The 56,778-nt window shown below is 65.8% G+C and carries 50 protein-coding genes and 4 pseudogenes (1 of these 54 only partly in view); 23 read left to right on the top strand and 31 right to left on the bottom strand.

The features are described from left to right. Window positions 1-182, top strand: the final stretch of a protein-coding gene (locus tag ACYP5B_RS01980; RefSeq protein ID WP_459568346.1) for a cupin domain-containing protein. 223 nt of this gene lie to the left of the window's left edge; only the last 182 of its 405 coding nucleotides appear in the window; the start codon falls outside the window, past its left edge; the stop codon is at window positions 180-182. 58 nt (window positions 183-240) lie between these two features. On the opposite strand, the gene ACYP5B_RS01975 is transcribed toward ACYP5B_RS01980, so the two are convergent. After that, on the bottom strand, window positions 241-1,311 hold the full coding sequence (locus ACYP5B_RS01975; RefSeq protein WP_459568345.1) for an MBL fold metallo-hydrolase: 1,071 nt from the start codon (window positions 1,309-1,311) through the stop codon (window positions 241-243). Window positions 1,312-1,490: 179 nt separating this feature from the next. Then, a pseudogene (locus tag ACYP5B_RS01970) lies at window positions 1,491-2,486 on the bottom strand (AraC family transcriptional regulator). 187 nt (window positions 2,487-2,673) lie between these two features. Between ACYP5B_RS01970 and ACYP5B_RS01965 the strand changes: the two are divergent. The 4 genes and pseudogenes from ACYP5B_RS01965 to ACYP5B_RS01950 all read left to right on the top strand — a co-directional run bounded on the left by ACYP5B_RS01965 (window position 2,674) and on the right by ACYP5B_RS01950 (window position 7,605). Further along, window positions 2,674-3,108: a GFA family protein gene (locus ACYP5B_RS01965; protein ID WP_459568344.1), complete on the top strand. Its 435-nt coding sequence runs from the start codon at window positions 2,674-2,676 to the stop codon at window positions 3,106-3,108. Between the two features lie 57 nt (window positions 3,109-3,165). Continuing rightward, window positions 3,166-3,980 (top strand): annotated as a pseudogene (locus ACYP5B_RS01960) (class I SAM-dependent methyltransferase). A gap of 911 nt (window positions 3,981-4,891) precedes the next feature. Then, complete coding sequence (locus ACYP5B_RS01955; protein WP_459568343.1) at window positions 4,892-5,626, top strand: XpsR family transcriptional regulator; 735 nt, start codon at window positions 4,892-4,894, stop codon at window positions 5,624-5,626. Between the two features lie 257 nt (window positions 5,627-5,883). Further along, on the top strand, window positions 5,884-7,605 hold the full coding sequence (locus ACYP5B_RS01950; protein ID WP_459568342.1) for a dipeptidase: 1,722 nt from the start codon (window positions 5,884-5,886) through the stop codon (window positions 7,603-7,605). Window positions 7,606-7,653: 48 nt separating this feature from the next. On the opposite strand, the gene ACYP5B_RS01945 is transcribed toward ACYP5B_RS01950, so the two are convergent. After that, entirely contained in the window at window positions 7,654-8,385 is a 732-nt protein-coding gene (locus tag ACYP5B_RS01945) for a GntR family transcriptional regulator (RefSeq protein ID WP_318232586.1), read from the bottom strand. Between the two features lie 125 nt (window positions 8,386-8,510). Here ACYP5B_RS01945 and ACYP5B_RS01940 point away from each other — a divergent pair, with 125 nt between their 5' ends. The 4 genes from ACYP5B_RS01940 to ACYP5B_RS01925 all read left to right on the top strand — a co-directional run bounded on the left by ACYP5B_RS01940 (window position 8,511) and on the right by ACYP5B_RS01925 (window position 13,048). Next, window positions 8,511-9,248, top strand: coding sequence for an alpha/beta fold hydrolase (locus ACYP5B_RS01940; protein ID WP_459568341.1), 738 nt, complete (start codon window positions 8,511-8,513; stop codon window positions 9,246-9,248). After that, window positions 9,245-10,516, top strand: a complete 1,272-nt coding sequence (locus ACYP5B_RS01935) for an iron-containing alcohol dehydrogenase (RefSeq protein WP_459568340.1) — start codon at window positions 9,245-9,247, stop codon at window positions 10,514-10,516. The genes ACYP5B_RS01940 and ACYP5B_RS01935 overlap by 4 nt, the downstream gene beginning before the upstream one ends. 129 nt (window positions 10,517-10,645) lie before the next feature. Beyond that, window positions 10,646-12,025: an MFS transporter gene (locus tag ACYP5B_RS01930; protein WP_459568339.1), complete on the top strand. Its 1,380-nt coding sequence runs from the start codon at window positions 10,646-10,648 to the stop codon at window positions 12,023-12,025. 216 nt (window positions 12,026-12,241) lie between these two features. Continuing rightward, the gene (locus tag ACYP5B_RS01925) at window positions 12,242-13,048 is read left to right on the top strand and encodes a sterol desaturase family protein (RefSeq protein WP_318232582.1); all 807 of its coding nucleotides are present in this window, start codon (window positions 12,242-12,244) and stop codon (window positions 13,046-13,048) included. A 152-nt stretch (window positions 13,049-13,200) separates the two neighbouring features. Here ACYP5B_RS01925 and ACYP5B_RS01920 read toward each other — a convergent pair whose 3' ends face one another. Then, window positions 13,201-13,386: a hypothetical protein gene (locus tag ACYP5B_RS01920; protein WP_459568338.1), complete on the bottom strand. Its 186-nt coding sequence runs from the start codon at window positions 13,384-13,386 to the stop codon at window positions 13,201-13,203. 72 nt (window positions 13,387-13,458) lie between these two features. Between ACYP5B_RS01920 and ACYP5B_RS01915 the strand changes: the two genes are divergently transcribed. Next, on the top strand, window positions 13,459-14,439 hold the full coding sequence (locus tag ACYP5B_RS01915) for a Bug family tripartite tricarboxylate transporter substrate binding protein (RefSeq protein ID WP_459568337.1): 981 nt from the start codon (window positions 13,459-13,461) through the stop codon (window positions 14,437-14,439). A 206-nt stretch (window positions 14,440-14,645) separates the two neighbouring features. On the opposite strand, the gene ACYP5B_RS01910 is transcribed toward ACYP5B_RS01915, so the two are convergent. The 5 genes from ACYP5B_RS01910 to ACYP5B_RS01890 all read right to left on the bottom strand — a co-directional run bounded on the left by ACYP5B_RS01910 (window position 14,646) and on the right by ACYP5B_RS01890 (window position 19,757). Then, a complete protein-coding gene (locus ACYP5B_RS01910; protein WP_459568336.1) occupies window positions 14,646-15,623 on the bottom strand; it encodes a Bug family tripartite tricarboxylate transporter substrate binding protein in 978 nt (325 codons plus the stop codon). Further along, window positions 15,608-16,618, bottom strand: coding sequence for a tripartite tricarboxylate transporter substrate binding protein (locus ACYP5B_RS01905; protein ID WP_459568335.1), 1,011 nt, complete (start codon window positions 16,616-16,618; stop codon window positions 15,608-15,610). Before ACYP5B_RS01905 ends, ACYP5B_RS01910 begins: the two co-directional genes overlap by 16 nt. Before the next feature lie 68 nt (window positions 16,619-16,686). Then, entirely contained in the window at window positions 16,687-17,754 is a 1,068-nt protein-coding gene (locus tag ACYP5B_RS01900; RefSeq protein ID WP_459568334.1) for a hydroxyacid dehydrogenase, read from the bottom strand. Further along, complete coding sequence (locus ACYP5B_RS01895) at window positions 17,751-18,428, bottom strand: RraA family protein (protein ID WP_459568333.1); 678 nt, start codon at window positions 18,426-18,428, stop codon at window positions 17,751-17,753. The genes ACYP5B_RS01900 and ACYP5B_RS01895 overlap by 4 nt, the downstream gene beginning before the upstream one ends. 60 nt (window positions 18,429-18,488) lie before the next feature. Next, window positions 18,489-19,757, bottom strand: coding sequence for an alpha-hydroxy acid oxidase (locus ACYP5B_RS01890; RefSeq protein WP_459568332.1), 1,269 nt, complete (start codon window positions 19,755-19,757; stop codon window positions 18,489-18,491). A gap of 128 nt (window positions 19,758-19,885) precedes the next feature. On the opposite strand from ACYP5B_RS01890, the gene ACYP5B_RS01885 reads away from it, so the two are divergent. Next, window positions 19,886-20,788 (top strand): LysR family transcriptional regulator, encoded by a 903-nt coding sequence (locus ACYP5B_RS01885; RefSeq protein ID WP_459568331.1) that lies wholly within the window; start codon window positions 19,886-19,888, stop codon window positions 20,786-20,788. A gap of 257 nt (window positions 20,789-21,045) precedes the next feature. Continuing rightward, a complete protein-coding gene (locus ACYP5B_RS01880; protein WP_459568330.1) occupies window positions 21,046-21,531 on the top strand; it encodes a nuclear transport factor 2 family protein in 486 nt (161 codons plus the stop codon). Window positions 21,532-21,864: 333 nt separating this feature from the next. On the opposite strand, the gene ACYP5B_RS01875 is transcribed toward ACYP5B_RS01880, so the two are convergent. From ACYP5B_RS01875 to ACYP5B_RS01855, 5 genes are all read right to left on the bottom strand, one after another. Next, window positions 21,865-24,984, bottom strand: coding sequence for an efflux RND transporter permease subunit (locus ACYP5B_RS01875; protein ID WP_459568329.1), 3,120 nt, complete (start codon window positions 24,982-24,984; stop codon window positions 21,865-21,867). A gap of 6 nt (window positions 24,985-24,990) precedes the next feature. Beyond that, complete coding sequence (locus ACYP5B_RS01870; protein WP_459568328.1) at window positions 24,991-26,178, bottom strand: efflux RND transporter periplasmic adaptor subunit; 1,188 nt, start codon at window positions 26,176-26,178, stop codon at window positions 24,991-24,993. Window positions 26,179-26,180: 2 nt separating this feature from the next. Then, window positions 26,181-27,470: a TolC family protein gene (locus ACYP5B_RS01865; protein WP_459568349.1), complete on the bottom strand. Its 1,290-nt coding sequence runs from the start codon at window positions 27,468-27,470 to the stop codon at window positions 26,181-26,183. Window positions 27,471-27,664: 194 nt separating this feature from the next. After that, window positions 27,665-28,117, bottom strand: a complete 453-nt coding sequence (locus ACYP5B_RS01860) for a cobalt-zinc-cadmium resistance protein (RefSeq protein WP_459568327.1) — start codon at window positions 28,115-28,117, stop codon at window positions 27,665-27,667. Window positions 28,118-28,320: 203 nt separating this feature from the next. After that, window positions 28,321-29,211 (bottom strand): LysR family transcriptional regulator, encoded by an 891-nt coding sequence (locus ACYP5B_RS01855; protein ID WP_400102652.1) that lies wholly within the window; start codon window positions 29,209-29,211, stop codon window positions 28,321-28,323. Between the two features lie 101 nt (window positions 29,212-29,312). Between ACYP5B_RS01855 and ACYP5B_RS01850 the strand changes: the two genes are divergently transcribed. From ACYP5B_RS01850 to ACYP5B_RS01830, 5 genes are all read left to right on the top strand, one after another. Beyond that, window positions 29,313-31,295, top strand: coding sequence for an alkyl/aryl-sulfatase (locus ACYP5B_RS01850; RefSeq protein WP_459568326.1), 1,983 nt, complete (start codon window positions 29,313-29,315; stop codon window positions 31,293-31,295). Window positions 31,296-31,627: 332 nt separating this feature from the next. Next, window positions 31,628-32,389 carry an HAD family hydrolase gene (locus ACYP5B_RS01845; protein WP_459568325.1) on the top strand — a complete coding sequence of 254 codons (762 nt, stop codon included), beginning with the start codon at window positions 31,628-31,630 and terminating at the stop codon, window positions 32,387-32,389. Window positions 32,390-32,410: 21 nt separating this feature from the next. After that, window positions 32,411-33,556 (top strand): DSD1 family PLP-dependent enzyme, encoded by a 1,146-nt coding sequence (locus ACYP5B_RS01840; RefSeq protein WP_459568324.1) that lies wholly within the window; start codon window positions 32,411-32,413, stop codon window positions 33,554-33,556. After that, window positions 33,546-33,965 carry a RidA family protein gene (locus ACYP5B_RS01835; RefSeq protein WP_459568323.1) on the top strand — a complete coding sequence of 140 codons (420 nt, stop codon included), beginning with the start codon at window positions 33,546-33,548 and terminating at the stop codon, window positions 33,963-33,965. Before ACYP5B_RS01840 ends, ACYP5B_RS01835 begins: the two co-directional genes overlap by 11 nt. Before the next feature lie 171 nt (window positions 33,966-34,136). Next, the gene (locus tag ACYP5B_RS01830; protein ID WP_318232569.1) at window positions 34,137-34,334 is read left to right on the top strand and encodes a DUF3606 domain-containing protein; all 198 of its coding nucleotides are present in this window, start codon (window positions 34,137-34,139) and stop codon (window positions 34,332-34,334) included. 79 nt (window positions 34,335-34,413) lie between these two features. Here ACYP5B_RS01830 and ACYP5B_RS01825 read toward each other — a convergent pair whose 3' ends face one another. Continuing rightward, window positions 34,414-35,499 carry an SRPBCC domain-containing protein gene (locus tag ACYP5B_RS01825; protein WP_459568322.1) on the bottom strand — a complete coding sequence of 362 codons (1,086 nt, stop codon included), beginning with the start codon at window positions 35,497-35,499 and terminating at the stop codon, window positions 34,414-34,416. Next, window positions 35,496-35,879, bottom strand: coding sequence for an ArsR/SmtB family transcription factor (locus ACYP5B_RS01820; RefSeq protein WP_400102497.1), 384 nt, complete (start codon window positions 35,877-35,879; stop codon window positions 35,496-35,498). The genes ACYP5B_RS01825 and ACYP5B_RS01820 overlap by 4 nt, the downstream gene beginning before the upstream one ends. Window positions 35,880-36,328: 449 nt before the next feature. On the opposite strand from ACYP5B_RS01820, the gene ACYP5B_RS01815 reads away from it, so the two are divergent. Together ACYP5B_RS01815 and ACYP5B_RS01810 are read left to right on the top strand one after the other, a co-directional pair. Further along, window positions 36,329-37,957, top strand: coding sequence for a S53 family peptidase (locus ACYP5B_RS01815; RefSeq protein WP_400102498.1), 1,629 nt, complete (start codon window positions 36,329-36,331; stop codon window positions 37,955-37,957). 56 nt (window positions 37,958-38,013) lie between these two features. Further along, a complete protein-coding gene (locus ACYP5B_RS01810; protein WP_459568348.1) occupies window positions 38,014-39,636 on the top strand; it encodes a S10 family peptidase in 1,623 nt (540 codons plus the stop codon). 4 nt (window positions 39,637-39,640) lie between these two features. Here the strand turns inward: ACYP5B_RS01810 and ACYP5B_RS01805 are convergent, their stop codons facing one another. From ACYP5B_RS01805 to hppD, 3 genes are all read right to left on the bottom strand, one after another. Further along, the gene (locus tag ACYP5B_RS01805; RefSeq protein WP_318232564.1) at window positions 39,641-40,843 is read right to left on the bottom strand and encodes an amino acid aminotransferase; all 1,203 of its coding nucleotides are present in this window, start codon (window positions 40,841-40,843) and stop codon (window positions 39,641-39,643) included. Window positions 40,844-40,908: 65 nt separating this feature from the next. Further along, a complete protein-coding gene (locus tag ACYP5B_RS01800; protein ID WP_400102500.1) occupies window positions 40,909-42,306 on the bottom strand; it encodes an amino acid permease in 1,398 nt (465 codons plus the stop codon). A gap of 160 nt (window positions 42,307-42,466) precedes the next feature. Then, a complete protein-coding gene (hppD, locus tag ACYP5B_RS01795; RefSeq protein WP_400102501.1) occupies window positions 42,467-43,540 on the bottom strand; it encodes a 4-hydroxyphenylpyruvate dioxygenase in 1,074 nt (357 codons plus the stop codon). A 220-nt stretch (window positions 43,541-43,760) separates the two neighbouring features. Here hppD and ACYP5B_RS01790 point away from each other — a divergent pair, with 220 nt between their 5' ends. Then, window positions 43,761-44,249, top strand: a complete 489-nt coding sequence (locus ACYP5B_RS01790; RefSeq protein WP_400102502.1) for an Lrp/AsnC family transcriptional regulator — start codon at window positions 43,761-43,763, stop codon at window positions 44,247-44,249. Between the two features lie 57 nt (window positions 44,250-44,306). Further along, on the top strand, window positions 44,307-45,518 hold the full coding sequence (locus ACYP5B_RS01785) for a polysaccharide pyruvyl transferase family protein (protein ID WP_459568321.1): 1,212 nt from the start codon (window positions 44,307-44,309) through the stop codon (window positions 45,516-45,518). Between the two features lie 106 nt (window positions 45,519-45,624). Here the strand turns inward: ACYP5B_RS01785 and ACYP5B_RS01780 are convergent, their stop codons facing one another. After that, entirely contained in the window at window positions 45,625-47,043 is a 1,419-nt protein-coding gene (locus ACYP5B_RS01780; protein WP_400102504.1) for an aminotransferase-like domain-containing protein, read from the bottom strand. A 118-nt stretch (window positions 47,044-47,161) separates the two neighbouring features. On the opposite strand from ACYP5B_RS01780, the gene ACYP5B_RS01775 reads away from it, so the two are divergent. Then, entirely contained in the window at window positions 47,162-47,728 is a 567-nt protein-coding gene (locus tag ACYP5B_RS01775; protein ID WP_459568320.1) for a DJ-1/PfpI family protein, read from the top strand. Window positions 47,729-47,780: 52 nt separating this feature from the next. Here ACYP5B_RS01775 and ACYP5B_RS01770 read toward each other — a convergent pair whose 3' ends face one another. The 4 genes and pseudogenes from ACYP5B_RS01770 to ACYP5B_RS01755 form a co-directional block, all read right to left on the bottom strand. After that, window positions 47,781-49,010 carry an MFS transporter gene (locus tag ACYP5B_RS01770; RefSeq protein ID WP_459568347.1) on the bottom strand — a complete coding sequence of 410 codons (1,230 nt, stop codon included), beginning with the start codon at window positions 49,008-49,010 and terminating at the stop codon, window positions 47,781-47,783. A 176-nt stretch (window positions 49,011-49,186) separates the two neighbouring features. Continuing rightward, window positions 49,187-49,516, bottom strand: coding sequence for a hypothetical protein (locus ACYP5B_RS01765; RefSeq protein ID WP_400102506.1), 330 nt, complete (start codon window positions 49,514-49,516; stop codon window positions 49,187-49,189). A gap of 97 nt (window positions 49,517-49,613) precedes the next feature. Beyond that, window positions 49,614-50,789 (bottom strand): RNA-guided endonuclease InsQ/TnpB family protein, encoded by a 1,176-nt coding sequence (locus tag ACYP5B_RS01760; RefSeq protein ID WP_459568319.1) that lies wholly within the window; start codon window positions 50,787-50,789, stop codon window positions 49,614-49,616. After that, a pseudogene (locus ACYP5B_RS01755) lies at window positions 50,783-51,416 on the bottom strand (IS607 family transposase). The gene ACYP5B_RS01760 and the pseudogene ACYP5B_RS01755 overlap by 7 nt, the downstream one beginning before the upstream one ends. 80 nt (window positions 51,417-51,496) lie before the next feature. Here ACYP5B_RS01755 and ACYP5B_RS01750 point away from each other — a divergent pair. Continuing rightward, complete coding sequence (locus ACYP5B_RS01750; RefSeq protein WP_459568318.1) at window positions 51,497-51,673, top strand: hypothetical protein; 177 nt, start codon at window positions 51,497-51,499, stop codon at window positions 51,671-51,673. A gap of 3 nt (window positions 51,674-51,676) precedes the next feature. Here ACYP5B_RS01750 and ACYP5B_RS01745 read toward each other — a convergent pair whose 3' ends face one another. The 7 genes and pseudogenes from ACYP5B_RS01745 to ACYP5B_RS01715 all read right to left on the bottom strand — a co-directional run. Beyond that, window positions 51,677-54,220, bottom strand: coding sequence for an ankyrin repeat domain-containing protein (locus ACYP5B_RS01745; RefSeq protein ID WP_459568317.1), 2,544 nt, complete (start codon window positions 54,218-54,220; stop codon window positions 51,677-51,679). Window positions 54,221-54,262: 42 nt separating this feature from the next. Beyond that, complete coding sequence (locus ACYP5B_RS01740) at window positions 54,263-54,472, bottom strand: hypothetical protein (RefSeq protein WP_459568316.1); 210 nt, start codon at window positions 54,470-54,472, stop codon at window positions 54,263-54,265. A gap of 32 nt (window positions 54,473-54,504) precedes the next feature. Continuing rightward, the gene (locus tag ACYP5B_RS01735; protein ID WP_400100698.1) at window positions 54,505-54,918 is read right to left on the bottom strand and encodes a cupin domain-containing protein; all 414 of its coding nucleotides are present in this window, start codon (window positions 54,916-54,918) and stop codon (window positions 54,505-54,507) included. Window positions 54,919-55,025: 107 nt separating this feature from the next. Then, window positions 55,026-55,448: a hypothetical protein gene (locus ACYP5B_RS01730; RefSeq protein ID WP_459568315.1), complete on the bottom strand. Its 423-nt coding sequence runs from the start codon at window positions 55,446-55,448 to the stop codon at window positions 55,026-55,028. 342 nt (window positions 55,449-55,790) lie between these two features. Next, a complete protein-coding gene (locus ACYP5B_RS01725; protein WP_459568314.1) occupies window positions 55,791-56,183 on the bottom strand; it encodes a GNAT family N-acetyltransferase in 393 nt (130 codons plus the stop codon). A 41-nt stretch (window positions 56,184-56,224) separates the two neighbouring features. Beyond that, window positions 56,225-56,401: an HD domain-containing protein gene (locus tag ACYP5B_RS01720; protein WP_400100692.1), complete on the bottom strand. Its 177-nt coding sequence runs from the start codon at window positions 56,399-56,401 to the stop codon at window positions 56,225-56,227. 99 nt (window positions 56,402-56,500) lie between these two features. Beyond that, window positions 56,501-56,680 (bottom strand): annotated as a pseudogene (locus ACYP5B_RS01715) (zinc-binding dehydrogenase); the annotation flags it as partial. Window positions 56,681-56,778: the final 98 nt, after the last annotated feature.

Raw genomic sequence — 56,778 nt, 5'->3', positions numbered from 1 at the left:
TCGATTTTCGCGACGGGCACGTGCGGCTATCGGCGGGCGAAATGTTTGTGGTGCCCAAGGGCGTGGAGCACAAACCCTTTGCCGAGACCGAGGTGAAGCTGCTGCTGATCGAGCCCCGGGGCGTAGTGAATACCGGCGAAGCGGGTGGCGAGCGGACGGCGGTCAACGACGTCTGGATCTGACCGCCCTGCCCGCCGTGCCCGCCCTACACTTCCGGCCCTCAGGCTTTGCTAAGCCTTGCTAAGCCTTGCGATACCGCGCGATGCCGTCCGGGCCCACCTCCATCACGGCCTCTTCCCGGTGCACGAGATAGTTCAGGTGGGCAATGCTCTCGCCCGTTGCCATGCCCAGCAGCCCGGGCTCGCCGCCGATGGGGCGGGAGAATAGCTCGCCGAAGACATCCACCGCCCGCCTGGGCTCGGCCAGCGCGCCGCGCAGCCGGTCCAGCGCCTGGTGCTGGCTGCGCTCGAGATAATCGATACGCGCATGCAGGCCACGGAACGGCTCGTTGTGGGCCGGCAGCACCAGTACGTCGTCCGGGACTTCCCGGCGCAGCTTGGCGAGCGACGCCAGCCAGTCGCCCATCGGATCGGCATCGGGCTCGGTCGGGAAGACCGACACATTGGAAGAGATGCGCGGCAGGATCTGGTCGCCGCTGATCAGGATCTTCAACGCCTCGCTGTAGAGGCAGGCGTGTTCGGGTGAGTGGCCGTTGCCAACCACGACCCGCCACTGGTGCTCGCCAATCGTCAGGTGCTCGCCGTCGCGCAGGCGCCGGTAGCTGTCGGGCAAGGCGTGGACGTACTTGCCGAAGCCGCCAAAGCGCACGCGGTAGGCCTCGATGGCGTTGTCGTCCCATCCCGCGCGGCGATAAAAGCGCACGCCGTCTTCCGGCGCCTCGCGTCCGGTGTCCGCCGCGAGCACGCGGCAGTTCAGGTATTCCAGCCGGGTCATCCACAGGCGGCAGGCGAATTTGCGGGTCAGCCAGCCGGCCATGCCGATATGGTCGGGGTGCATGTGCGTGACGAAGAGCCGGGTCAGCCCGTCCGCCAGCGCTCCACCCTGCGCGAAAAGATCGCGCCAGGCGGCGGCGGTTTCGCTGGTCTGCAAGCCGGCGTCGACCCCGGCCCAGCCCTTGCCGTCGCGCACCGCCCACAGGTTGATATGGCTCAGCGCAAACGGCATCGGCATGCGGATCCACAGCACGCCCGGCACGATCTCAACCGCGCTGCCTGGCGCCGGCGCTTCGCCGCAGGGGTAGTCGAGAACTGGCTTGCTCTCGGGAGAGGGGGTCAAACTCTCGTCGCTCATTTTGTTTTATTCCTTGGGTCCGCGCGGACATGCCGGCTGCGGCGCATTGCGCGCAGGATACTGCACCGGCATGGGGCAAGGCTGCGCATCTTGCGTGCGACGCCGTGAGCGATTCTACCGAGGTCTGGCCGTTCGCGCAGCGCACAATAAGAGCGCCCCGCGGCCGTTGAGGCTTGCCGCTATGTCAGCGGCGCTATCGCCACGCCCTTCGCGCCGTGGCGGCGCCAGCCTGCCGGCGGCATGCCGAACTCGCGCTTGAATGCGCGGTTGAAGGCAGCCTCCGACTAGCCCACGTGCTCCGCTACCGCGCCAACCGACTTGCTCCCGCCGCGCAGTTCCTGCGCCGCGATCTGCAGGCGCCAATGCGCCAGGTACTGCATGGGCGGCTGCCCCATAAGCTCGGTGAAGCGCTGCGCCAGCGCCGAACGCGACAACCCCACCTTGCGCGCGAGCTCGTCGACGGTCCAGGCATAGGCAGGCCGCGCGTGCATCATCGATAACGCGCGCCCGACGAAGCGGTCGCGCACGCCCGCCAGCCATCCTTTCTTGTCCGTTGGCAGCGCATCGATGCAGCGGCGCACCGCCTCCACAAAGAGCAGTTCGGACAACCTGGCGAGGACGATCTCGGTGCCGACCCGCCAGTCCGCCGCCTCGGCCGCCGCAAACTGCAGCGAGGCATCGAGCCAGGCCGAGCGGGGATCGTTGCGCATGTCGATCTTGAAGATGCGCGGCAGCGCGGATAGCAGGGGGTTGCTCAACGTATCGTCGCAAGCCAGGAAGCCGCATACGAGACGCGTGCCGGCTCCGCCGCCGCCGTATGACAGCCGCATCACCTGGCGCGGCGCCTTCTCCAGTTGCGTGGCCAGCAAGGGCCCCACCAGCACGGGCGACAGGTCGAGCACGCTGGCCATGATGTGCGACTCGCCTTGCGGCACCACCAGCAGTTCGCCGGCAGTCAGATGAATGGCCGACATGGGGTCGTCCGCCAGGCGTGCCCAGCAACTCCCTTCGGTAACCAGGTGGAATGACACCACGCGCTCGGAGCGCGGCAGGAACGCGTCGCACAGCGCGGCATCCGCCTCGCCAAGCACGCACCACGGCGCGGTGAATTCTCCGTTGAGATACACCGCGCCGCTCAGGCGTACCACGCGAAGAACATCGGAAACGGCATCCATGAACAAGGCCCGTCAAATCCGGCGTCTCGCGCAAGAACGCTGGACGCCGGAGCATTCGTCAAGACAAGCAACGTGGTGATACTACACCCACCCCATGCGCGACAAAACCAGTCCGCAGGGCTTGTCATTCGCACGGATGCCGCCGGGCTACCGGCACCGCGCGTGCAAACCGCCAAGGAGACACGATATGCGCAACGAGAAAACCTATCAGGGCAGCTGCTTTTGCGGTGCGGTGCAGTTCACGGTCAGCGGCGAGCCCGCCGGCATGGGCTACTGCCATTGCGAGTCCTGCCGCACCTGGTCCGCGGGTCCCGTCAACGCCTTCACGCTGTGGAAACCCGAGGCGGTGCATGTCACGCAGGGCGCCGGCAATATCGGCACGTACAACAAGACGGCGAACAGCTATCGCAAATGGTGCAAGACGTGCGGCGGGCACATTTTCACCGAGCATCCGGGCATGGGGCTTACCGATGTGTACGCAGCGGTCATTCCCGGCTTTCCCTATCAACCGGGCATCCATGTGCACTATCAGGAATCGAAGCTGGGGATGCACGACGGCTTGCCCAAGATGAAGGATGTTCCGAAGGAAATGGGCGGATCGGGCGTGAGCGTCGCGGAATGACCGCGTCGCCGCGTTGCGGCCCAATGCCCGATTCCACAAGCTACCAGGAGTACCACCATGTCCGCTGTCCTTTCCGACTCACACCCCGCGGCCGATCTCGGCGCGGTCAAGACCCGCCAGCAGGCCGCATGGTCCGCAGGCAACTATGCCGTCGTAGGCACCACGCTGCAGATCGTCGGCGAGACCCTGTGCGAAGCGCTTGACCTGCGCGCCGGCACGCGTGTGCTCGACGTCGCCGCCGGCAACGGCAACGCCACGCTGGCGGCCGCGCGCCGCTGGTGCGATGTCACCTCCACCGACTACGTGCCCGCCCTGCTCGAAGCCGGCCGCGCCCGTGCGCAAGCCGAAGGCCACACGATCCGCCCCTGCCGTTTCCCGATGCCTCGTTCGATGTGGTGCTGTCCACCTTCGGCGTGATGTTCACCCCTGACCAGGAACAAGCCGCGCGCGAGCTCGCGCGCGTGTGCAAGCCCGGCGGCAGGATCGGGCTGGCCAACTGGACGCCCGAGAGTTTTATCGGCCAGCTGTTCAAGACCATCGGCAAGTATATCCCCCCGCCGCCGGGCGTCAAATCGCCCGCATCATGGGGCACCAAGGCAGCGCTTGAGACCCTGTTCGGCGACGCCGCCCGGGCGATCCACACGGCCACCCGCGAGTTCATCTTCCGCTACCACTCGCCGGCGCACTGGCTCGAAGTGTTCCGCACCTACTATGGCCCGATGCACAAGACGTTCGGCGCGCTAGATGCCGGGAAACAAGCGGCATTCACCGAGGAATTGATGGCGCTGATGGTGAGCCGCAACCGCTCGGGCGATGGCACGCTGGTCTTGCCCAGCGAGTATCTCGAAGTGGTGATCGAACGCAGCCGCTGACGCCCAGCGACAAACGCGCCGTGAAAAGCTGACAACCGTGGGGCAAAAAAACTTCAGCCGTGGTTGCATCCGCCACCATCTCCTGCCCCGCTGGCAACTACCCTCCCCTTCAGCGGGGTACTGAAATTGCTGTGCTGCAGCACACTTACCAACGGCAACTCGATCAACCCCGTTGTTGCCATCCCTTGAGGGTGTAGGCGAACTCCCCGGCCTACACCCCTTTTTCCCCCCCCCGCTTCCTCTTGATTTGAGGGGCCAGGACAGGCTGATTCAGCGGCGTTTTCTCATAACCAATCCCCTCTACAGGGGGGATGCAAATAATGAAACCGCCATAGCATCAGGCATTCCACCGTTTTTATTTCAGAGCTTAAAATATTTAAATGTATGCCAAAAATTATCTCGGCTATAGTGCAGCGCACCAATTGACTATTTGATATTTTCGACATTTCATGTCAATTTGGCGGGGAAGTATTTCAAGAAATGAACAGTTCCGGCCGACGGGCATGAACCGGTTATTTCAGTTTCAAGATCCACATAAACAAATGCAAAAAGCGAGGTCGCAGCCGACGCGGTAGGGTGAGCCACAACACCGCGCAGCCGACCCGCAGGACACATAAATCAACCACGCGGCACGCGCGGCCTGCAAGCGCCGAGCGGCACGTTGTGGAACAAAACGGGGTCCCACCTTCAGGCAAGGGGCAATAGTGCAGCACACAGGGGTATATACACGTCAGGAACTGGACAATTACTTTGCCTCGTACGTAGGGATGGAAGGCGGAAACCCGAGGGCCAATGTCTGGATCTGCGACAGAAGCCCGCATCCCTGGTACGAGCGCCTGGCGGGGCCATTACGGCCGAGCACGGAGCCACACGCATGGGATGCGGCGTTTCGCGCGAAGCATCGGGAAGCCATGGGCAAATGGCTGAACCATCAGCGCATTGCCCGCATCATGGCCGCAGCCCGCGCGCAAGCGCTCGGCATCCGGCTGGATGACAATGACTGGAAGGAGTACTACTGGGACCAGCTCTACGCACCCGACGGCGCGGAATTCAAGCTCAACCTGTTTCCCCTGCCCGTCATGCTCGATGGCCTGACACCCTGGTCCAAAGTGTTCCGCGGCCAGTCCGAGCTCGTGCCCAAGGATCGCTACCTGGATCTGTGCCGGCATGGCGGGCGATTCCGCTTCCTGCGCACGCTCTGCGCGCACTGGCGGCCCAAGGTGGTCATCTGCATCGGCTATCGCCAGGCTGAGGACTTCGTGCGGGCATTTGGACTAGATCAGGTCGCATGTGAAGAGCGGCAATTGCAGCCGGCGGACCAGGTAAGGCTCCTGCACGCCTACGAAAGAGACGGCACCACATGGATCCTGTGCCCCGCACTCGCGGGCAGCGCGGGGCTGACCTCCGACGTGCAGCTCAACGCGTTCGGCAAGCTGCTCGGCGCCAGCCTGGCACCAAGCGACTTCGATAGCCGTCCCGCGGCTGCAAGCGGTCCGGGCAGATTGCCGCAGAGCCAGAACGCGCTGTCGGCCGGGAGTGCATCCAGTGCGCTTCCAAGCGGCGGGTATCCTGCCCAACGGAATCACCACCCCGATCCAAGTGAAGCGCGACAACGCAAATCGGACTTCGTGCTCCAGGGCATGTAGCCCCTGGAGCCACTGTTCAGCCTGCCGGCCACCGTAGGGACGCTTTACCTGGCCACCGAGGGCGAAGAGCAAGCCTTCCGGGCCGGGGATGAATTCCATTTGCGCGCCAACGAAGCGCATTCGGAGCGCTACGGGCCGCAGGGCGTGAAGTACATGGTCGGCAGGAAATAGAGCGCCGGGGCTGTCGGCTGCGCGGCGGGATTTGCACCAGCGCCCCGACTCATGCGAACATCCTTCGTTTTTTGGGAGCCCTGCCCATGAAACGATCAACCCTACTCGCATCGCTTGCCTGGCTCACGCTGGCCGTGGGCCAACCCGCACTCGCGGACACGCTGAAGAAGCCCGGCCTCGAGGCACTGGTCGCCGCCGCGCAGGCCAGCCCGCCGGCCGATTTCAATGCATTCCTGAACGCGGCAGCCAAGGCCAATCCCTCGCTGGCAGGCAGTGTCGCAGCGTACCGACAACACGCCCCGCTGCACGGCGACGACCTGACCAATATCGGGCGCTTGCTGGGCGTCTATAACCGGATTCACAACCACCAGGCGGTGATCAACGCCATCGAGCGCATGGTGGCCTTGCGCACCGTGCGCGACGAAAAGATCCCGCAGCACGAGAACCCCGCCATCATCGCCTTCGGCAAGCTGGTGGAAGGCATGGCCAAGGACTTCGGCCTCACCTTCCGCAACGTGGACAACCGCGTGTTCGAGGTCACGCTGCCGGGCCGGGGCAAGGAAGAATTCGGCTTGCTCACCCACGCCGACGTGGTCCCGGCCGTGGCGGACGAATGGGTGCTGGAGGACGGCACCAGGCTCGATCCGTTCAAGGTCACGCGCGTGGGCGATTTTCTGTACGGCCGCGGCACCATCGACGACAAGGGCTCGATCGCCACCGTGCTGTACGCAATGAAGACCGTGAAAGAGAGCGGCCTGAAGCTCGAGCGCACCATCCGGCTGATGATCGAGACCACCGAGGAAACCGGTGGCGACGGCATGAAGTACTACCGGCAGCACACCACGCTGCCCGAGTACAACATCGTGCTCGACAGCAAATACCCCGCCGTGGTGGCCGAGAAAGGCTCGGGCAGCCTGAAGGTGTTCTTCCTCGTGCAGGCCGCCGACGGCAAGGCTACCGCCATCGTCGCCATGAGCGGCGCGGCCGCCGCCAACGCCGTGCCGCAGACCGCGAGCGCGCAACTCAAGGGCGGCGACCTGAACGCGGCCCGCGCCCGGCTTGAAGCAGCACGCGCCGCCTTTATCGAGAAATACGCGCCGCAGGGCAGGTTCGCGATCGATATCACCCAGGGCGCCGACAGCCTGGAGGTCAAGGTCACCGGCAGTTCCGCCCACGGCTCCCGGCCCGAGGAAGGCGTGAATCCCCTGCCGCGCCTGACGCTGTTCCTGCGGGAATCCGGCATCGCGCTGGCCGACAACCACTACGCCCGGGCAGCAAAGTACCTCGACGACCTGTACGGCACCGGCTACCTCGGCGAAAAAATGGGCGTGGCCTACAAGGACGACTTCATGGGCCCGCTCACCCTGTCGCCCAACCTGGTCCGGGAAAAGGACGGCCAGCTGGAAGTCACCGCCAACGTCCGCATGCCGCGCGGCGACACGCCGCAGGCACTGTCAAAGGCGTTGGCCGACAAGATCAACGCCTGGGCCGCCGCCAACCACGCAACCGTAACCATCAGCCACGACCAGGGCGACTGGATGGCGCGCGACCCGAAGGGCGCGTGGCTGTCCACGCTGCTCAGTATCTTTGGCGACACCACGGGGCTGGAAGCCAAACCCGTGCCCACCGCCGGCAGCACCACCGCCAAGCTGATGCCGAACGCCATCAACTTCGGCCCCGCCATGCCCGGCAAGAAGTACACCGCGCACAACGCCAAGGAGTACAAGGAAGTCGCCGACCTGGACCTGGACATGCAGATGTTCACCGAGATGCTGATCCGCATCGGGGATCTGAAGGCGATGCAGTAACACGGCGCGCGCCGGTCGGTCGCCGGCGTTCAGCGCGCGGCAAGGCGCTCAGCGCAGGTCGCCCAGCACCGTGGCGCGCGTGAAATCCTCGATGTTGTCGAGCAGCGCGTCCAGCGCCTTGCCGGCACCTTCCACATCCGCCTTGAAAATGGCCGCGGCCACGGCGGCATGCAGTTTTGCCATCTGTGGCAGGTCCGCCGCCTGCTTGTAGTGGAAGTACCAGAAGCGGCGCGACAGCCCGTGCATCAGGCGCATCGCGCCCTCTGCGAACTCGTTGCGGGCAGCCACCAGGCTCAGCTCATTGAACTCGCGGTCGGCACGGATAAAGGACACATCGTCCCCGGACTTGGAGGCCCGGGCAAACTCCTCCGCCAACCGCTTGAACTGCGCGCGCTCCTCGGGCGTGGCGCGGCGCGCCGCGCTGCGGCAGATCAGGCGCTCTACCTCGCGGCGGGTCTCCAGCAGCTTGAGCTGCTTGGCGACGTCGATCTGCGGCACCAGCAAGCCGCGCTGTGGCAACACCACCACCAGATGCTCGCGGGCAAGGCGCTGGATCGCCTCGCGGATCGGCGTGCGGCCGATGCCGGTCATCTCGCTGAGTTGCAACTCGGAGACCGAGGTGCCGGGGGCCAGCCGCAGCGTGATGATGGCCTCTTCGATCTGCTCGTAAGCCAGGTCCGTCAGCCTGCCCTTCTGCACGGGCGAGGTATCCGCCGCATCGTCCGTCTCCACCGCTTCCACTGCCCGAACCTTACTGGCAGATGCCGTTTTCCTGATCATGGCCACCCAGTCAAGTGATGAGATACCAATTGTATATGAGTCATTTGGACAATCTCTCCCAGCCTTTGCGGATCAGCTTTCGCCTGCTATCATCCAGCTAATATATTAGTTGTGTTGGAGACCGTATGGATGTGATTCGCGTGGGTCGTGGCCCTGTCAGCGTAGTGGCCGTGCACGGCATCCAGGGCACCCGCGCCGCCTGGCTGCCACTCGCTGGGTCCATGGCAGCGGACTGCACCTTCATCCTGCCCAACCTGCAAGGACGGGGCCAGGCAGCACGCCCGGACAACGCGCAGGGCTATACGCTAGCGCGTTATGCGGCGGCGTTGCGTGAGGTAATCGGCGTGCACGCAGGTACCGGTCCCTTCGTGCTGGCGGGCTGGAGCATGGGCGTATCCGTGGCGCTTGCGTATGCGCAGGCCTGCCGCCAGGATCCTGCCGCGCCGGCGCCGTCGGGCCTGTTCCTGCTGTCCGGCTCGCCGCATCTGGCAAACGTGCAGTGGTTTCGCGCGACGGACGATACCGCCCTGCGGGCGGAAATCGCGCAACGCGAGCGCCGCCTTGGCCTGGCCGAGGCGGCGGACCACAGCGCCGTTGCGTGGACCTGGCAAGCCATCCGCGGTACCGACCAGCGCGCACTACTGCCGCGTATCCGCACGCCAGCGCTGGTGGTGCACGGCCACGACGATGAGGATTCGCCCTGGCCGCACGCCGTCGCGCTGGCGCAGGCCCTGCCCCACGCCGCGCTGACGGGCATCGCCGGTGCCGGGCACAGCGTGCTCACGTACCACACCGCAGCTGTCGGGCAAGCCTTGCGCACCCACCTCCCCCGCCTTTACCCATCCCTACAGGAGTCGCCGTGAGAGTCGAAGATCTCGTGTATTTCTGCGCCCCCGCCCGCCTGATCGTTGGCGCGGGCACGCGTGCGCAATTGCCAGGCCTGCTGGCGCACCTGGGCTACCGCAACGGCGTGCTGGTCACCGATGCGTTCTTCTCCGGGCACACGCCATGGGTCGGCGAGTATGTGGCAGCCGCCCGTGCGGCCGGTATCGAGACGCTGGTCTATGACGGCGGCATGGCGGATCCCACCACCGTGCTATGCGACGCGGCCACCTCGGAGTTGCGGGAACAACTGGCCGGCAAGGCGCCCGACCACGTCATTGCCCTGGGCGGCGGCAGCAACATCGACCTCGCCAAGGCCTTGTGCCTGACGCTGCCCGGCGGCCGGCCAATCCGGGATTTTGCCGGGACGATGCCTGCGGGCACGCAGCCGGTCCCCTTGATCGCTTTGCCCACTACGGCGGGCACCGGCTCCGAGGCCACGCCCGGCGCCATCCTGGTGGACCCGGACAGCGCCACCAAGATCGCGGTCATGGACAATGCGCTGCGCCCGCAGATCGCGTTGATCGATCCCGAATTCACCTATACCTGCCCGCCACGGGTGACCGCCGATGCCGGCATCGACGCGCTCACGCACGCGCTGGAATCCTTCATCACCGTCGACTCCTCGGCTTACCCGCGCCACGGCAATCCCGATCCGGGCTATAGCGGCCGCTCGGCGCTGACCATGTTGTTCGCACGCGAAGCCATCCGCCTGTGCGCCCGCTACCTGGAACGCGCCTACCGCGACGGCGGCGACATCGAGGCGCGCACCGGCATGTGCTACGCCAGCCTGTATGCCGCGCTGTCGTACGGCAGCGCGGGCCTGAACGCAGTGCACGGCATTGCCTATGCCGTGGCCGGCATTACGCACCGCTCGCACGGCAGCACCAACGCGGTGATGCTGCCTTACGTGCTTGATGCCCTGAAGCAGGAGCGCCATGCCGAACTGACGGAGGTGGCGCGCCTGTTCGGCATCGACGACCAGGACGAGGTACGGGCCGTGTCGCGCCTGCCGCTGGCCATCCGCGCGCTGGTGGAACGGCTCGGCATCCCAGGCGACCTCGCAGCCTTCGGCATGGCCGAAGCCGCACTGCCGGCGCTCACTGCGGACGCCCTCGCCGTGACCCGGCTGGCCAGCGCCTTCCCCGTGGAAGACGTGCCGGCGCGCTATGCGGCCATTGTGCAGCGTGCCTGGCATGGCCAGCTCGATCTGACCGGCCCTGCCACAAGTGGCCGCCAGGCTGCTTAACCCGCGCGCATCCGTGTCTTGGTGTTTTCCCTCGGTATCTTTGTTTACTATTTGAATACGTCTACGATGCAACTAATATATTAGACAAGGCGGCACACCAGCAAGCCGCCATACCCAAAGGAGACAAACATGGATATGTCGGCGGGCGAACAGAAGTTGAGGCCGGGAATCGCCGCCCGGCTCGAACGGCTACCGATGACGAACTATCAGCGCTCGCTGTTCGGCATCATTGCCACGGCCTGGTTCTTCGACTCGATGGACCTGGGCATGATGACGTTCGTGCTGGGCTCCATCAAGGCGGAGTTCGCCCTCACGGCCACGCAGACGGGCTTGCTGGCCAGTTCCAGCTTTCTCGGCATGTTCCTTGGCGCCGCCATTGCCGGCCTGCTGGCCGACCGCTTCGGGCGCAAGCCGGTGTTCCAGGTCAGCATGGTCTTCTGGGGCGTCGGCAGCCTGTTGTGCGGCCTCGCGGACAACGTCACCAGCCTGATGCTGTTTCGCGTGCTGCTTGGCTTCGGCATGGGCATGGAGTTCCCGATCGGATTGTCGATGGTGTCCGAGATCGTGCCGGCCAAGAGCCGTGGCAAATACGTTGCCATCCTGGAAGGATTCTGGCCGATCGGCTTTATCGCCGCCGGCGTACTGACCTACTTCCTGCTCCCTGTCATCGGCTGGCGTGGCATCTTCATCGCCCTGGCGGTTCCCGCCGCCTTCGTGTTCGTGGTGCGCCGGCGCGTGCCGGAATCGCCGCGCTGGCTCGAAGACACCGGCCGCGAGCGCGAAGCCGACAGCACCATGGCGGGCATCGAAGCCCACGTGGAGCGCGCCTGGGGCGCCGCACTCCCGCCAGTGGCCGACAGCTACGCAACCCCGCCGCGTCACAAGCGCAAGGCGTTGTTCGCCGAGTTGTGGCGTGGTCCATATGCAAAGCGCACCGTGATGCTCTGGTCGGTCTGGTTCTTCGCCCTGCTTGGCTACTACGGCCTCACCACCTGGCTTGGCGCCCTGCTGCAGCAGGCGGGCTATGCGGTCACCAAGTCGGTGCTGTACATGGTTTACATCTCGCTGGCCGGCATCCCGGGCTTCATCTTCTCCGCCTGGCTACTGGAGAAATGGGGCCGTAAGCCCACCTGCGCGCTGATGCTGCTGGGCAGCGCCGCAGCGGCGTACTTATACGGGCAAGCCGCGGTACTGCGGCTGCCAGTAGAGCACTTGATCGCCGCCGGGCTGTGCATGCAGTTTTTCCTGTTCGGCATGTGGTCGGTGCTCTATGCCTATACGCCGGAGCTTTACCCGACGCGATCGCGCGCTACCGGGTCCGGATTTGCGTCTTCCATCGGGCGCATCGGTTCGCTTGCGGGCCCCTACCTGGTCGGTGTGTTGCTGCCTGTCACAGGACAGGGCGGGATTTTTACGCTGGGCGCGCTGTCGTTTGTTGTCGCGGCGCTGGCGGTGTTGCTGCTTGGCGTGGAAACCAAGGGACGGGCGCTGGAGGAGGTTTCGCACTAAGCGCGGTCATTCTCGGGACTGGTTTTGTTGTTGCACGGCCCCTCGCGATGCGAGGGCCGTTTTTACTTTGGCGCGAGGGTTGGCGTGGACTTGTCGCCCGCGGAGCCAGCGTCCGCCCCCAACGGCTCAGGGAAAGAAAAAAAGGGTTACGGCGTTGACATACCAATATATCCGACTAATATATTAGTTATGTATCAGATGAAAAGGAGACACGCCATGATGACCGAACGCCAACGCAAATTCCGCGAACAATACAAAGCCGACATCAGCCCCCTCTACAACGGACTGCTTCACATCACCGTCATGTACGGCGTCGGCATCCTCGCCATCGCGTACTGCCTCACCCATATGTCCGATGCCCGGTGGGAGTGGCTGCTGGCCCTGCCGGTGTTCCTCGCGGGCAACTTCGTCGAATGGTTCATGCACAAGTACGTCATGCACCGGAAGATCGATGTGTTCGCCCTGCGTGCCATCTACGAGCGCCACACCCGGCAGCACCACCAGTACTTCACCGACAACGAACCCACCATCGACACCACGCGCGAGTTCCGCATCGTCTTTTTCCCCTGGCGCGTGCTGGCCACGCTGGGCGTTGCGGGCAGCACGCTGTCCTACGTCACCTCGCTGGTGTTCAATGCCAACGCTGCATATGTAGTGTTCCTCACCATGGTGGCGCAGTACCTGGTGTACGAGACCTTCCACTACTGCTGCCACGTGCACGAGAACTGGTTCGTGCGCAACATGCCCTTCATCAACACCATCCGCCGCCATCACACCGCGCATCACAACATGGGCATCATGATGAAGTACAACATGAACCTCACCTTTCCCATCGCCGACTGGTTCATGGGTACCAGCGACCTGCGCCGCGGCCTCCTCGGCCACCTGTTCAACGGCTACAGCAACGCGCATGTGAAGGAGGAACTCAAGCCCATCATCGAGAAGTTCCGCAACGATCATTCACGCGTCACGCTGGACGGACCCGAGTTGACCGAAGACGAGCGCCGCACGATGGTGGCCTGAGCCACGCCGCGCATCCCGCACCGATGCCCGGGTAGGCAGCCGAATCCAGCAGCATCCGGTGGCCCGCCAGGGCGTACCCGATGTCGTGCAGCGGATCCTGAATGGCACCTGCCCAGCACCATCGATGCAGGACATCCCGTGCGCGACGTCGATTAACGCTGCGCGCCGGGGCGTTCCTTGACCGGCAGCCAGATCTCCAGCAAGCCCTCGCCCGTGACCGGGTCAGTTCGGCTCGAATGGGCCGGGAATCCAGAACGGGAGTGTAGCGCCATCGTGCACGTCCGCCCATTGTGGTGCGGCGGCGCCGTCATGGTGTTGGCGTGGATATTGCATCGCATGGCAGTCGCCTCCGGCCTGCCGCCGGCTGGCGGTCAACTCAAGCCGCCAACCCAAGAAAAGGAAGGAATGCAATGCGAAACATGATGGTGCGCCTGGCTATGCTGGCACTGGCAATGTGCGTATGGGCTAGCGGCCCGGGCGTGGCCATGGCCCAGCCCTATCCGGGCAAGCCGATCCGGCTGGTGGTGCCGTTTCCGCCCGCGGGCGCCACGGATGTGATGGGCCGGGCCATCGCCCAGAAGCTATCGGAAGGCCTGGGCCAGCCGGTAACGGTGGAAAACCGCCCCGGTGCGGGCAGCACCATCGGCACCGACCTGGTTGCCAAAGCCGCCCCCGATGGCTACACCTTGCTGCTGGCATCCGGGTCGCTGGCCATTGCGGCCAATCTCTATAGCAAGCTCGGCTTCGACGTGATCAAGAGCTTCGCGCCGGTATCGCTGGTCGGCCATGTACCGCACATGCTGGTGGTCAACCCGAGCGTCCCCGCGAATTCTGTCAAGGAACTTGTCGCGTTGGCCAAGGCAAAGCCGGGTCAGCTAAGCGCGGCATCGCAGGGAAATGGCACCCTGTCGCACCTGGAGCTTGAACTGTTCAAGAGCGCCACCGGCATCGACGTGCTCCATGTCCCCTACAAAGGCAGCAATAACGTGATGCCGGACCTGCTGGCAGGAAACGTCTCCATCTTCTTCGACAGCGTGCCTTCGTCCATGCCACTGGTGAAGAACGGAAAGCTCAAGGCACTGGGCGTCGTGGGCAGCCAGCGCTTGCCGATGAGCCCCGAGATCCCGACACTTGCCGAAGCCGGCCTGCCCGGCTTCGAGGTCAAGAACTGGTTCGCATTGCTGGCGCCGGCCGGCACGCCGAAGGAGATCGTGCAATTGCTCAACGCCCAGGTGGTAAAGGCTGTATCGGCACCCGACCTGGCGCAGCGGCTGGCCAGCCAGGGCGCCATCCTGGAGTCGAGCACGCCTGAGCAGCTTGCCATGCTGATGAAAACAGACCTGGCGAAATGGGGGAAGGTAGTGAAGGACGCCAACGTGCGCATCAACTAGGGAAGCGAGACGGCTAACCGGCGCAGCAGAAAAAAAGGTCTTCCCCGATTTCCGGGGAAGGCTGCACGGTTCATCTGAACGACGGATTCGGCCGGGAGCGGCCCCTTGCGGCTGCCCCGGGGCGAGCATCCTGATGTGTCATTATCCGTCGATCGCGGACGCATGGTTGGCGTGGCGCGGAAGGGGCAAGGTTCCGCATCGCTGCCCTACTCCGCCTTCGCCCCCGAAATCCGGACCTGTTCCGCTGCTGTCGGCATCTGTTTCTTCACAAAAGTCCAGAACTCGTCCACGCCCATCGGCTTAACCGGCAACGAACCCTGTTCGGCGAACTGCCGTTGCAGGGCAGGGTCGCGTAGCGCCTGCGTCAACGCTTCATTGAGCCGCTCCAGCGCGGGGCGGGGCGTGCCGGCCGGCGCGACCAGGCCGTACCAGGAATCGGTGTAGAAGCCCTTCAGTCCGGCTTCGTCGAAGGTAGGTACATCGGGCAGCGCGGGCAGGCGCTGATGCGCGCCCACGGCCAGCGCACGGACCTTGCCGGAGCGGATGAAGGGCAGCGCGCCCGTGGTGATGATGAAGTCGACGCGGCCGGCCATCAGGTCCGTCATGGCGGGCGCCGTGCCCTTGAAGGGGATGTGCGCGATGTCCACGCCGGCGAGTTTCTTGAAAACTGCGCCCGCCAGGTGCTGGCTCGATCCGACGCCGCCGGAGCCGTAGTTCAACTGGCCGGGCTGGGCGCGTGCCTTGTCGACCAGGTCGCGTACCGAGCGCAGCGGTGAGTCGCGCGGCACCAGCAGCACGCTAGGCGACGTGGTGATCAGCCCGATCGGCGCGAAGTCCTTGATCGGATCGTGGTTCAAGCGGCTGTAAAGTGCGGAGTTCAGGCCATGCGAAGCCACGGTGGCCAGCATGATGGTGCTGCCGTCGGGGCGCGCGCGGGCAGCTACGTCGGTGCCGATATTGCCGCCCGCACCGGCGCGGTTGTCGATCAAGATCGTCTGTCCCAGCGCCTTCGACATGTGCGCCGCCGCCAGTCGCGCCACAGCGTCGGACGGGCCGCCTGCGGGCCAGCCGACGATCATCGTGACCGGCCCCGGCGGCAGCGGCGCCTGCGCGGATGCCAAAGCGGATGAGACCAGGGCGGCGCCAATTGCCAGCGCCGCCAGCCAGCTTACTTTTCCTGCCATGGCATCTCCTTCCAGAGCTGGCGGAAGCCTGCATCGCCGCGTTCGAGTTCGGCGGCATACGCGGCGGGCGCCAGATAGCGCAGCGGGGCATACATGGCGTCGGCCTGCTGGCGGAACTGCGAATCGGCGGCCACGCGTGCCATGGCGTCGACGAGCTTCTTGCGCACCGGCTCCGGCAAGCCTTTCGGTGCGGCCAAGCCGCGCAGCGAGGCCAATTCGATGCCGAAGCCCTGCTCACGGAACGTGGGGACGTTTGGCGCAAGCACGGCACGTGTCATGCTCATCTGTCCCAGGAACCTGATCGGCGTGCCGCCCTTCTGGAACGCCAACGCCTCGCCCACGTTGATGGCGCCGATAGTGATCTGCTGGCTGGCCAGGGCCGCGCGGACTTCTCCGGCGCCCTTGTAGCCCACATGGGTCAGCTTCACGCCCGACGCCCTCTCGAACAGCAGCATCGCAAGGTGGTCGTCCGAACCCACCCCGGTGGTGCCCACGGTCACATGGCCCGGATTTGCCTTAGCGTACGTCACCAGCGACGCCAACGAATCAATAGCATTGCTGTTGTTCACGGTGAAGCCGCCCGGATCGTCCACGAGGTTGCCGATCAGGTCATAGCTCCTCCATGTGAACGTGGTCTTGCGTTCGAGCGGAATCGTCAGGAGGTTCGGCGTGTTGATGAAGCCGATCGTGTAGCCGTCGGGCGTGGCGCGCGCCAGTTCTGCAAAGCCGATGGCACCGCCGGCGCCTGGCTTGTTCTGGACCACGATGGTGGCGCCGAGCTGCTTTTCCAGGTGCCGGGCCAGCAGTCGTGCGACCAGGTCGGTGCCGCCGCCAGGCGCGTAGGCCACGATCATTTCGATCGGGCGGCTCGGATAGGGCGCCTCGGCATGGGCTGCACCGGGAGTTGTGGCGCCAATCGTGCCAAAGGCGAGAGCGAATGCGGCAGCCAGGCGCGGGGGAAAGCGCCGACGCCGAAGGTCGGGAGTGCGATGCATGTTGTGTCTCCTCGCCAGCCCTCGATGGGGGCGACGTATTGTTGGTTCAAACGTTGCGTCGGTCGCGCCTAGCCCATCGCTGCCTGCAGTGCGGCCTCGACACGCTGGCGCGCGCGCGGCCACACCTCGGGGTTCACCAGGCGCTCGGGCCGGGCGCCAGTCGCCAGCAGCTCGACGATTTGCGTGGCGGCCAGCGTGGCGTTCCTGCGGCGGGCCTCATGCGTGACGCCTGCCGTGTGGAACGTAGCGACCACGTTCTCCAGTGCAAGCAGCGGATGGTCGTGCGGCGGCGGCTCCTGGTCCCACACGTCGAGCCCTGCCCCAGCAAGATGGCCGCTTGCCAGCGCCGCGTACAGCACGTGCTCGTCGTGGATGCCCCCGCGGGCCGTGCTGATGAAGATGGAGCCGGGCCGCATCGCGGCAAACGCGGCGGCGTCCATCATGCCCAGCGTGGTGGCATCGCGCGGGCAGTGCAGCGATACCACGTCGGCGGTGCGCAGCAGTTCGTCGAACGACACCCGTTGCGCGCCGCGTGCGGCCATTTCTTCCCTATCGAATGCTGGATCACAGCCGATGACACGCATGCCGAAAGCCCGGCCCAAGGCCGCCGTCCGGCGTCCGGCGTGCCCCACACCCACGAGTCCGAGCGTGCGACCGCGGAGCTCCTGGCCCATCAGGTCCTCGCGGCTCGCCGTGGTGTTCGTGCGCATGCGCCTGTCGGACTCGGGAATGCGGCGCAGCACGGCCAGCATGAGGCCCAGCGCCATCTCGGCCACCGAGTCGGCGTTGCCGCCGGCCTGGTTCATCACCGCCACGCCAGCGGCGGTGCAGGCGTCGATGTCGATGGTGTCGCAGCCTGAGCCGCTGGACGACACCGCCACCAAAGCCGGGCAGCGCGACAGCAGGTCCGCGTTGACAAACCAGCGGCGCGGAATCTCGTCCTTGGCCGCCGTGATCTGGTAGACCAGCGCCCTGGCCAGTTGCGCCCAGGCTGCGTCATCGGCGCCTTCGCGCGCGCAGGTGTGCAGCGTCACGCCGGGCGCGTCGCTGACGATGCGATCAAAAGACGGATCCAGCCAATAGTCGAACCGCACCACCAAATGGTTTGCGCGCGTGGGGAGTGTGGGCGCGTTCACAGCACTCCCTTGTCGCGTAGCGAACGCTCCACCCAGCTACGGTCGGCGCGGCCTTGTGAGATCGATTCGAGCACGGCCGCCTCGGTACGTTGCACCTCTTCCACGCGCGCGGCGATCGATTCGGCTTCCTCGGCGGGCACCACCAGCAGGCCGTCCCCATCGCCGATGACCAGGTCGCCCGGGCGCACAACCATCCCGTCGATGCAGACCGTGATGTGCAACTCGCCAGGGCCGTCCTTGTAAGGGCCTCGATGCGACACGCCGCGCGCATAGACTGGAAGCGGTTCCTTGCCGATCGTGTCGCTGTCGCGGATCAGGCCGTCGATGACAAAGCCCGCCGCGCCGCGCGCCATCGCCAGCGCCAGCATGATCTCGCCGATGATGGCATTGGGTCCGGCCCCGCCGGCGTCCACCACGATCACATCGCCAGGCTCCGAGATGTCGATGGCCTTGTGCACCATCAGGTTGTCGCCGGGCCGCGTGCGGACGGTCAGCGCGCGGCCCACCAGCGGGCCTTCACGGCGGTGAAAAGGGCGCAACTGCGTGGTGCCGATGGTCCGGCTCATGGCGTCGCTAACATTAGCCACCGGAAAGCTCTTGAAACGCTCGAGGAGCGCGTTGCTGACAGTGGGCGCGGGCCGGGCGTGGATTCGGAAGCCGTGAGGCGTGGTCATCGGGATGTCTCCTGTGTTGGCCAGTGCGTTGGCGTGTTGGAATTGGGGGCGGGATGGTGCTCACGCCCATGGGCGCTGGATGCAGGCCGGGCCGATGTCGGCCACGCGGATCAGTCCGAGCATGGCCATGTCGCGCGAGATCTCGGCCTGCATCAGTGCGATGCCGTGCGACACGCCTGCGCCGGACGCCACCGTCGCCGCATAGGCGAACGGCCGCCCGACGAACACGCAGCGCGCACCGAGCGCGAGCGCCTTGATCACGTCGGTCCCACGGCGCACGCCGCTGTCGAGCATCACGGGCAGGTTTGGCACGGCGTCGACGATTTCCGGCAGGGCACGGATTGGCGCGATGGCGCCATCGAGCTGCCGGCCGCCATGGTTCGAAACGATGATGCCGTCCACGCCGTGCTGGCGTGCCAGCAGCGCGTCTTCGGCAGTCAGGATGCCCTTTATGACGAGCGGGCCCTTCCAGCGACGCCGGATCGTTTTTAGGTGAGCCCACGTGAAATGCGCCCGATCGGAAAAGTCCCGCTCGACATTGGGCGACAAAATTGGTGCGCCGCGATGGGCGTAGGCATTCTCGAAGTGCGGCACCCCATGTCGCACCAGTGTGCGCGTGAAGGTGCCAAGCAGCCAGCGCGGGTGCGTGATGCCTTGCCAGGCCAGTGCAAGGCTTGGCCGAAACGGCGTGGAGAAGCCCGCGCGCAGGTTGTTCTCGCGATTGCCGGCCACCGGCGTATCGACGGTGACCACCAGCGTCTCTACACGAGCCGACTGGACGCGCGACAACAGCCCGTCGATCTGGGCCGTGTCGCCTGGCAAATAGGCCTGGAACCATGTGCCCGGCTCTGCTTCCATGACCTCTTCCAGCCGGATCAGTGAAGAGCCGCTCATGATGGCCGGCACCCCGGCGTGGCGGGCGGCCTGCGCCAGCACAATGTCGCCGCGATAGGCGAACAACGCGCAGATTCCCATCGGCGCAATGCCGAACGGTGCAGCATAGTGCCGCCCAAACAGTTCGATGCCCAGGTCGCGCGCGGCCACACCGGCCAGCACGCGCGGCCGCAGCGCCATCTCTTCGAACGCGCGCCGGTTCTGCGCCAGGGAAACACTGTCTTCGACCGCCCCGCTTACGTAGGCGTACAGCGGTCTGGGCAAGCGGCGATGCGCGAGCGCTTCGAAGTCGTTCAGCGCCAGCACCCGCCTTCTCAGCCACGCGACATCGCATACCGCCGAAGCAGCTTGTTGCGGCGCAGCGGAAGCGCCAAGGGTGGCTTCCGGGCTGGGGGCTGTGGCCTGTGGGGCGCCATTGGCGGGGGCAACTGACATGTAGGGGAACAGAACGCTGTGATCTCGCCCCAAATCTAGCAATCGCGACACAACGAGAAAAGCGAAAAATAACGAAGATATAATTTCGCTTTTTGGAAACATTCACAGCCGCTGCCGGCCGCCACCTCATGACCCTCAAGCAACTGGAAGCGTTTTACTGGGCCGCCACCTGCGTCAACTTCTCCGTGGCTGCAGAGCGGGTGCACCTGTCGGTGTCGTCACTGTCCAAGCGGGTGGCCGAGCTCGAAGCATCGCTGGGCGTGCAGTTGTTCAACCGGAGCGGCAGGCGCGCAGAGCTGACCGCGCAGGGAGAGCAGATGCTGCCTCAGATTCGTGAACTGCTGCGCGCTGCCGCAGAGTTGGAGCAATCGGCTGGGCAGCGCTACGGGCTGATGGGACGTTGCCGCGTCGGGCTGGGCGAGCTGAGCGGCCTGACATGGTTGCCGAAGCTGGTGCGCGAAGTATCGGCCCGCCATCCTGGCCTGTTGCTGGAGCCTTATCTCAATATCGGCCAGGTGCTCGAGCAGCGTCTGCACGATGGCGAACTGGACCTGGCGGTGCTAGCTGGGCCCTCCACGCGCAGCAGCCTTGCGGCCGAGCGGATCAGTCAGGTAGATTTCGCGTGGGTGGCCAGTCAGTCGTTTCTTGAAGAGGCCAGTACGGAGGATCCCCGGGCGTTGATGCGCGAGCATGTGCTGCTGACCTTGCCGGTGGGCGCGGGCGGTACGCGGGTCCTCGATCAATGGCTGGCGTGCCGGGGGCTGATGGTGAACCGGCGGCTCATGTGCAACAGCTGGGGCGCGGTCGTCGGCATGGTCGCTGAAGGGCTTGGCTTTGCGTTCATGCCCGAGCAATGGGCACAGGCGCTTGCGGCGCGCGGCGTGTTGAAGATCCTGCCGGGCAGCGATGCGCTGGAGCCGCTGCACTATGCCGTGCAATGGCGTCGCGACGACGCCCGCGTGCTGATTTCAACCATGCGCGACATTATCAAGGGCGTAATAGATTTCCAGGCTCCACGTTGCCTGGTCTAGGCGACTTAGATCGTCGTTTGTGATGGAGATCGGGTTGAATAGCAGAAGATCGGCACTCGCAACAGGGCACGACCGTGCATCAGCGCACGCTCGGTTCTGGGCGAAAATCCACGGAATCGGGTATTCCGCAGAGACGGGGCAGGCGCTTCAGTGGCGTTCTCATACTTATGGATGATGTCTCGCCCGGGCGATCTGCACCAGAATTACCAAGGTCTTACCCGCAACGACTACCGGTCGTCACCCGAGGGAGTTCCGCCATGAGGGTATCTAGTTCTGGGGTTGCGGTCCTGGCGCTCGTTCTCGCCGGATGCGTCACGAACCAAAGCGTGCCGGGCAATGCGCAGGCATTGCGTACGGAAAGCTGCAAGGGCACGTCAGAACAGGACATTGCGGCGTTGTTTGACCGGTGGAATCAGTCGCTGCAAACAGGCGATCCGCACAAGGTGTCCGCCAACTACGCGGAGCGCTCAATTCTCCTTCCCACGCTATCCAACAAGCCTCGCGTGACGGTCGCAGAGAAAGTGGACTACTTCCATCACTTTCTAGAAGATCGGCCGTCCGGAAAGATTGACTTCCGCATCATTGAGCTCGGGTGCAATTCAGCGGTTGATGCCGGGCTCTACACATTCACCTTCGCACGAACCGGAGCCGTCGCTCAGGCTCGCTACACCTATACCTATCGCTGGGACGGCGCGCAATGGCTGATCACAAGTCACCATTCGTCGGTCATGCCGGAAAAGTGACATAAGGACGATGCCGGGCATATTCTCAGGGTGCGGAGCGCTCAGCGCACTCCCTGATGCGCATCATGTATGGACCTCTGTTTTCGTATGGTCCACGCGTCTCGGTGCGCTCGCAAGCCGCTTGCCTATCACGGTAATCGTTCAAGGCGGCAGCGGTAGCGTCTCGGAAACCCTGAGTCCGCTGACTGAGTTCGGCGGCGGACGAGGCGTTGCCACTCCGTGCTTGCGAAGCCAACGCCCTCAGGGTGGGGTCGATCCGGGTGGTGAAAAGCCCCACGCATCGCTACGTGGGGCTTTCCCTGCAATCAACTACCTTTTACTGCCAACCCAAGATCACACCGGCACGTCCTTCATCGGATCCGGCTTGCGGTTATCGAACCAGCGGTACAGCGTAGGCACCATCACCAGCGTCAGCAGGGTCGAGGTGATCAGCCCGCCGATCACCACCACGGCCAGCGGGCGCTGGACTTCGGAGCCCGGGCCGGTGGAGAACAGGAAGGGCACCAGCCCCAGCATGGCGATGGTGGCCGTCATCATCACCGGGCGGAAACGCTGGGTCGCGCCCTGGATCACCGCCTGGTCCAGCGACAAGCCGGAATCGCGCAGCGTGCGGATGTACGACACCAGCACCACCCCGTTGAGCACGGCCATGCCCCATAGCGCGATAAAGCCCACCGATGCCGGCACCGACAAGTACTCGCCGGTGACGAACAGGCCGATGATGCCACCGATGGAGGCAAACGGCAGCACGGTGATGATCAGCGTGGCGAAGCGCACGGACTTGAACAGCAGGAACAACAGGAAGAAGATCGCGGCGATGGTGACCGGCACGATGATCTTCAGGTGGCCCATGGCACGCTCCATGTTCTGGAACTGGCCGCCCCACTCCAGGTAGTAGCCTTCCGGCAGCTTGACCTTGCTGTCGGCCGCCTGCTGCAACTCGGCGACGAAGCCGCCAAGGTCGCGGTCCTTCACGTTGATCATCACCACCACGCGGCGCTTGGCCATTTCGCGGCTGATCTGCGCGGGGCCGTCGGTGACCTCGATCTTGGCCACGCTTTGCAGCGGCACCTGCGCGCCGTTGGGCGTGGCCACCAGCAGCTGGCGGATGGCCTGCACGTTGTCGCGGAACTCCTCGGGCAGGCGCACTGCCGCGGCAAAGCGGCGCTCGCCTTCGAAAATGTCCGTGGCACGCTTGCCGCCGATGGCGATCTCGATGATGTCGTGGATGTCGGAGGCATTGAGCCCGTAGCGCGCAATGGCCTGGCGGTCGATCTCGATCGACAGGTATTGCTGCCCGGAGATCCGCTCGATGCGGATGTCCTGCGAGCCCTGGATGCCGCCGGCAACCCGCGCGATCTCGCCGGCCAGCTCGCGCAGCTTGTCGAGGTCGTCGCCGAACACCTTCACCGCCACGTCCGAGCGCACGCCGCTGACCATTTCGTCGACGCGGTCGGAAATCGGCTGCGCCATCACGATCTGCACGCCGGGGATGGTCTTGAGCTTCTCGCGGATGGCGTTGGCGATATCGTCCTGGGTCCAGCCGTCGGGCCACTCGTCACGGTCCTTCAGGCTGGCAATCGGCGTCGATTCGTTCTGGCCCTGCGGGTCGGCCGGGCTTTCGCCGCGGCCCACGCCGGACGCCACCGATTTCACGCCAGGCACCGACAACACCAGCTTGTTGGCTTCCATCTCCAGCTTGACCGATTCCTCCAGCGAGATGTTAGGCACGCGGTCCAGCGCCGGCACGATCGAGCCTTCCTTCATCTCGGGGATAAAGGAGGTGCCCAGCAGCGGCACGATGGCGACGGTGGCCATGAACGCCACCACTGCGCCGATCACGGTCTTGCGGCTATTGTCCAGCGCCCAGTGGAGCATGCGCAGGTAGTGGTGCTTCATGAAGGCGATCAGCCAGGTATCGTGCTCCGCGCCGCCCTTGAGCAGGTAGGACGACAACACCGGCGAGAGCGTCAGCGACAGGAACAGCGAGATCGCCAGCGCGATCGAGATGGTGAACGCCAGCGGCGCGAACATCTTGCCTTCCATGCCGGTCAGCGTCATCAGCGGCAGGAACACCAGGATGATGATGCCCACGCCGACGATCACGGGCGTGGCGACTTCCTGCACCGCCTTGACCAGGATCTCGGTCTTGCTCATGCCGCTCTTGTCGCGGTGGCCGAGCCGCTCGAACGCGTTCTCCACCACCACCACCGAGCCGTCGACCATCAAGCCGATGGCGATGGCCAGCCCCCCCAGCGACATCAGGTTGGCCGACAAGCCCACCTGGTTCATCACCATGAAGGTCATCAACGGCGTCAGCACCAGCGTGGCCAGCACGATGACGGACGAGCGCACATCCCCCAGGAACAGGAACAGCACGATCACCACCAGCACCACGCCTTCGAGCAGCACCTTGGTGACCGTCCACAGCGCGGAGTCCACCAGTTCGCTGCGGTCGTAGTACGGCACGATCTGCAGCTTGCCCGGCAGCATGCCGCGCTCGTTGATCTCGGCCACGCGGGCTTTGACGCGGCTGACCACTTCCTTGGCATTGCCGCCGCGCATCATCATCACGATGCCGCCGACCGACTCGGTCTCGCCGTTCTTGACCAGCGCGCCCTGCCGTACCTCGTGGCCGATGGTCACGTTGGCCACATCCCGCACATAGACCGGCGTGCCCGAGACCTCCTTGAGCACGATGCTGCCGATATCCTCCACGCCGCGGGCCAGGCCCACGCCGCGGATCAGGTACTGCTCGGCGTAGTGCGGCAGCACCCCGCCGCCGGAGTTGGCGTTATTGCGCGCGAGCGACTGGTAGACCTGCTGCAGCGTGACCTGGTAGTGCCGCATGCGGTCCGGGTTGACCAGCACCTGGTACTGCCGGACGAAGCCGCCCTGCGAGTTGATTTCCGCCACGCCGGGGATCGAGCGCAACAGCGGGCGCACCACCCAGTCCTGCGCAATGCGGCGCTCGGAGAGCTCTTCGGTCGTGAGCGCGCGGTTGCCGTCGTCGGCGCGGTCCAGCGTGTACTGGTAGACCTCGCCCAGGCCGGTGGAGACCGGGCCGAGCACCGGCGTCACGCCCTCCGGCATGCGGCCCGACACCTCGATCAGGCGCTCCATCACCAGTTGCCGGGCGAAGTAGACGTCCGTCGCATCGGTAAACACCAGCGTGATCAGCGACAGGCCCGCCTTGTTGAGCGAGCGCATCTCTTCCAGGCCGGGCAACCCGGTCATGGCCATTTCCACCGGCACGGTGACAAAGCGCTCCACTTCCTCCGGCGAGCGGCCGGTCGCTTCGGTGGCAATCTGCACCTGCACGTTGGTGACGTCGGGGAAGGCATCCACCGACAGTTTCGTTGCCGCGCGCAGGCCGAAGAAGAACAGCACCACCGCCAGCACGCAAACGACCAGCCGCTGTTTGATGGCGGCTTCCACAAGGGATTTCAGCATGATCGATTAACCCTGTTCCAGGCGCTTGCGCTCGTTGTCGAGGTGGAAGGCACCATCCACCACGATGCGGTCGCCCGCCTTCACCCCGCTTTGCACCACGCGCATGCCGTCGCTCTCGGCGCCCAGCTTGACCTTGACCTGGCGGTACAGGCCGCCGGCCTGCTCCAGGTAGACCAGCTCGTCGTTGCCGTCGCGCACGATGGCGGATTCCGGGATCACCAGTTGCTCGGACGGCGCGCTGGCAATCAGCATGCTGGCCAGCATGGCCGGCTTCAGGCGTCCTTCGCGGTTCTCCAGCTCGGTGCGGACCAGCACGGTGCGCGTTTGCGGATTCACGGTGCGGCCCACGTAGATGAGCTTGCCGGTGATCTGCTTCTGGCCCGCGCCGTTGCCAAGGGATGGCACCTCGATGTCCACGCTCTGGCCCTCGGCCACCAGCGCGGCCTGTTGCTCGGGCACTTCCGCCACCACCCACACGCGCGACAGGTCGGCCACGGTGTAGAGCGCGTCGGCCGGCTGCACCACCTGGCCTTGCGCTACGTTGCGCTCCACCACGGTGCCGCTGATGCTGGAGAACACCGGCGAGTAGGAATCGATGCTGCCGCTCTTGGCGAGTTGCGCCACCGCCGCGGCCGACATGCCAAGCACGCGCAGCTGGTCGCGATAGGCGCGCATCTCGGCCGAGGAAATGGCCAGCTCGCTCTCGCGGCGTTGCAGCTCGCCGCGGCCGATCACGTCGGCGGCGAACAGCTGGCGCGCGCGCTCGGCGTTGCGCACCTGCAGCTCGGTCTGGGCTTCGGCCTTGAGGAAGGCCATCTGGGCCGCGCCCAGCTCGCTGCTATGCAGGCGGGCGAGCACCTGGCCCGCCTTGACCTCCTGGCCCAGGATGCCGTAGAGATCCGTCACGCGGCCGGTCACGCTGGCGCCGATGCGCGCCACGCGCTGCTCGTCGAAATCGATGCGTCCGGACACGCGCAGCACTTCGCTGAAGGGGCTGGTAGCCACCGCGGCCACCTTCAGGGTTTTCTGCAGCGTCTCTTCCGGCTTGACCACGCCGGGCGGCTGCTTGGGCGCCTCGGCGGCGGGCGGCTGCTTGGGCGCCTCGGCGGCGGGCGCGGGTTCGTCGGAGCAGCCAGCCAGGGAAAACAGCAGGGCTGCGGTTGCCGTCAGGGAAAGAAGAAAATGGGGACGCATGCTTATTTGGTTTCCGTAGGTGCCGAGGGAGCCGCGGGTGCGGAAGGTGCGGACGGGGCCATGGGTGCCATGGGTGCCACGGCTTGCCCGGGCACGCTCGACAGCAGCTTTTCGATCTGGATGGTGGCCGCCTGCAGCTCAAACTGGGCGGCAATCAGGTCGCTGCGCGCGCCGCGCAGCACGCGTTGGGCATCGAGGTAATCCAGGATGCCGCGCTCGCCGAAGCGATAAGCCGACTCAGCCACCGCCAGCGCGGACTCGGCCTGGCGCACGATGCCGCCTTCCAGCGCGCTCACTTGCGACTGCGTGATCTCGTACTGGCGGTAGGCCGATTCCAGCTCCTGTGTCAGCTCGAACTCGCGGGCCTCCAGCGCGGTGCGGGCCTGGATCGCCTGCGCGGTCGCCTCGCCCACCGGGCCGCTGCGGCGGTCCCACAGGGGGATGGTGAGGACCAGGCCAACTTGCGAGACCGTGTTGTCCGGCTGGCGCTCGGCGCTGGCGCGCACCGCCAGCTCGGGCAGGCGCAGCGAGCGCTGGTAGTCCACCGCCAGGTTCGCACGGTCCGCTTCCAGGCGGCGCTGGGTCAGCTCGGCGTTGGTCCCGGTCAGGGTGTCGCGCAGCATCGGCAGGGCCGGCAGCGCGGGGGGCTGGCTCAGGCTGCCGGACAGCGAATAGGCCGCCGGCATGGCGCCGCCCACTTGCTGGCGCAGCGCCGCCTTGGCCTGGTTGACGCGCAACTGGGCGCTCTGCAGCGTCTTCTGCGCGCTCAGCAGCTCGGTCGCGGCCTTGATCAGCTCATAGCGCGGCGCTTCGCCCACCTCCACCCGCAGGCGGGCGCGGTCCTGGATCTGCCGCATCATCACCAGGTCTTCCTTGGCCGCGGCCAGCTCCATCTCGCGGCGCAGCACGTCGAAGTACGACGTCTTGACCCGCGCCGCCAGGTCCGCGCGGAACGCCTGGCGGCCGGCTTCGGTGGCCTCCAGGCTGCGCCCGGCAATCTCCGCGCGCAGCTTGCGCTGCTGCGGATAGTCCAGCTTCTGGGTGATGGCCATGGTCGGCGCGGCGCCACCGGTCACGCCGGCGGTGCGCGGCGACAGGCGGCCGTACATGACTTCGACCTGCGGGTTGGGATAGGCGCGCGCGCTGGTGACAGCGGCGCTGGCGGCATCGACGCCGGCCTGCGCCGCCTCCACGCCTTTGTTGGTGGACTGCGAGAGGGACAGCAGTTGCGGCAAGGTGAACGTCTCCACCGCGAGCGCCGGGTAGGCGCCAAGCGACAGCAACGCCACCATGGAAAACATAGTGATCTGTTTGATCTGCATGACAAATGGGGGCAGGCGAAACGGCTGCGCGCCCGCCGCCGGCGCACGCAATGCAGCGCGCGCCAACGGTCAGCCAGCGATCGCGGACGCGATCGGGCCAAGGCGCCCAGGCAATAGGAACGCAGCCCGGGCACGCAAGGCGCGCGCCGGGGTTGCCAGGACTGTCAGATCAGGGAAATGGGGGGCTTGAAGAACGCCGCGGGCAAAGGATGCGGGCGTGCGGGCAGTAGTTGCGCGATCTCGTTGGGAGGCAACGAAACACGCACGGTAGGCAGCGCGAAGAGCGCGCTGGATTCTTCGATCTCGTCGAGCAGGTCGAGGGGGTCGAGCAAGTCAGCGGACCAGATCTCGCAGTAGCCGGGAGGATCGTCCTCCACCACCGCTGCCGCCATCGCTTCGCCCACCAGGCCATCGTCGCCCGGGGCCACGACGCGCTCCAGCTCGGCACTGCCGTCCAGCTCGTCGAGGGCGCGGGAGAACGCCGACTCGGAAATCTGGAATTCGGCGCGAACAGGATCAAATGCAAGCCCCGACATACCGGCGTGCGCGTTCGCTGCTGCCCCGAAGGACAGTGCAGACAAGCACAAAACGGTCAGCAAGAGCAGCAGGGAACGCATGAATTGGGACGACGCAACAAGGGGAAGAACGGCGCGGATAGCGGGAAATCACTGACCCGGCGCAGATGGTGCACCACAGCATTGTAACGCGAGTGTAAGTCATAGACCGCCAAACGCCCGGTGCGTTCCGGTCATGCGTTACAAAAGTTACCAGCGCGGGGACGCGGGTGGCGTGCAGCGTGCGGCGAAACGGGCAGGGTGGCTCAGGCAGCCGCCTCGACCACAGCCACCGCCCTCTGCGCCGCCGGGGACAGCGTGCGTTGGGCCAGATGCACGACCACGAACTCCACGGTCATGGCCGGGCTGCCCACCAGATCGAGTGGCACCAGCTCGCCGGCCTCCAGCTCCGCCTTGAGTGCGCGCGCGGGTGCCAGCAGGACCGCATCGGAATGACCTGCCAGGTGCGTCAGCGCGCGAAAGTCGTTGCACTCCACCTGGAAGGGCAGGCTTTCGCCGGGCCGGCAGCCAAGCAGCCTGCGCAGTTGCCCGTGGCCATACGGGGGCAAGGTTACCGACACGAGCGCAGCCTCGCGCAATTGCGCGGGCGTGACTGGCGCGCGGCTGAGCGGATGACCCGCACGGACATACCAGCCGGAGCGCTCGGGCCGCAATCGCCTTACCTGCAACTCGGCCACCGGCGGAATGGTGCGGCGCTCCGCCACCACGAAATCCAGCGTCTCCGCGTGCAAGGCGGCGAGCAGCGCGGGCGCGCTGTTGACCTCGGCCGTGATGCGCAGCTTCGGCCAGTCGCGGTTCATGGCGCACAGCACCTCGGGCAGCAGGATGGCGGCGGGAAACGGCCCCATCCCCATCTGCACGCTGCCGATCTCATGCTGCTGCACCAGCGTGAGATCGCGCGCCAGGCAGCGCGTCTCGAACAGGATCCGCCGGGCCCGCTCCGCCACCATGCGCCCGGCCGCAGTCAACGCCACGCCGCGCGGGCCGCGATCGAACAGCGGCATGCCGGCCTCGGCTTCCAGCGCCTGGATGCTGCGGGTCAGCGCGGGCTGGCTCAGGTGCACGCGGCGGGCGGCCCCCGCCAGCGAGCCTTCTTCCGCCACCGCGATCAGGTGTTCCAGCCGCTTCAGGTTCAAGATATGCGCTCCATGCATCGCTGGGATAAAAAACTTGCAATTGAATTATAGGTGGCAGTGAACTTCAATAGACGTCCTCTTCGTGTCACCGAGCCTCGCCCATGTCCCGTCGCCGTACCCTTCCCGCCATCCTGGCGCTCGTCGCTTTCCAGGCCGCCACGGCCCAGGCCCAGACCGCCAGCGCGCCTGCCTCGCCCGCCACCGCGCAGGCCAATGCGGCATGGCTCCAGGCGCTGCCCTTCAGTGACCGGCAGGATTTCGAGGATGCGCGGCGCGGGCTGGTGGCGCGCTTCCCCGAGGGCACCATCCGCGGCGCGGACGGCCGCGTGGCGTGGGACTTCAACGCCTACGCCTTCGAGCGCGCCGAAGCCGCGCCGGCGACCGTCAACCCGAGCCTGTGGCGGCTCGCGCAACTCAACAATGAAGCGGGCCTGTTCAAGGTCACCGATCGCCTCTACCAGGTGCGCGGGGCAGACCTGTCGAACATGAACATCATCGAGGGGGACACCGGCATCATCGTGATGGATCCGCTGATCGTGGCCGAGACCGCGCATGCCGCGCTGGAGCTGTATTACGCGCACCGGCCGCGCAAGCCGGTGGTGGCCGTGATCTACACGCACAGCCACGTGGATCACTTCGGCGGCGCCAAGGGCATCGTCAGCGAGGCCGACGTGAGGGCCGGCAAGGTGGCCGTGATCGCGCCGGCGGGATTCATGGAGGAAGCCATCAGCGAGAACGTGCTGGCGGGCAACGCCATGAGCCGGCGCGCGCAGTACATGTATGGCGCCAACCTGCCCCGCAGCGCGACGGGCCAGGTCGACGCCGGGCTGGGCAAGGCCACCTCGCGCGGCACGGTCACGCTGCTGGCGCCCACCGATCTCATCAGCAAGACCATCGACACCCGCCGCGTCGACGGCATCGACATCGAGTTCCAGCTCACGCCCGGAACTGAGGCGCCGGCCGAGATGAACCTCTACTTCCCGCAGCTGCGCACCCTGTGCATCGCGGAGAACGCCGCGCGCACCCAGCACAACATCCTGACCATCCGCGGCGCGCAGGTGCGCGATGCGAAGGCCTGGTCGTTCTATATCGGCCAGGCGCTGGCGCGCTACGGCGAGCGCAGCGACATCCTGATCGCCCAGCACCACTGGCCCACCTGGGGCCAGGCGCGCATCAACGAGTTCCTGTCGGACCAGCGCGACATGTACGCCTACCTCAACGACCAGACGCTGCGCCTGATGAACCATGGCCTCACGCCCATGGACATCGCCGACACGCTGCGCAAGCTGCCCCAGCCGCTGGCCAGCAAATGGTATGCGCGCGACTACTATGGCTCGATCAGCCATAACGTGCGCGCCGTGTACCAGCGCTACTTCGGGTTCTACGATGGCAACCCCGCCCACCTGAATCCGTTGCCGCCGGTGCAAGGCGCCAAGAAGACGATCGAATGGATGGGCGGGCCGGACGCCGTGCTGGCCAAGGCCCGCGAAGCCTACGCGCGCGGCGAATACCGCTGGGTGGCGCAGATCGGCAACGAGCTCGTCTTCGCCGACCCCGGCAACGCCGCGGCCCGCGCGCTGCAGGCCGACGCGCTGGAGCAGCTTGGCTACCAGACCGAGAACGCCACCTGGCGCAACGCTTACCTGAGCGGCGCGCAGGAGCTGCGCAACGGCGTCAAGCGCAGCGCGCCCGGCGGCACCACGTCGCCCGACCTGGTGCGCGCGCTGACCGTGCCGCACTTCTTCGATTACCTGGCGGTGCGCCTGAACGCCGACAAGGCTGCGGGCAAGACCATGACGCTGAACTGGAACTTCACCGACCTGCAAGAGCGCTACGCCATGACGCTGCGCAACAGCGCCCTGACCTACCTGGCCGACTCGCAATCTGCGCAGGCCACGGCAACCATCACGCTGGACAAGGCCACGCTCGACCGCATCAGCCTGAAGCAACTGACGCTGCCGGACGCGATCCGCGATGGCAGCATCCGCATTGACGGCAACCCACAGGCGGTGGCGGCGCTGTTCGGCATGCTGGACAGCTTTGACGGGTCCTTCAGCATTGTCACGCCGCAGGCAGCGCCCTGAGGTGGCGAGCGGGCGCTGGCCAGAGGATCCCGATCTGGAATTTTCTGCTGCCCGGCGCCGCTTCGAAAAACTGCATCAACGCCTGTACCCGCGCCGTGCGGCCCCGCCGCGTGGGCACCAGCAGGGTCACCGGCGCGCTGTCGAACTCCCAGCCAGCACCTGGGCCAGCACCTCTGCCAGCCGCCGGCCTTCGATCTGAATCATTCACTTCAGCTTAACGATTGATGTTCCGGCATTTAACCACGGACCGCATATTCATTCCTACACTGAGGGCTTGCAATGACTTGCTGCGCGGCCGTCCCCCGCCCACCCGCCCACCACAAAAGGAACGCATGGAAACCCTCGACCAATCGCCCGCCCCTGCCTGGCCCCGCGCCGTCCTGTTCGACCTGCTCACCGCGCTGCTGGATTCCTGGACCGTATGGAACGCCGCCGCCGGCTCGGAGGCACAAGGCCGGGCCTGGCGCGCGGAGTACCTGAAACGCACCTACGGCTGCGGCGCCTACGTCCCCTACGAGCAACTGGTGCGCGAGGCGGCCGAGCATGTCGGCCTGCCCGCCAGCGCGCCGGCAGCGCTCGAGGCCGGCTGGGACAACCTCCCCGCGTGGGATGGTGCCCGCGAGCTGCTGCAAACCCTGCGCCCGCATTGCCGCCTGGCGGTGGTCACGAACTGCTCCGAACGGCTGGGGCGGCGCGCCGCGGACTTGCTCGAGATCGACTGGGATGTGGTGGTCACCTCGGAGGCAGCCGGCTTCTACAAGCCGGATCCTCGCCCCTACCAGCTCGCGCTGAAGCAACTCGGCGTGCAGGCGGCGGATGCCACGTTTGTCGCCGGCTCAGGCTACGACATGTTCGGCACCTCGGCCGTCGGGCTGCGCACCTACTGGCACAACCGGGTCGGCCTGGCGCTGCCCGCGGGCGCACCGGCGCCCGAGGCGGAGTTCGCCACCCTGGAGCCGGCGCTGTACTGGCTGCGGTCCTTTCATGCGGCAACCCCATCCCGTCAAGGAGCGTCTGCCATGTCCGGCATTCCGTCGCGCGGCCTGCGCGACGACGTGCCCGCGCTGAAGGCCAAAGGCCAATTCCTGGACTGACTGAACATTTTCAAGAACGCTATGAACATGCCTACCCACACGCTCGCTAGCCTGGAAACACCGGCAGCGGTGATCGACCTCCCCCGCATGCAGCACAACATCCAGCGCATGCAGGCGCGCATGGACGCGCTTGGCGTGCGGTTCCGCCCGCATGCCAAGACCACCAAATGCTCGGCCGTCGTGCAGGCGCAGATCGATGCCGGCGCGCGCGGCATCACCGTTTCCACCCTGAAGGAAGCCGCGCATTTCTTTGCCGATGGCGTCACGGACATTCTCTACGGCGTGGGCATGGTCTCGACCAAGCTGCCCCAGGCCCTGGCGCTGCGCCGCCAGGGCTGCGACCTGAAGATCGTCACCGATAGCGTGGCGTCGGCCGAGGCCATCGTCGCCTTTGGCGCCACGCATGGCGAGGCGTTCGAAGTCTGGATCGAGATCGACACGGATGGCCACCGCTCCGGCATCCGCCCGGATGAAGCCGCGCTGATCGACGTGGCCCGCGTGCTGCACGAGGGCGGCGCCCGCCTGGGCGGCGTGATGACGCACGCCGGCTCCAGCTACGACCTCGATACGCCCGAAGCCCTGGCGGCGATGGCGGAGCAGGAGCGGGCCGGCTGCGTCATGGCGGCCGAACGGCTGCGCGCGGCCGGGCTGCCATGCGCGGTGGTCAGCGTGGGATCGACCCCGACCGCGCTATCCGCAACGAGCCTGGAAGGCGTTACCGAGGTACGTGCGGGCGTCTACGTGTTCTTCGACCTCGTGATGTGCAACGTGGGCGTGTGCGCAACGCAAGACGTGGCGCTGAGCGTGCTGACCACCGTGATCGGGCATCAGGCGGACAAGGGCTGGGCCATCGTCGATGCGGGCTGGATGGCCATGAGCCGCGACCGCGGCACGCAAAAGCAGAAGCGCGATTTCGGCTATGGCCAGGTCTGCGGCATCGACGGCACCGTGCTCCCGGGCTACGTGCTCAGCGGCGCCAACCAGGAACATGGCATCCTGTCGCGGGAAGGCGCGCCCGAGCCGGACATCGTGGCGCGCTTGCCCATCGGCACGGTGCTGCGCATCCTGCCCAATCATGCCTGCGCGACTGGTGCGCAGTTCCCCGAATATCACGCGCTCGCGCAAGACGGCGAGCTCGCTACCTGGAATCGGTTCCATGGATGGTGATCAAACCAACCCCGCTATCGCGGTACGGACGGTCTCCCCCGCCGGGCTATCCGTGCCGGGCGGGCACTACAGCCATGCGACTGTGGCCAATGGCTTCGTGTTCGTATCCGGGCAACTCCCCATCACGCCCGCTGGCGAGAAGCTTGTCGGCGCGCCCTTTGAAGATCAGGCGCGCCAGGTGCTGGCCAATGTGGAAGCGGCGCTGATTGCCGCCGGCAGCGGCATCGACGGGCTGGCGCAGGTACGGGTCTATATGGACGCCATCGAGAACTGGCCGGCATTCAACGCCATCTACGCGGCATGGGCCGGCAATGCACGCCCGGCCCGGACGATCGTGCCGACCGGCCCGCTGCATTTTGGCCTGAAGATCGAGGTGGAAGCCCTGGCGGTCGTGCTGCCAGGCGCATAGCAGCGTCGAGCGAAACCGCCTTGGTGCACACAGGCTTGCGTGAGCGGCGGCACGCGGTAAAAGGTAGCCATGCGCGGCCGATCAATGACTACAATGCAAGGCATCCAATCGAAGGCAACGCGCCCGCCTGCGACGCCAAGTGACGCGGCCGGCAATCGCTGGGAGAACCGCATGAGCAACGATCCGAATCGCTTCAAGCCATTGGACCCGGGCCGGGTCAATACGATGGATGCGCTCGAAATACAGTATTGGTGCGCGCAGCTTAACTGCACCCAATCCGAACTCCAGGAAGCCGTGTCGAACGTGGGCGATCACATTGCCGCTGTCCGGGCCCGCCTGGAGGCGTTGTACCCGGACAAGCGGCATTGACAGGCTTCACGCGCCAATGCGCTGGTGAGGATGCGCGACGCGCAATACGTCCTAAGCGTCCTAAGCGTCCTCAGCGTCCTCAGGCAGGCTGCGGCTGCGTCGCGGCAAAGCTTGGCCGCTCGCGCATCACTGCCTGCGCACGCCGCACGTTGGGGTACTTCTCCAGCAAGGCGGCGCCTTCGGGAAACATGCCGACGTAGGTCACGATTGGCGCGAGGAACAGGTCCGCCATCGACATCGCCGTACCGACCAGGTAATCGCGATTGCCGTAGGCTTCGTCGAACGCGCCTAGCTGCGTGGCTATCTCCGGCAGCGCGGCATCGATCACGGCGCGGTCAGGCTGGCCGTTTTCGCCCTTGGGGAAAATGTACTGCAGTACGTAGCGGCGCACCATGGCGTCGTAGGCATGGCAAATGATCAGGCTGATCCACTGCTCGCAGCGCGCATGGCCACTGGGGCCGGGTTGCCGCGGGAGCAGGCTCGGACCCTCGAAGGCTTCCTCGATATAGGCCAGGATCGCACGGGTCTCATAGAAGGAAATCGGGCCATCGGTGAGCACCGGAATGCGGCCGAACGGGCTATGCGCAAGCACCTCCGGCGAATGCGGCGGCACGGGCTGCAGCTTGTAGGCCACGCCCTTCTCCTCCAGGGCCATGCGCACCGTGCGGCAATAGCTGCTGCGCGGGTCGCCGATCACGGTGACGGAGCCGGCGCTGCCGTCCGGGTCCAGGAAATCGCTGAGGCGATTGAACACCGATTGCCAGCCGCCCATGTGCGAATCGCGCTCGCCCGCCTCGGGAAAGCCGCTGTGGCGCATGTGCAGGTGGGTGCCGCCATCCTTGGCCGTCAGCGTGACTTCAATCAGTGTCTTGATCTCCCGCGGCATCGGGCCGGCTTCCCAGACCCAGGTATAGGCGAGGAAATCCGCCCGGTCGATCGCCTGGTACTCGCCGCCCACGGTGTGCCTGGAACCATCGCGCCCGCCCATCACGATGCGGTACTTGCCGCCGACCCGCGCATCCGCGCTGGCCTCCAGCACGTGCATGCCGCGCGGGCAATGCCACTCGGACAGCGCTGCCTGGCTGGTGAATGCATCGAACACCTTCTCGCGCGGGGCGCGGATGAAGCGGTCCATTTCCAGATGAAAGGTAGCAGCTTGGGTCATGATTTTTTCCCTCGGACTTTGCTTGCGTTGCCGGTGCCTTCGGTGGAGCCCGCCGCATGGGTGCGTTCGACGAACTCGACAAGGCGATCGAGATTGCCCTCCCAATGGCGCCGGTAGGCGCCCAGCCAGTCATGCGCGTCGCGCAGCGCATCCGCGCGCAAATGGCAGATGCGCCAGCGGGCGCTGACCTCCCGCTCGATCAGCCCGGCATCCGCCAGCACGCGCAGGTGCTTGGAGATGGCCGGGGCCGACATGTCGAACGGCCGCGCCAGCTCGCTCACCGGCGCCTCCCCTTCGGCCAGGCGCGCCAGGATGGCGCGGCGCGTGGGATCGGCCAGTGCGGCAAAGATGGTGGTCAGCGGGTCGGTGGAGGATGGCATGGCTTCATTTAACCAATGAGTTAATCGAAAGTCAAGGGCGAAAAACGGGATCGTGCCGGCACGGCTGCGCCGACGCCGTTGCGGGGATCGAACGCATAATGTCCCACTGAACCGGTGTCGGCGCGCCGCTAGCGCGGCTGCGGTTGCATGCGCGGCAACTCAGATATGCAGCAGAATTACCGCCGCGCGCATTGCCCATTCATTGCCCATTCATTGCCCATTCATTGCCCATGCGTAGCGCATGCATAGCGCATTCATTGCACATTACCCACGATGGACTATCCTGCCTTGCAGGCGTGCCATTCGTCCGGCGCGTTGCCGCGCTGGCGGCGGGCCGGTCGGCAAGCGCGTCGCGTAGAGCATAGAAGCCGTCTTCCACGGGAGGCCGGCCTCTACCTGTCCACGTCGCGCGCGGCACACGGCCGCGGCGTTGCAGCGGAGAGCCTGCCATGGGGCCAAATCGCGCGTTGCTGCCCGATAGTCTTCACCACCTGCCGCCGGGCTCGCGCGCGCTGCGCGCGTGCAATCCCCATCGATGGCTGGCGCTGACGCTAGGCGTGCGGCGCAGGCAGGCCCTGCCCGACCTGGCGGCGCTGGACCCGCTGCTACCCGCGCAACGCACCTACCTGAGCCATCGCGACCTGGAGGCCAGGTACGGCTCGGACCCTGCCGCGGTGGCGCGCATCGAAGCCTTCGCCCGCGCGCATCGCCTGGTGGTATCGCGCGACGACCGCGCCACGGCCTCGCTGGAGCTGGCGGGCACGGTGGCCGATATCAACGCGGCATTTGGCGTCAGCCTGCTCGACTATGCCCAGCCAGCGCTGGGCACCTTCCACGCGCGCACGCAGGCGGTGTCCGTGCCCGACGATGTGCAGGGCGACATTACCGCCGTGTTCGGCCTGAACAACCATGCCGTGGTGGCACGGCGCCCGCGCGTGGCCGCGGCCCTGCGCGCCAGCCTCGCGCAGCCGCGCCGGCCCTGGTTCATCCCCGGTGAACTGGCGCAGGCCTATCGTTTCCCGGATGCCGACGCCCATGGCCAGTGCATTGCGCTGCTGGAGTTCGGCGGTGGCGTGGAAGACAGCGACTTGACGGCTTACTTCGCGCGGATCGCGGTGCCCAGGCCGGACGTGAGCGTGATCGCGCTGGGTGGCGCCACGGCGGACCCGCAGGCCGACCCGGCCGCCACCGGCGAGGTCATGCTTGATATCGAGATCGCCGGCGCGCTGGGCGGCGGCGCCAGCATCGCGGTGTATTTCTCCACCTTCGACGAAAAGGGCGTGATCGACGCCATCAACGCGGTGATCAACGACACCGTGCACCGTCCCACGGTGGTATCGGTCAGCTGGGGCTGGGACGAGAACCAGCCATTCTCCAACGGCATCCTGTGGTCGCCCGCGGCCATCGCGCATGTCAACCAGAGCCTGCTGGCGGCTGCGCAACTCGGCATCAGCGTATGCGTGGCCACCGGCGACGATGGCGCGGAGGCCCAGTTGAAGGACGGACGCGCCCACGTCAACTTCCCCGCCACCAGCCCCTATGTGCTGGCGGTGGGCGGCACCACGCTGCATGTGGCCAGCGCGGCCGGCGGCGGCACCCACATGACCGAAGTGGTGTGGAACGGCGGCCCCGGCAATGGCACGGGCGGCGGCATCAGCGACATCACGCCGCGCCCCGCCTGGCAGGACGGCATCGTGCCGCCCTCCATCAATCCCGGCCATTTCGCCGGCCGGGGCATACCCGACGTGGCCGCCGATGCCGATCCGCAGACGGGCTACTTTGTGATGTCGGGCGGCCGCTATGGCGTGGTGGGCGGCACCAGCGCGGCTGCACCGCTGTGGGCGGCGCTGCTCGCGCGCGCCAATGCCCTGCTGGGCACGCGGACCGGGAATTTCAATGCGTTGCTGTACCAGAAGTTCGGCCCCGCCGGGGTGCTGCGGGATATCGTGACCGGCAACAACGACACCGAAGGCCTGCTCCGCGGACACTTCGCCGCTGCCGCGGGCTGGGATGCCTGCACTGGCTGGGGCACGCCGGACGGTGCCAGGCTGCTGCAGGCGCTGGGAGGCAAGACATGACCACCGGTTCGCGCGCGACGTTGAAAACCACGGCAAACACCACGGCAGGGAAGACGATGGGCAAGACGACGGGCAAGCCGCGCCCCGCTGCCCGTGGCGGCAACCGCAACCAGCCCTTCTTCGACCCGGTCGCCTACGGCAATGGCCCCGACGATAACGTGATCGATGCCACCGAAAACGGCGCCATCACGCATCACACCATCGTAGTGGGCGGGCAGCGCCTGGCCTATACAGCAACGGCGGGCCACCTGGTGACGGTCGATGCGGGCAGCTCGAAGCCGAACGCCAGGATGTTCTACGTGGCCTTCTCCGTGGACGCGGGCAAGTCCGCGCGCGCGGGCGAGCGTCCGGTGACCTTCTTCTATAACGGCGGCCCGGGCTCATCGTCCGTCTTCGTGCTGCTGGGCTCCTTTGCGCCGAAGCGGATCAAGACCCTGATGCCCAGGTTCACGCCGCCCGGCCAGTACCAGATCGAGGACAACCCGGAAACCCTGCTCGACAAGAGCGACCTGGTCTTTATCAACCCGGTCGGCACCGGCTACTCGTCGGCGCTGGCGCCATACAAGAACGCGGACTTCTGGGGCGTGGACCAGGATGCCCGCTCGATCGCACAGTTCATCAAGCGCTACCTCACCAGTAACCAGCGCTGGGGGTCGCCGAAGTATCTGTTCGGCGAGTCCTACGGCACCGCGCGCAGCTGCGTGCTGGCCTACCTGCTGCACGAGGATGGCGTGGATCTGAACGGCATCACGCTGCAGTCGTCCATCCTGGACTACACCCACTCCGGCAATCCGGTCGGCGCATTGCCCACCGCGGCGGCCGATGCCTGGTACCACAAGCGGCTGGGCGTCAGGCCGGCGCCATCCGACCTGTCGGCCTTTGCCAGCCAGGTCGCGCAGTTCGCGCGCACCGACTACGCGAGCGCCCTCGCGCAATTCCCCAGGGCCAGCCCGGCCACCCTGCGCAGGCTGTCCGAGTACACCGGCATCGAAGCCGCCACGCTGAGCGCCTGGGGCCTGGACGTTGCCGCCTACGACAGCCAGGGCAACTCGCTGTTCCTGCGCACCCTGCTGAAATCGCGCGGCGTGGCGCTGGGCGCTTACGATGGCCGGGTCACCGCCATCGACACCGGCATCGCGGGTAAGATCGATCCCAACTCCGGCGGCAACGACCCGACCATGACCGCCATCGGCGGCGAATACACGGCGATGTGGAACAAGTATCTCAACGAGGACCTGTTGTTTACCTCCAGCTCCGCCTTCACCGACCTGAACGACCAGGCCTTCAAACATTGGGATTTCGGCCATATCGACCCGACCGGCGCGCAGCGCGGGCTGGATGCGCGCGGCAATGTGGTGCTATATACGGGCGGCGACCTGGCCGCCGTGATGGCGCTCAACCCGGACCTGAAGGTACTGTCCGCCAACGGCTACTTCGATTTCGTCACGCCGTTCTACCAGACCGTGATCGACCTGCAGCGCATGCCGCTGGTCAGCCAGGCCGTGCGCAACAACCTGAGCGCACGCTTCTATCCCTCCGGCCACATGGTCTACCTCGACGGCGGCTCGCGCACGGCGCTCAAGCAGGACCTGGCCGTGCTGTACACGCGCACGGCCGCGGACCGACCCGCGATGATGCGGATCCTGGCGTTGCAGGAGCGCACGGTGGCGCGGGCCTGAGCCCTTACGCCGCGCGCGCCAGCACGCTGGCAATGGCGCCGGCCACCTGCGCCACGTTGCGCTCATTGAGCCCCGCCACGCACATCCGCCCCGAGCGCAGCAGGTACACGCCGTGCTCGTTGCGCAGCCGGTCCACCTGATCCGCCGTCAGGCCGGTATAGGTGAACATGCCGCGCTGGGTGAGGTAGCGCGACAGCGCCTCACCGCTCACGTGGGCGGCCAGGCCGTTGTGGATGGCCACGCGCATCTTGGCGATACGCTCGCATTTGCCTGCCAGCTCGCGTTCCCAGATCGTACGCAGGGCCGGCGTGGTCAGCACTCGGGCCACCACCCGGGCGCCGTGCGTGGGCGGGTTGCTGTAGTTGGCGCGCACCGCGCCGGTAAGCTGGCCCAGCACGCGGCCGGTCTCTTCCGCGCTGTCGCAAACCACGCTCAGCCCACCGCAACGCTCGCCGTACAGTGAGAAGTTCTTGGAGAACGAATTCGCCACCAGGCACGGCACACCCTGGGCAACGAGCTCGCGCACCGCGAAGGCATCGTCGTCCAGGCCAGCGCCAAAGCCCTGGTAGGCCATGTCGACAAAGGGCAGCAGCTCCTGCGCCTTGAGCAGGGTGATCAGCTCGCGCCACTGGTCCTGGTCCAGGTCCACGCCGGTGGGGTTGTGGCAGCAGGCGTGCAGCAGCACGATGCTGCGCTTGGGGATGGTCCGCAGCGCGTCCAGCATGGCGCCGAACTTCAGGCCGCCGGTGGCGTCGTCGTAATACGGATAGGTATTCACGGTAAAGCCCGTGCGCTCGAAAATCACCCGGTGGTTTTCCCAGCTTGGGTCGCTGATCCACACCTGGGCATCCGGGAAATACCGCTTGAGGAAGTCGGCGCCCACCCGCAGCGCGCCCGAGCCGCCAAGCGTCTGCACGGTGGCGATGCGATCGCCGGCGCGGGCCTGGCACTGCTCGCCGAAGACCAGCGCCTGCACGGCGTCGCGGTACGGTGCAAACCCGGCCATCGGCAGGTAGGGGCGCGGGCCCATGTCGGCCATCAGCTCGGCTTCGGCTTGCGCCACGGCCTGCATCACCGGCAGCCGGCCTTCGTCGTCGAAGTAGATGCCGATGCTCAGGTTGACCTTATCGGTCCTGGGATCGAGTTGAAAGCTCTCGTTGAGGGAGAGGATCGGGTCGCCCGGATAGGCATCGATGTGTTCGAACATTGGATACTCTGGCTGGATTGCTGGGATGGGTCGGAGCCGGCGGCCAGTGGCCGCCAGGGTCATCATTATGCCGATACGCGCTCGGGCAGGGCTGGTGCGGCGCTCTTCTGCTTTTGCCTGAGGCGGTAGCTCAGGCCCAGTACGGCCAGCCATGCCGGAATCAGGTACACCGAGATGCGCAGGCCGGGCGTGAGGTACATCACGTACAGGATACCCCCCAGGAAGGCCAGGCACACATAGTTTGTCAGCGGATAGCCCAGGCTCTTGAAACGCGTTTCCTGGCCCGCAAGACGCTTGTCGCGGCGGAACTTGAGGTGAATGATGCTGATCATCGCCCAGTTGATGATCAGGGCCGAGACCACCAGCCCCATCAGCAACTCGAAGGCTTCGCCCGGCATGAAGTAGTTGATCGCCACGCAAGCCGCGGTGGCCAGCGCGGAAACGCCGAGCGCGGCCAGCGGGATCCCGCGCTTGTTGACCTTCAGCAGCCCCTTGGGCGCATTGCCCTGCTTGGCCAGGCCGTACAGCATGCGGCTGTTGCAGTACACGCCGCTGTTGTAGACGGACAGCGCGGCGGTCAGCACCACGGCATTCAGTACCGTGGCGACGAGCTCGCTGTTCATCGCGTGGAAGATCAGCACGAACGGGCTGCCGCCGGTGACGACCTTCTCCCACGGGTAAAGCGATAGCAACACGCCCAGTGCGCCAACGTAGAAGATCAGGATGCGATAGATCACCTGGTTGGTGGCCTTGGGAATGGTTTTTTCCGGCTCATCTGCTTCCGCCGCGGTAATGCCCACCAGTTCCAGCCCGCCGAACGAGAACATGATCACCGCCATGGCCATGACCAGGCCGGAGATCCCGTTCGGGAAAAAGCCGCCGTGCTGCCACAGGTTGGACACGCTGGCCTGCGGGCCGGCCGTGCCGGACGCCAGCAGGTAGCCGCCGAACAGGATCATGCCGACGATGGCCAGCACCTTGACGATGGAGAACCAGAACTCCATTTCGCCGAAGGACTTGACGCTGGTCAGGTTGATGGCGTTGATCAGGAGGAAGAACGCCAGCGCGGAAACCCAGGTGGGGATGTGCGGCCACCAGTACTGGACATAGATGCCCACCGCCGAGAGCTCCGCCATGCTGACCAGGATATAGAGCACCCAGTAGTTCCAGCCCGACATGAAGCCCGCGAAGCTGCCGCAGTATTTGTTGGCGAAGTGGCTGAAGGAGCCAGCCACGGGTTCGTCGACCACCATCTCGCCAAGCTGGCGCATGATGAAGAAAGCGATGATGCCGGCCACCGCGTAGCCGAGCAGGACCGAAGGCCCCGCCATCTTGATGGTCTGGGCAATGCCCAGGAACAGCCCGGTGCCAATGGCGCCACCTAGCGCAATCAGCTGGATGTGCCGGTTTTTCAAGCCACGCTTGAGCGTCGCGTCTGTATTGTCGGAAGCGTTGGGAACCATCTTTTGTCTCTCTACCCACTCTTTTGGAATGTCGGCCTGCGCCTCTCGCTTGTCGCGGGCGCTTCGGCTTCGGCCAGGCACCACCGGCGCGCAGTCATGCTGCTGCGCCGGCGGTGTTGATGCGGTCAGTGCCGGGCGTGCCCCGGCTTGCCTTTTGGGCCTAGACCTTGAGCGTGCCGCGCTCGATCTGGTCGCGTTCCAGCGATTCGAACAGCGCCTTGAAGTTGCCTTCGCCGAAGCCTTCGTCGCCCTTGCGCTGGATGAATTCGAAGAACACGGGGCCGAGCGACGCCTTGGAGAAGATCTGCAGCAGCAGGCGCGGCTTGCCGCCTTCCGTGGTGCCGTCGACCAGGATGCCGCGCGCCTTGAGCTGCTCCACCGGCTGGCCGTGGCCGGGCAAGCGCTTCTCCAGGCCGTCGTAGTAGTAGTCGTTGGGCGCCGTCATCAGGGGCACGCCGGCCATCTGCAGGCTGTCGATGACCTCGATCAGGTTGTCCGTCAGGAAGGCGATGTGCTGGATGCCTTCGCCGTTGAAGGCCATCAGGAATTCCTCGATCTGGCCGCTGCCCTTGGATGATTCTTCGTTCAGCGGAATGCGGATCTTGCCGTCCGGCGCGGTCATGGCCTTCGAGGTCAGGCCGGTGTATTCACCCTGTATATCGAAGTAGCGGATTTCGCGGAAGTTGAAGAGCTTTTCGTAGAAATTAGCCCAGTAAGCCATGCGGCCACGGTAGACGTTGTGCGTCAGGTGGTCGATCAGGCGCAGGCCATGGCCCACCGGATGGCGGTCCACGCCTTCGATGAATTCGAAGTCGATGTCGTAGATGGACTTGCCTTCTTCAAAGCGGTCGATCAGGTACAGCGGCGCGCCGCCGATGCCCTTGATGGCCGGCAGGCGCAGCTCCATCGGGCCGGTGGCGAATTCCACCGGCTGCGCGCCGAGCTCCAGCGCGCGGGCATACGCCTTGTGCGAATCCTTCACGCGGAACGCCATGCCGCAGGCGCTGGGGCCGTGCTCGGCGGCAAAGTAGGCTGCCGGGCTGTGCGGCTCGCGGTTGACGATGAAATTGATCTCGCCCTGGCGGTACAGCACCACATCCTTGGAGCGGTGGCGCGCCACCAGCGTGAAGCCCATCTGCTCGAAGATTGGTTCCAGTAGGTTGGGAGTTGGCGAGGCGAATTCCACGAATTCGAAGCCCATCAACTGCATCGGGTTTTCAAACAGATCGGCCATGGTGTGCTCAACGAAAAGTTGGGGGACGAGAGAAATAATATTGCGGCTCCGGCGCGCCGACGCATCGATGCGCAGTGCCAGGCACGTGCGGCGCGGGCTCTCTTTTACCCGTCCGCACTGCTAATCTGGAGTTGAGTGTATATTCCGGGCCGCAAAATAGGATTTCGTAATCCACGCAGGCAAACCCTAGATCATGAGATAAAATTTCATGATTCATGGAATGCAGGAAACGAAAGTGCACAATGATGAGCTAGACCGCATCGACCGGCGCCTGCTGGGGGCTTTGCAGGAAAATGGGCGCGCGTCCAACCTGGAACTGGCCGAGGCCATCCGCCTGTCGCCAGCCCAGACGCTGCGCCGCCACCGGCGGCTGGAAGAGCTCGGCGTGATCAAGCGCTACGAGGCCCGGCTGGACTCAGCCAGCCTGGGTTTCGGCGTGGTGGCCTTTATCCACGTCACGATGGAGCGCGGCCATATCCGGGACCTGTCGAACTTCAAGGGGCTGGTCGCCGAACTGGCGCAGATCCAGGAGTGCTTCTCCGTGACCGGCGATATCGACTATGTGCTGAAGGTGGTGGCGCGCGATCTCAAGTCGCTGTCGGATTTCCTGCTCGACACCCTGATGCGCATCCCGGGCGTGAGCGGCGTAAAGTCCAGCGTCTGCCTGGACGAGATCAAGTGCACCAGCGCGATGCCGCTGGAGGCCTGATCGCATTGCCGGCGCCGGGCGCCTATGCTTGGATGAGATTTCCGGCTCACTCGTCCAGTGACTCCCACCCAGAGAACCAGCGGCCCCGATATCCTGTTTGGCGCCTTCGATCGCCATAACTTCGGCGACCTGCTGTTGCCGCACGTGCTCACGTATCTGCTGCCAGGCCGGCGGCTGCGCTATGCCGGCCTGGCCCGACGCAACCTGCTGCCGTTCGGCGGCCACCAGGTCGGTGCGCTGACGCAGCTCGCGGCGTGCCCGGGCCTGTGCCCGGCAAACATCATCCACGTGGGCGGCGAGATTCTCTGCTGCGACGCCTGGGAGGCGGCCGTGATGCTGCAGCCGCCGGACCAGGCCGCGGCGGTGATCGCACGGTTCGAGGACCGCCCACAGGAACGGCAGGCATGGGCTCGCGGCGTGCTGGGCGTCGAGGCCCGGGCCCCGTACCTGCTGCAGCAGGCGCTGTTCCCCCAGGCGCGGCAAGTGATTTACAACGCCGTCGGCGGCGTCGACCTGGACCGGCGCGACCCGGCCATGCGGGCCGAGGTGCTGGGCAAGCTAAGGGCGGCCGCCCATGTCAGCGTGCGGGATGCGCAGACCAGGCGCATCTTGCAGGCCGACGGCATCGCCGCCAGCCTGGTGCCCGACCCAGCGGTGATGGTGGCAGCACTGTTCGGCAGGCGCATCCGCCATCGAGCCCGCCTGGGTGAACCGGCACGGAGCATCCAGGCGTTCCCGCATGGCTACCTTGCCGTGCAGTTCAGCGCCGACTTCGGCGACGACGAGACGCTGCGCCAGGTCGCCAGCCAGCTCGACCGCGCCGCGCGGGCGACGGGCTATGGCGTGGTGCTGTTTCGCGCCGGCGCCGCGCCCTGGCATGACGACCTGTCCTGCTACCGGCGCCTGGCGCAATGCATGCGAACCCCTGCGCCGCACATCTTTCGTTCCCTCGACATCTGGGACATCTGCGCCGTGATCGCGCATAGCCGCGGCTTTGCCGGCAGCAGCCTCCACGGCCGCATCGTGGCGATGGCATACGCCCTGCCCCGCCTGAACTTCGTCCATCCGGGGCAGGCACCAGCCACCGGCAAGCAGGCCGCGTACGCCGCCACCTGGGAGGCGCCCGGCGCGCCGCGGACGGTAGCGGTACAGGAGCTTGCCGACGGCATTGGCCTGGCGCTGGCATTTGAGCGCGCGCAGAGGGAACAGACGGCGCGCGAGCTCGCGGCGGCATACCGGCGCGGCTTCGTGGCCGTCGACGAACACTGACGCACGGACCGCGCCGACGCATTTACCTATGGCGGGCGCAACTGGCTGGGGCGCTACCCCGGATTGCACAGCGAGCGCATTGACCAGGCTGAAGCCAGCCCGACATTCACCCTTGCGCTGCCGCGAGCGCGCCGATGCGGTCGAGCGCGGCGAGCAGCTTTGGCGTGGGCGGCTGGGCGCAATTGATCCGGACATGATGCGCGTACCGGCTGCCGTCCGGGCAGAACATGGCGCCCGGGCCGATGCTGATGCCCTCGCTCGCCGCCGCCTCGCACAGCGATAGCGCGTTGACGCAGGCAGGCAGCTCCACCCACAGCAAGAAGCCATCGTCAGGTGCGCGCAGTTTCGTCCCCGCTGGCCAGGTGGCCGCGATGCGCGATGAGAACGTGCGCACCGAGTCCTTGATCCGCTGGCCGTATCGCCGCAGATGCCGGTCATAGTCGCCGCTCGAGAACATGTCGGCCAGCGCCGCCTCGAACAACGGCGATCCGGCCAGGCTCGCCTCGACACGCGCCTCCAGCACCGCATCGAAACGGTGTCCCGGCGCGATCCAGCCGACGCGCCATCCCGGCGCCACCGTCTTCGACACCGACGTGCAATACAGGACATTACCGGACTCGTCGAACGCCTTGCAGGCCGGGGCCCTCGGCTTGCCGGCGGAGAGATCGCCGTACACGTCATCCTCGATCAGCGGCACCCCGGCATCGTCAAGCAGCTTCACCAGCGTGCGCTTGGCGGCGATGGACATCGTGAAGCCCAGCGGGTTGTTGGCCGTGGGCACCGACACCACGGCGCTGACCCGATGCCGATGCAGGATCTGCGCCAGCGCCGCCAGGTCCATCCCGGTACGCGGATGGGTGGGCACCTCGATAGCGCGCAGCCCGAGGCTGCGCAGCAGCATCAACGTCCCGAAGTAGCAAGGCGACTCGACCGCGACCACGTCGCCCTCTTTGCAGGTCACCTGCAGGGCCAGCCGCATGGCCTGGCTCTGCCCTTGCGTGAGCACCAGTTGATCGGGTGAGATGTGCAGGCCCCAGCGTGCCGCGCGGCGCGCGATCTGGCGGCGCAGGTCGAGGCGCCCCGGCGGTACGCTGTACGCCAGGCCAGACGCCCCGAGCCTGCGGGTCGCGCCCAGCATGCTGCGCGCCAGCGCCTTGTCCGGCAGCCATGCCGCGCACGGCGACGCGGCCCCCAGCGCAACCAGGTCGGGAGACCGCACCTGGGCGAAGAGCGCATGCACATTGGCGGTCAGCGTCACCGGCCGGGCCGTGGCCCCGGGCTGCGGCGGCAGCGGCTCCGCGGGCTTGTCCGCGGCAACGTAGAAGCCTGACCTTGGCCGGGCCACCACAAGGCCGCTCGCCTCCAGCACCCGCAGCGCGTGTTCCGCCGTTGGCGCGCTGACCTGCTCGTTTTCGGCCAGCCGGCGCACCGACGGCATCCTGGCGCCGGGGGCCAGGTCGCCGCGGCGGATGGCCGCGCGCAGCCGGTTAGCGATCGCCTGGTAGGTCGGGGAGCTGTCCGTCACGTCTCTATCTGTATAGCCATGAAATCTGATAGGTTGACTATACAGATATGTCGTGCCCTCGGCGAGAATCCTGTCTCCGAAGCGGACATTCCCTTCTTTCATCCAATAGGAGATCCCGATGAAGATTGCCATGCTGGCCTACGATGGCTTCACCGACGTCGATCTGTTCCTGCCCTGGGACCTGTTCAACCGCGTCCAGGACCCCGCCTATGTCGGTTACACCAAGCCTTGGTCGGTGCGGATCTGCGCGGACACGCCGCAGGTGACCTCCAACACCGGCATCACCTTCACGCCGCACGGCGGCTTGAGCGAGCTTGCCCTGGCCGATGCGGTGTTCATCGTCAGCGGACCCGGCTCGCGGGCCAAGCTGAAGGATCAGGGCTTCATGGGACAGCTCAAGCTGGATCCGGCCAGGCAGGTGATTGGCGCGATCGACTCGGGTGTGCTGTTTCTCGCCCGCCTGGGGCTGCTCGATGGCCTGAGCGCGACCACCTACCCGGGCGTGTTCGAGGAGCTCGAGGCCATGGGCGTGAGGACCGAGCATCGTCCGCTCGTGGTGCACGGCCAGATCGCCACGGCGGGTGGATGCCTGGCGACGCAGGACCTGGCGGGCTGGATGGTCTCGCGGCTGCTTGGCCAGGACATCGCGCACAGCATGCTGGAGATGATCGCCAAGGTCGAATGATCAACCAGTGATGAACCGAGGCCGTGGGGCTCAGCGTTGACTCGGCGTGGGCTCAGCGTTTGATCACGGACGGACTGGATGGGCTGAAGAAATACGGCGCCACGGCAAGCGCCACTACCACGGCAGCAGTGAGGAAGATCGTCGAATAGGTCTGCGCCACCGGCCAGTGCCGGGTGTCGCCCATGCTGGCGATCATGCCGAATCCCCACGACGTCAGCGCCGAGCCCAGGAACACAAAGGTGTTGAGCACGCCAAGCCCGCGCCCGCGCGAAGACGGCGGCACCAGGCCGCGGCCCTGCGCCATGACCAGCGGATGCAGCATGCCGATGGTCGACAGCAAGGCCATCAGCCCCACGCCGGAGACGATGCCGTGCGTGGGCCAGATGCTCAGCAGGATGGCGCCCGTCATCGCAAAGCAGGACCATCCCGCGATGGTGGTCTTGAGCGAGCTGCGCCGGACCAGCACGGGCAGGAAGAACGCCGTGAGGAATCCGCTCACGCTCAGCAGCGTCAGCGCGATGCCCCGCGCGCCGGAATTCAAGCCATACACGCTGGCCAGATACGGGCCGCTCCATGCGTTGCGGAACGCCGTGCCCGCGGCCATGGCCACGCACATCGGGATCAGGGTCCACAAGGGGACGATGGCCAGCAGTTTCGCGCTCTGCGAGAGCATGGAGCCCAGCGGCACATGGCGCGCCTCGGCGTGGCCATCATCCCGCACGAAGCGCCAGACGCCGTAGCAGGCCACCACCATGCACAGCGCCGCGACGGACATCGCCACCCGCCAGCCGAGCAGATGCATGGCCCATCCGAGCGGCGCCGTGGCGCACAGCGCGCCGATCATGCCGGTGGCATTGGACTGGCTGACGACCCGGGTGTAGTTTTTCTCGGAGAGCTGCTCGGAAGCAAAATGCAGCAGCCCCATGAAGACCGGCGCGCAGGCCAGCCCAAGCCCGGCCTGCGCGAGCATGGCGACGGCACCGTTCGGCGCCAGCGAAAACACGACGGCGGACACCGCGCCTATGGCCAGCAGCAAGGACGTCGGCTTGCCGACGCCATACCGGTCGAACGCAATTCCCACGGGAATCTGCGCGACCGCGAATGCCAGGAAAAATGAGGAAGACAAGGTGCCGAAGCCCGCCGCCGACAAGCCGAAGTCATGCTGGAGTTCCGGCGCCATTACCGCCAGGCAGCTGCGATAGAACTGGCTCAGCGCGAACGCGAAGGTCAGCAGGACGATGCCCCGACGTGCGCGCCGCGCCAGGGTCTCGGCGTCAGGCATCGAGGTGAGCTCGCGATTGCGCGCAGCGCTGGCCGGATTGTTCAACTTGAGGTCTCTTCACTTAGTAGGGCTGCCTTTTGCCAGGCTTGGCCCGAAGCGCGCCGGAGCCTGCGGGATGCAGGACCGATATTCTACGCCCCTCCCGCTGGCCTGCTCCGGACAACCGCTCGCCCGCGCTATGCCCCGGCGGTAAACAGTGCCAATGAGGCAATGATCGCGATCAGGAGGATAGGGAACGCCCAATACTGCATGGGGATCCAGAACAGCGTATGGCGCTTGCGAAGCTCCACGGTTTCCTGCGTGTTGGGATCGACCAGCGTGCGGCCCGGACGGGAATTGAGGCGCTTGCCGAGATAGAAAACAGCCGCGGCAGACAGGATCAGCGATAGAACGATGGTCGCGATGTTGGAGAGATTCGCCAGCGAGCCCAGCAGGCTCATAACAAGCAGGACGGCAAGGGGCACGAGGACAACGAGAAAACCTAAACCTTGCCAGATCAGAAACATGGAAAACTCCCGGGTATGGATATCAAGCGGATAAAAAGACGAATGCCGTTCTGTCAAACCTACTCAAATCTGCCTAAACAGATCCAAAGCTGACTTCCTACTTCGTTGAGGCTGGTTTCGTCCCAGAGTTACCACCGGGACCAGAGCCGTCCTCTCCATAGGCTGACACCGTGGAACTCACGGCGAAACTACGCAAGTTGATCGCGGCGTTCACGTCGCGGTCATGAGGGGTGCCGCAACTCGGGCACGTCCACGCCCGGACCGACAGCGGCAGCGCATCCATCTTGTATCCGCAGCATGAACACATCTTGCTGCTGGCGAACCAACGGTCCGCCACCACCACCATGCCACCCCGCATCGCCGCCTTGTACTCCAATTGCCGGCGGAATTCGAAGAAGCCCATGTCGGCCACCGAGCGCGCCAGATGCCGGTTCTTCATCATCCCACGCACATTCAGGTCTTCGATGCCAATGGTATGGAACCGGCGGGCCAGGTCGCTGGTGAGCTTGTGCAAGGCATCGGAACGAAGACAGGAGATCCGCGCATGCAGGCGGGCGAGCTTGGCTTTGGCCCTCTTGCGGTTGGCCGAGCCTTTCTGCTTGCGGCTCAGGCTACGCGATAAGCGCCGGAGGCGGCCCAGCAGCGCCTTGTGCGGCTTCGGGCCCGGTATCGGAGGTTCTCCCGTCGAGAGCGTTGCCAGTGCCGAGACGCCCAGATCCACACCGACCGCGCCTTGGTTTTCGGCTTTGGGCAGATGGGAATCGTCCTGGGTCTCGACGGTAACACTGACAAACCAGCGGTCGGCCACACGGGAGACCGTGGCCGACAGGATCTTGCCAACGAAGCGCAACGTCTCGCGCATCCGCACCCAGCCAAGATTGGGGATGCGGATGCGCGAACCGTCGACACTGAACTGGTCGTTGGTGAGCGTGAAGCGGTCGTGCACGCCTTTCCTGCGGAACTGCGGGTAGCGGGCGCGGCCGGCAAAGAAGTTCTTGAAGGCATCGCCCAGCTGCATGATCGCCATCTGCGGCGCGTTCTTGGTGACTGCCAGCATCCAGGGAAACTGCTCGCGCTTCACTGCATTGAGCTGGCGGCGCAACGCGGCTTGCGATGGTTTCGGCCGGGTGGAATCAGCTTTGTGCGCCTCGTACTGTCGTTTCCATTCAGCCAGCGCCCAGTTATAGGCGAAGCGTGCCACGCCAGACGCCCGGGCGAAGTAGGTCGCCTGCACGTTGTTCGGCGCAAGCGCGATCTTGTGAGCAATCAGCATTGCGCAGCCTCGACGGTGTGGCGCACGCTGTCCAAGAGCTTTTGATTCTTGCGTGACCGGCTGCCGTACAGGCGAGCGCTAAACACCGTGATGATCTCCAGGACGTTCCTGGCCAGGTCTTCCTCGAAGGTCGTGTCCTGGCCCTGATTGAGAATAATGACCTCCACTTGCTTCGCCTCGCAAATCGCAAATCGCAAACACCAATTCGGCGCCGAACCGCAACAGCCGGTCCTTGTGCGTGATGACAAGCCGGCCGACTTGGCCTCCGATCACCGCGCTGAGCAAACGCTTGAGCCCCTTGTTCTGATAGTTCATGCCTGAGCCCAGGTCCGCGACAACCTCGAACTTCCAAGCCTGCTGAGCGCAATATCACTCCAGCACCTGCTTCTGGCGCTCAAGGTCGTCCCTCTGATCGTGGCTCGATACACGAGCATATGCCACGGTCCTTCGCTCCATGGAATCGGGCGCAAGGTACAGATCGGGACGCAGCTTCGCCAGATCATGGCGTCGATGACCGCCTGCCGTATACGCAGCAATCAGTTTCCCGTTGGCCTCCCAGCGACGCAACGTCGCCACTGACACACCCAGTGCTCCAGCCGCTTCGCCTATGCTCACAAATCTTTCCATTCTGCACAGACTTGCTTAGGTTTGATTAGGTTCCGATCAATTTGTTATAGCCCTACCCGCCCGAACACGCCAGCGTGACGATGACCGCCACGCTCACGGCCGTTCAGTCGGCCACGCATCTGATCCAGCGCCTTTATGGCGTCGGGCCCATGACGGCCGAACAAGCGGAGCAGCACGCGGAACAGGTCATCGACGTGTTGCTCAACGGCATGCTTGCGCGCCCTGCCAGCCGCCGGCGGACGGCTGGCGCCATGTAGTTTCTAGCGAGCGGCAACGCCTCGTTCGATATATCGCGCCAGTTCGTCGGCGCGCACGCCGATATACGGCCTGGCGCGCGCCTTCATGCTCATGTCGCAGTTGCCTGCCCTGGCGGCGCCTTGCATGACATGGCTGATCGCGTCCGCCGTTTCCGGGCTGATGACCTTGCCGGCGTTGCCCAGCTGCCATGACAGCACATCCGCCACCGCCATGCCGCAGCGCTGCGGGTCGCGGTACAGCGCGGCGTCGTGTTCCAGCAGCATCTTCACCTTGGCTTGCTGGCCCAACTGCATCATGATCACCAGCGGCAGCGCGTCGTTCTGGTCCACGCTGTTGATGCGCAAGCCGCCGTCGCTGCGGTCGGTCTGGTCGGCACCCGCCTTGAGCCACGCCAGGTACAGGTCATCCGGCAGCCACGGCACGCTCAACGGCGCGATCGCGTTGTCCTTCATGCCTTGCACGCTGTTCTGGTATTTGAGGCTGACGCCGGCGGCGACCAGGCGCTCGGCCGCGGCACGGGCGCTCGCGCGCAGGCCGTTCCACGCGGCGCTGTCCTTGCTGGCGTCCGCGCGCGCCTCCAGGTAGCTCCACGCGCGCAGCAGGGCTGACAGGGGCTCGCTGGTCAGCGGCGCCGCCGGCTGGCGCGAGGCCTGCACCAGCCGGTCCACCAGCGCGGGCTGAAAATAGGGGGCCGAGAGGCTCAGCGCCGCGTCCAGGCCGTTGCGCGCCACGGCGTCCTTGCCGCCATAGCCGCCCACCGAAGAGTCCGCGCCACGATCCAGCACAAAGGCCACGCGCTCCGGGATGGCAAGGGCCACGCCCGGCTTCAGCTCGCTGGTCGACTCGCGCAGTGCTTCGAGCAGCGGGGTTTCCCACATGACGCGGTTGCCGTAGCCGTTCCAGATGTAGGCCGCATTGATGTCGGCGCCCTTGGCCAGCAGCTGATCCGCAAACCAGCGCGTGCGGAAGTTGCTGATGGCGGCGTGCAGCACGGTGCGGCCCTTTTTGTCATGCGTGTTCGGATCGGCGCCGTGGGACAGCAGGTACTCCGGCGTGTCGCGATCTTCCCCGTAGTAGGACGTGCGCGTGATCAGCAAGGGCGTGCCGTTGAGGTCGGGCGCCTCGAGCGCGGCGCCGGCCGCCAGCAGGATGTCCGCGATGGCGTAGCGCTGCGCCAATGGCCGCTTGTCGCGCCCGTCCGGCATGGCCGAAGCCATCAAGGCCGAGCCCCGGTTCGGCCCGTCCACCTTGGCGCCGTCGGCCAGCAAGGCGCGCACGATCTCCACCTGCTGGTAGTACACCGCCACGCTCAGCGCGGACACGCCATGCTCGTTGACCCCGTTCGGATCCTGGCCGCGCGCCAGCTGCAGGCGCACCGCCTGCAGGTTGCCGGCCTTGATCGCCGGGAAGATCTCCAGGCGCGGCCGGCAGGTGGCGGGGGTCAGTTGTTTCTCGTCCAGCGCGGTGCCGATGCGGGCCGCCACGTTGGACGGGATGGCATTGTTGGACACCAACCGCAGGCTGCAGTACTGGCGGTAGTCCTCGCGCGCCAGCGCCAGGTAGTAGTCGCGCTTTTCCGGGTTGCGCTCGCGCTCGCGTTGCTGCCAGCGCGCGTCCGCGCGGTTCAGGTAGGCCGCGACGCGCGACGGGTCCCGGCGCAGCACCTCCCCCAGGATCAGGTCGGCCTGGGCGGCATCGCCAGCCTCGGCCAGCCAGAATCCATAATCGTTCAGGGCGACCAGCGTGTCGGGGTATTCGCCCCTGGGATCGATCTCTCGATAGTCCTGCTCCATGACGAAGGTGCGCAACTGCGCCAGCGCGCGGGCGAATTCCGCGGTCTTCGCGCGGGGGATGGCGCGCGCCGCCTGGTGCAGCGTGCGGAAGGCCGCCAGCGTGTCGACCGGCGGGCGCTGCACGAAGCGCAGGTCGGCCGGCATGCCTGTCAGGCGGCTGGGATAGCGCACCAGGGCTTTGCGCAACGTGGCCATGGCCTGGGCCTGGCGTGCCGCGTCCCAGGGGCGCGTGCTGGTCACCGTCGCGGTGCTGGCGTCGGCGCGCACCGTGATGGCTTCGCCGGCGGCGTCCACCAGGTAGCCGTTCACCTGCTTGCCGTCGACATCGTTGTGGGTATAGGCCACCCAGTAGAAGATCTCGTCGCCCCGGGGCGTGGTGACGGACACGTTTTCCTCATGCGACGCCCGCCATGTGCCCGGGTCGATCACCAATGGCGGCGAGCGGAACGCCAGCGTGGACGTGCTGCCTTCGCGCACGTAGCGGTAGAAGAACAAGCGGTTTTCGACCTGGCCGACCAGCAGCGCATCGCGCGCGTTCTCGGTGCCCCACACGCGGCGCTCCGGCGCGTTCAGGGCATAGCGGCTAAGGCGCATGGCTTCGATGACCTCGCCGATGTCGTAGGCGAGCGCGAGGCGCGGCGTGCCGGCGAGGCAGGCCAGCGCCAGCGCCGCGGCGCCGAGCAAGCGGGAAAAACGGGGAACGTGGGGAACGTGGCGGACTTCGGATTGAGCGGTGGCAGGAATGCGGGACATCCGGGACGGAAAGAGTGACAGGCGGCCCCGATGATACTCCGCTCACCCGTCAATGCCACGCTTAATCCACTTTTTGCGCGGCAGTCCGCATTGCAAGGTTAAGCCGCGTCCTTCCGCATGAACACGGGACAGCGCGTCGATGTCGATGCCGTGATGGCTCTCCGGCGGGTACAGCGGCTTCTGGTAGGCGTCCAGTTCGTCGATCAGGCGGATGACCTCTGCCTGCCTGGGGCTTTCAAACGCAATGCGCATGTTTCGTAGCGTTGGTGCGAAAGCATGAGATTTTATTCCCGCAACGGATCGTACGGTAATACCTGCTCGAGCTCGTCCGGCTGGTTGCGCGCAACGATAGCTTTGGCGGGCGTCGTCGCACTCAGGTTGAACGGCTGGTGCGGCACGCCCGGCGGAATGAAGAGGAAGTCGCCGGCCTCGGAGATGACCGACTGGCGCAGCCCGGGCCCGTAGCGGGTCTCGACACGCCCCTCCAGCACGTAGATGCCCGTCTCGTAGCCGCAATGCACGTGCGGTTCGGCGTGGCCGCCTGGCGGCACGACGACGATGTACATCGACAAACCCTTGGCACCCGCGCTAAGCGCGGAAATGCCGACGAAGTAGGGCAAACGCTGGCTGGTAGCAATCTCCCGGTCGGGGCGCACCGGGACCAGGGTTGCTTCCGCACTGGATGAAGGGTCCGGCATGCGCGCTCCTCTTCGGTTCCCGACGAGGAATTCTACGCCGGAACACCGGCAGGGAGAGCGCTAGCGGCCTCTCGCCCTGCCCGTGCAGCCAGCGGCAACAAAGCCACTCAGTAATGGCGCGCTGGCGTATCCACCTTCTGGTGCGCGTCCGCATCGAGCGACTTTTCCGCGTCGTCTCCCGAAAGCCCCTTGTAGTAAAGGTGCACCCCGATCGCCAGCGAGTCGTGGCGAATCTCCTGGAACGCCTTCCATGCCTTGGCGGGGTCCTTGAAGATCAGGTAGTGCGCTTCCTGCGAGACCAGCGTGGCCACCTCGTGCAGGCCGTGGCCGTGCAGCGTGCTGACCAGTGTGTCGAGGCTTTTGTGCGTGCGCGCGTCGGTGCGGGGGTACAGCATGTGCAGCACGGCCACGCGCTGGTCAGCCACCAGCGCCGACAAGGCGACGACGATCTCCTGGTGGTTGAGCGCGGTGACGACGCTGTCGGCGGCGCCTTGTTGCTTCGGGAACAGTGCTTCGATCGTGGAACTCATGGGTTCACTTCCTTTCCTGCTGACTTGGGTGAAGGCGCACCGGGATGCGCCTGGGCACAAGGCTCCGCCAACAACATGAAATCCGGCTTCTCCGATGGCAGAGCGCGACATGATCACTGGACACCCTCGGCTTAACGCAGCGCCCGGCGGTTTCGCCGACATCCAGTGCGGCATGGCGATGCATGAATTTACTCCTGTCCGCGGATCAGGGGAAACCCTGAGATAGACCGATACACTTTCCTGCCCGCCAGACAATGCCGTGTGGACCGCGCCAGCACTGGATGTGGCGCCTCAGTTTCTTTTGGCGCAATGCGTCAATCCGGATTTCGCAACGGCCGGCGATCACGCCGTGGCGTCGAATGCCGCGTGATAGCGCACGGCGCCCGCGGCCCGGCTGCCTTGGAATGACGAGGACTGGAAGTATTCGGCGGGCACGCCGGCGAGCACCAGTTCCGGCTTTGCCACAAAGCCGAAGCGCCCATAGAAGGCAGGATCGCCGAGCACCACGCAGCCGGCAGCATCCAGGCCGCGCAGCGCCGAGAGCGCAACATGACCCACCATGCCGGCGCCGTCCCACGCCACCAGCGAAACCGAAAGCTGCCCGGCGCGGCGCAGGGCGTTCACGATGAAGTGTTCGGTATGGCTGGTGTGGGGCGCATTCCGGAAGGCTGCGGCCGTCAGGCGTTCGATCGCGGCGACGTCGGCAGGGGTTTCCGGGCGGATTGTCAGTGGCACGGGGTCGTCGGGTTGATCACGCTCGCATCCGCCCTTTCGTGTCATCGTCGACGATCGCGCGGATCGTCCTGAAAAGCACGATCAGGTCGTCCCTCTCCTGCTGGCTCTTGTCCTGGCCCGCGCTTTGAATCGACGGCCGGGATGTCACCGTGAAGGGCCTCACCCAGATCGTGAATCACGCAGAGCTTCAGGCTGAGTTCGCAGCCACGAGCGGCCATTCCACTTGATTGCTACGCGGACGTTTGAAGGTCGGCTCCACGCTGACAACGGACGGTTGACTCTCCACGTTGCAAGAATTGACGTCGACGACATAGTCACTATCGGATCTTGATGACAACCTTACCCTTTGCACGTCCTGTTTCGACGTAAGCCAAAGCCTCTTTGGTTGACTCGAACGGGAAAACCCGATCGATCACGGGCCTTATCGCGCCTGCATCGATGAGCGTGGCGATCTGGCCTAGTTGGTCTGCGTTGGCACGCATGAAAACAAATGAATAACGGCTCTTTTGAAAAATGAGTGGGTTATGCGGCATGCGGGTTGATCGCGGAGAAGTCGAGCTTTCCGGCGATCAGGAAGATCACGGTGCGCATGGTG

It is taken from the genome of Cupriavidus sp. 8B (assembly GCF_054589115.1).
This window is presented reverse-complemented; position numbering and strand designations above follow the sequence as displayed.

Coding starts and splice junctions, on each gene's coding strand:
- ACYP5B_RS01975 (WP_459568345.1), bottom strand. CDS start 1,311: ATGAGCGACGAGAGTTTGACCCCCTCTCCCGAGAGCAAGCCAGTTCTC.
- ACYP5B_RS01965 (WP_459568344.1), top strand. CDS start 2,674: ATGCGCAACGAGAAAACCTATCAGGGCAGCTGCTTTTGCGGTGCGGTG.
- ACYP5B_RS01955 (WP_459568343.1), top strand. CDS start 4,892: ATGGGCAAATGGCTGAACCATCAGCGCATTGCCCGCATCATGGCCGCA.
- ACYP5B_RS01950 (WP_459568342.1), top strand. CDS start 5,884: ATGAAACGATCAACCCTACTCGCATCGCTTGCCTGGCTCACGCTGGCC.
- ACYP5B_RS01945 (WP_318232586.1), bottom strand. CDS start 8,385: ATGATCAGGAAAACGGCATCTGCCAGTAAGGTTCGGGCAGTGGAAGCG.
- ACYP5B_RS01940 (WP_459568341.1), top strand. CDS start 8,511: ATGGATGTGATTCGCGTGGGTCGTGGCCCTGTCAGCGTAGTGGCCGTG.
- ACYP5B_RS01930 (WP_459568339.1), top strand. CDS start 10,646: ATGGATATGTCGGCGGGCGAACAGAAGTTGAGGCCGGGAATCGCCGCC.
- ACYP5B_RS01925 (WP_318232582.1), top strand. CDS start 12,242: ATGATGACCGAACGCCAACGCAAATTCCGCGAACAATACAAAGCCGAC.
- ACYP5B_RS01920 (WP_459568338.1), bottom strand. CDS start 13,386: ATGCGATGCAATATCCACGCCAACACCATGACGGCGCCGCCGCACCAC.
- ACYP5B_RS01915 (WP_459568337.1), top strand. CDS start 13,459: ATGCGAAACATGATGGTGCGCCTGGCTATGCTGGCACTGGCAATGTGC.
- ACYP5B_RS01910 (WP_459568336.1), bottom strand. CDS start 15,623: ATGGCAGGAAAAGTAAGCTGGCTGGCGGCGCTGGCAATTGGCGCCGCC.
- ACYP5B_RS01905 (WP_459568335.1), bottom strand. CDS start 16,618: ATGCATCGCACTCCCGACCTTCGGCGTCGGCGCTTTCCCCCGCGCCTG.
- ACYP5B_RS01895 (WP_459568333.1), bottom strand. CDS start 18,428: ATGACCACGCCTCACGGCTTCCGAATCCACGCCCGGCCCGCGCCCACT.
- ACYP5B_RS01890 (WP_459568332.1), bottom strand. CDS start 19,757: ATGTCAGTTGCCCCCGCCAATGGCGCCCCACAGGCCACAGCCCCCAGC.
- ACYP5B_RS01885 (WP_459568331.1), top strand. CDS start 19,886: ATGACCCTCAAGCAACTGGAAGCGTTTTACTGGGCCGCCACCTGCGTC.
- ACYP5B_RS01880 (WP_459568330.1), top strand. CDS start 21,046: ATGAGGGTATCTAGTTCTGGGGTTGCGGTCCTGGCGCTCGTTCTCGCC.
- ACYP5B_RS01875 (WP_459568329.1), bottom strand. CDS start 24,984: ATGCTGAAATCCCTTGTGGAAGCCGCCATCAAACAGCGGCTGGTCGTT.
- ACYP5B_RS01870 (WP_459568328.1), bottom strand. CDS start 26,178: ATGCGTCCCCATTTTCTTCTTTCCCTGACGGCAACCGCAGCCCTGCTG.
- ACYP5B_RS01865 (WP_459568349.1), bottom strand. CDS start 27,470: ATGGTGGCGTTGCTGTCGCTTGGCGCCTACCCGGCGCTCGCGGTGGAG.
- ACYP5B_RS01860 (WP_459568327.1), bottom strand. CDS start 28,117: ATGCGTTCCCTGCTGCTCTTGCTGACCGTTTTGTGCTTGTCTGCACTG.
- ACYP5B_RS01850 (WP_459568326.1), top strand. CDS start 29,313: ATGTCCCGTCGCCGTACCCTTCCCGCCATCCTGGCGCTCGTCGCTTTC.
- ACYP5B_RS01845 (WP_459568325.1), top strand. CDS start 31,628: ATGGAAACCCTCGACCAATCGCCCGCCCCTGCCTGGCCCCGCGCCGTC.
- ACYP5B_RS01840 (WP_459568324.1), top strand. CDS start 32,411: ATGAACATGCCTACCCACACGCTCGCTAGCCTGGAAACACCGGCAGCG.
- ACYP5B_RS01835 (WP_459568323.1), top strand. CDS start 33,546: ATGGATGGTGATCAAACCAACCCCGCTATCGCGGTACGGACGGTCTCC.
- ACYP5B_RS01830 (WP_318232569.1), top strand. CDS start 34,137: ATGAGCAACGATCCGAATCGCTTCAAGCCATTGGACCCGGGCCGGGTC.
- ACYP5B_RS01825 (WP_459568322.1), bottom strand. CDS start 35,499: ATGACCCAAGCTGCTACCTTTCATCTGGAAATGGACCGCTTCATCCGC.
- ACYP5B_RS01820 (WP_400102497.1), bottom strand. CDS start 35,879: ATGCCATCCTCCACCGACCCGCTGACCACCATCTTTGCCGCACTGGCC.
- ACYP5B_RS01815 (WP_400102498.1), top strand. CDS start 36,329: ATGGGGCCAAATCGCGCGTTGCTGCCCGATAGTCTTCACCACCTGCCG.
- ACYP5B_RS01810 (WP_459568348.1), top strand. CDS start 38,014: ATGGGCAAGACGACGGGCAAGCCGCGCCCCGCTGCCCGTGGCGGCAAC.
- ACYP5B_RS01805 (WP_318232564.1), bottom strand. CDS start 40,843: ATGTTCGAACACATCGATGCCTATCCGGGCGACCCGATCCTCTCCCTC.
- ACYP5B_RS01800 (WP_400102500.1), bottom strand. CDS start 42,306: ATGGTTCCCAACGCTTCCGACAATACAGACGCGACGCTCAAGCGTGGC.
- hppD (WP_400102501.1), bottom strand. CDS start 43,540: ATGGCCGATCTGTTTGAAAACCCGATGCAGTTGATGGGCTTCGAATTC.
- ACYP5B_RS01790 (WP_400102502.1), top strand. CDS start 43,761: ATGCAGGAAACGAAAGTGCACAATGATGAGCTAGACCGCATCGACCGG.
- ACYP5B_RS01775 (WP_459568320.1), top strand. CDS start 47,162: ATGAAGATTGCCATGCTGGCCTACGATGGCTTCACCGACGTCGATCTG.
- ACYP5B_RS01770 (WP_459568347.1), bottom strand. CDS start 49,010: ATGCCTGACGCCGAGACCCTGGCGCGGCGCGCACGTCGGGGCATCGTC.
- ACYP5B_RS01765 (WP_400102506.1), bottom strand. CDS start 49,516: ATGTTTCTGATCTGGCAAGGTTTAGGTTTTCTCGTTGTCCTCGTGCCC.
- ACYP5B_RS01760 (WP_459568319.1), bottom strand. CDS start 50,789: ATGCTGATTGCTCACAAGATCGCGCTTGCGCCGAACAACGTGCAGGCG.
- ACYP5B_RS01750 (WP_459568318.1), top strand. CDS start 51,497: ATGACCGCCACGCTCACGGCCGTTCAGTCGGCCACGCATCTGATCCAG.
- ACYP5B_RS01745 (WP_459568317.1), bottom strand. CDS start 54,220: ATGTCCCGCATTCCTGCCACCGCTCAATCCGAAGTCCGCCACGTTCCC.
- ACYP5B_RS01740 (WP_459568316.1), bottom strand. CDS start 54,472: ATGCGCATTGCGTTTGAAAGCCCCAGGCAGGCAGAGGTCATCCGCCTG.
- ACYP5B_RS01735 (WP_400100698.1), bottom strand. CDS start 54,918: ATGCCGGACCCTTCATCCAGTGCGGAAGCAACCCTGGTCCCGGTGCGC.
- ACYP5B_RS01730 (WP_459568315.1), bottom strand. CDS start 55,448: ATGAGTTCCACGATCGAAGCACTGTTCCCGAAGCAACAAGGCGCCGCC.
- ACYP5B_RS01720 (WP_400100692.1), bottom strand. CDS start 56,401: ATGGCCGCTCGTGGCTGCGAACTCAGCCTGAAGCTCTGCGTGATTCAC.